Annotated in this window: 51 protein-coding genes and 1 tRNA gene (2 of these 52 only partly in view); 24 read left to right on the top strand and 28 right to left on the bottom strand. The window is 72.0% G+C overall.

The window, feature by feature from the left end; genetic code table 11:
* The 4 genes from ACZ7HQ_RS26755 to ACZ7HQ_RS26740 form a co-directional block, all read right to left on the bottom strand.
* Positions 1-985, bottom strand: the 5' portion of a protein-coding gene (locus ACZ7HQ_RS26755; RefSeq protein ID WP_470994726.1) for a hydrogenase maturation protein. 725 nt of this gene lie to the left of the window's left edge; 985 of the gene's 1,710 nt are visible here — the first part of the coding sequence; it begins with the start codon at positions 983-985; the stop codon falls past the left edge of the window.
* A gap of 66 nt (positions 986-1,051) precedes the next feature.
* A complete protein-coding gene (locus ACZ7HQ_RS26750; protein WP_470994723.1) occupies positions 1,052-1,420 on the bottom strand; it encodes a hypothetical protein in 369 nt (122 codons plus the stop codon).
* 52 nt (positions 1,421-1,472) lie between these two features.
* The gene (locus tag ACZ7HQ_RS26745; RefSeq protein WP_470994720.1) at positions 1,473-1,820 is read right to left on the bottom strand and encodes a hypothetical protein; all 348 of its coding nucleotides are present in this window, start codon (positions 1,818-1,820) and stop codon (positions 1,473-1,475) included.
* 191 nt (positions 1,821-2,011) lie between these two features.
* Entirely contained in the window at positions 2,012-2,542 is a 531-nt protein-coding gene (locus ACZ7HQ_RS26740) for a hypothetical protein (protein WP_470995305.1), read from the bottom strand.
* Positions 2,543-2,809: 267 nt separating this feature from the next.
* Between ACZ7HQ_RS26740 and ACZ7HQ_RS26735 the strand changes: the two genes are divergently transcribed.
* On the top strand, positions 2,810-3,310 hold the full coding sequence (locus tag ACZ7HQ_RS26735) for a DUF1360 domain-containing protein (protein ID WP_470994717.1): 501 nt from the start codon (positions 2,810-2,812) through the stop codon (positions 3,308-3,310).
* Positions 3,311-3,370: 60 nt separating this feature from the next.
* Here ACZ7HQ_RS26735 and ACZ7HQ_RS26730 read toward each other — a convergent pair whose 3' ends face one another.
* Positions 3,371-4,108, bottom strand: coding sequence for an MgtC/SapB family protein (locus ACZ7HQ_RS26730; RefSeq protein ID WP_470994714.1), 738 nt, complete (start codon positions 4,106-4,108; stop codon positions 3,371-3,373).
* A gap of 239 nt (positions 4,109-4,347) precedes the next feature.
* Here ACZ7HQ_RS26730 and ACZ7HQ_RS26725 point away from each other — a divergent pair, with 239 nt between their 5' ends.
* Complete coding sequence (locus ACZ7HQ_RS26725) at positions 4,348-4,800, top strand: DUF2267 domain-containing protein (RefSeq protein WP_470994711.1); 453 nt, start codon at positions 4,348-4,350, stop codon at positions 4,798-4,800.
* A gap of 150 nt (positions 4,801-4,950) precedes the next feature.
* The gene (locus ACZ7HQ_RS26720; protein WP_470994708.1) at positions 4,951-5,319 is read left to right on the top strand and encodes an ANTAR domain-containing protein; all 369 of its coding nucleotides are present in this window, start codon (positions 4,951-4,953) and stop codon (positions 5,317-5,319) included.
* 15 nt (positions 5,320-5,334) lie between these two features.
* Here the strand turns inward: ACZ7HQ_RS26720 and ACZ7HQ_RS26715 are convergent, their stop codons facing one another.
* Positions 5,335-5,484: a hypothetical protein gene (locus tag ACZ7HQ_RS26715; RefSeq protein WP_470994705.1), complete on the bottom strand. Its 150-nt coding sequence runs from the start codon at positions 5,482-5,484 to the stop codon at positions 5,335-5,337.
* A gap of 255 nt (positions 5,485-5,739) precedes the next feature.
* Between ACZ7HQ_RS26715 and ACZ7HQ_RS26710 the strand changes: the two genes are divergently transcribed.
* On the top strand, positions 5,740-6,909 hold the full coding sequence (locus tag ACZ7HQ_RS26710; RefSeq protein ID WP_470994702.1) for an AI-2E family transporter: 1,170 nt from the start codon (positions 5,740-5,742) through the stop codon (positions 6,907-6,909).
* Positions 6,910-6,969: 60 nt separating this feature from the next.
* On the opposite strand, the gene ACZ7HQ_RS26705 is transcribed toward ACZ7HQ_RS26710, so the two are convergent.
* A complete protein-coding gene (locus ACZ7HQ_RS26705; protein WP_470994699.1) occupies positions 6,970-7,527 on the bottom strand; it encodes a TetR/AcrR family transcriptional regulator in 558 nt (185 codons plus the stop codon).
* A gap of 131 nt (positions 7,528-7,658) precedes the next feature.
* On the opposite strand from ACZ7HQ_RS26705, the gene ACZ7HQ_RS26700 reads away from it, so the two are divergent.
* Together ACZ7HQ_RS26700 and ACZ7HQ_RS26695 are read left to right on the top strand one after the other, a co-directional pair.
* On the top strand, positions 7,659-8,819 hold the full coding sequence (locus ACZ7HQ_RS26700) for an FAD-dependent monooxygenase (protein WP_470994696.1): 1,161 nt from the start codon (positions 7,659-7,661) through the stop codon (positions 8,817-8,819).
* 170 nt (positions 8,820-8,989) lie between these two features.
* Positions 8,990-10,132: an FUSC family protein gene (locus tag ACZ7HQ_RS26695; RefSeq protein WP_470994693.1), complete on the top strand. Its 1,143-nt coding sequence runs from the start codon at positions 8,990-8,992 to the stop codon at positions 10,130-10,132.
* 20 nt (positions 10,133-10,152) lie between these two features.
* Here ACZ7HQ_RS26695 and ACZ7HQ_RS26690 read toward each other — a convergent pair whose 3' ends face one another.
* Positions 10,153-10,983, bottom strand: coding sequence for an NAD(P)H-binding protein (locus ACZ7HQ_RS26690; RefSeq protein ID WP_470994690.1), 831 nt, complete (start codon positions 10,981-10,983; stop codon positions 10,153-10,155).
* Between the two features lie 81 nt (positions 10,984-11,064).
* Here ACZ7HQ_RS26690 and ACZ7HQ_RS26685 point away from each other — a divergent pair, with 81 nt between their 5' ends.
* From ACZ7HQ_RS26685 to ACZ7HQ_RS26675, 3 genes are all read left to right on the top strand, one after another.
* Positions 11,065-12,006 (top strand): AraC family transcriptional regulator, encoded by a 942-nt coding sequence (locus tag ACZ7HQ_RS26685; RefSeq protein WP_470994688.1) that lies wholly within the window; start codon positions 11,065-11,067, stop codon positions 12,004-12,006.
* Between the two features lie 31 nt (positions 12,007-12,037).
* The gene (locus ACZ7HQ_RS26680) at positions 12,038-12,817 is read left to right on the top strand and encodes an NAD(P)-binding domain-containing protein (protein WP_470994685.1); all 780 of its coding nucleotides are present in this window, start codon (positions 12,038-12,040) and stop codon (positions 12,815-12,817) included.
* A 74-nt stretch (positions 12,818-12,891) separates the two neighbouring features.
* The gene (locus ACZ7HQ_RS26675; RefSeq protein ID WP_470994682.1) at positions 12,892-13,437 is read left to right on the top strand and encodes a hypothetical protein; all 546 of its coding nucleotides are present in this window, start codon (positions 12,892-12,894) and stop codon (positions 13,435-13,437) included.
* Positions 13,438-13,684: 247 nt separating this feature from the next.
* Here the strand turns inward: ACZ7HQ_RS26675 and ACZ7HQ_RS26670 are convergent, their stop codons facing one another.
* The 6 genes from ACZ7HQ_RS26670 to ACZ7HQ_RS26645 all read right to left on the bottom strand — a co-directional run bounded on the left by ACZ7HQ_RS26670 (position 13,685) and on the right by ACZ7HQ_RS26645 (position 19,201).
* On the bottom strand, positions 13,685-14,479 hold the full coding sequence (locus tag ACZ7HQ_RS26670; RefSeq protein ID WP_470994679.1) for an SDR family NAD(P)-dependent oxidoreductase: 795 nt from the start codon (positions 14,477-14,479) through the stop codon (positions 13,685-13,687).
* A gap of 31 nt (positions 14,480-14,510) precedes the next feature.
* A complete protein-coding gene (locus tag ACZ7HQ_RS26665; RefSeq protein WP_470994676.1) occupies positions 14,511-15,065 on the bottom strand; it encodes a molybdenum cofactor biosysynthesis protein in 555 nt (184 codons plus the stop codon).
* Positions 15,066-15,102: 37 nt separating this feature from the next.
* Positions 15,103-16,014, bottom strand: a complete 912-nt coding sequence (locus ACZ7HQ_RS26660) for a hypothetical protein (RefSeq protein WP_470994673.1) — start codon at positions 16,012-16,014, stop codon at positions 15,103-15,105.
* Between the two features lie 110 nt (positions 16,015-16,124).
* Complete coding sequence (locus tag ACZ7HQ_RS26655; RefSeq protein WP_470994671.1) at positions 16,125-17,300, bottom strand: DUF2306 domain-containing protein; 1,176 nt, start codon at positions 17,298-17,300, stop codon at positions 16,125-16,127.
* Positions 17,301-17,396: 96 nt separating this feature from the next.
* Positions 17,397-17,927, bottom strand: coding sequence for a PadR family transcriptional regulator (locus ACZ7HQ_RS26650; RefSeq protein ID WP_470994668.1), 531 nt, complete (start codon positions 17,925-17,927; stop codon positions 17,397-17,399).
* Positions 17,928-18,025: 98 nt separating this feature from the next.
* Entirely contained in the window at positions 18,026-19,201 is a 1,176-nt protein-coding gene (locus ACZ7HQ_RS26645; protein ID WP_470994665.1) for a PP2C family protein-serine/threonine phosphatase, read from the bottom strand.
* 296 nt (positions 19,202-19,497) lie between these two features.
* On the opposite strand from ACZ7HQ_RS26645, the gene ACZ7HQ_RS26640 reads away from it, so the two are divergent.
* Positions 19,498-20,133, top strand: a complete 636-nt coding sequence (locus ACZ7HQ_RS26640) for a LysE family transporter (RefSeq protein WP_470994662.1) — start codon at positions 19,498-19,500, stop codon at positions 20,131-20,133.
* Between the two features lie 7 nt (positions 20,134-20,140).
* On the opposite strand, the gene ACZ7HQ_RS26635 is transcribed toward ACZ7HQ_RS26640, so the two are convergent.
* The 4 genes from ACZ7HQ_RS26635 to ACZ7HQ_RS26620 form a co-directional block, all read right to left on the bottom strand.
* A complete protein-coding gene (locus ACZ7HQ_RS26635) occupies positions 20,141-20,968 on the bottom strand; it encodes a lysozyme (protein ID WP_470994660.1) in 828 nt (275 codons plus the stop codon).
* A gap of 171 nt (positions 20,969-21,139) precedes the next feature.
* Positions 21,140-22,996, bottom strand: a complete 1,857-nt coding sequence (locus tag ACZ7HQ_RS26630; protein ID WP_470994657.1) for a M1 family metallopeptidase — start codon at positions 22,994-22,996, stop codon at positions 21,140-21,142.
* A gap of 225 nt (positions 22,997-23,221) precedes the next feature.
* On the bottom strand, positions 23,222-23,878 hold the full coding sequence (locus tag ACZ7HQ_RS26625) for a maltokinase N-terminal cap-like domain-containing protein (protein ID WP_470994654.1): 657 nt from the start codon (positions 23,876-23,878) through the stop codon (positions 23,222-23,224).
* Between the two features lie 182 nt (positions 23,879-24,060).
* Entirely contained in the window at positions 24,061-24,729 is a 669-nt protein-coding gene (locus tag ACZ7HQ_RS26620) for a TetR/AcrR family transcriptional regulator (protein WP_470994652.1), read from the bottom strand.
* A 157-nt stretch (positions 24,730-24,886) separates the two neighbouring features.
* On the opposite strand from ACZ7HQ_RS26620, the gene ACZ7HQ_RS26615 reads away from it, so the two are divergent.
* From ACZ7HQ_RS26615 to ACZ7HQ_RS26605, 3 genes are all read left to right on the top strand, one after another.
* Entirely contained in the window at positions 24,887-25,471 is a 585-nt protein-coding gene (locus ACZ7HQ_RS26615; protein ID WP_470994650.1) for an isochorismatase family protein, read from the top strand.
* A gap of 231 nt (positions 25,472-25,702) precedes the next feature.
* Positions 25,703-26,812: a twin-arginine translocation signal domain-containing protein gene (locus ACZ7HQ_RS26610; RefSeq protein WP_470994647.1), complete on the top strand. Its 1,110-nt coding sequence runs from the start codon at positions 25,703-25,705 to the stop codon at positions 26,810-26,812.
* A 103-nt stretch (positions 26,813-26,915) separates the two neighbouring features.
* Positions 26,916-28,136, top strand: coding sequence for an MFS transporter (locus ACZ7HQ_RS26605; protein WP_470994646.1), 1,221 nt, complete (start codon positions 26,916-26,918; stop codon positions 28,134-28,136).
* A 117-nt stretch (positions 28,137-28,253) separates the two neighbouring features.
* Here ACZ7HQ_RS26605 and ACZ7HQ_RS26600 read toward each other — a convergent pair whose 3' ends face one another.
* Entirely contained in the window at positions 28,254-29,510 is a 1,257-nt protein-coding gene (locus ACZ7HQ_RS26600; RefSeq protein ID WP_470994643.1) for a hypothetical protein, read from the bottom strand.
* Between the two features lie 320 nt (positions 29,511-29,830).
* Here ACZ7HQ_RS26600 and ACZ7HQ_RS26595 point away from each other — a divergent pair, with 320 nt between their 5' ends.
* A complete protein-coding gene (locus ACZ7HQ_RS26595; protein WP_470994640.1) occupies positions 29,831-30,088 on the top strand; it encodes a DUF5133 domain-containing protein in 258 nt (85 codons plus the stop codon).
* 206 nt (positions 30,089-30,294) lie between these two features.
* Positions 30,295-31,212 carry an SGNH/GDSL hydrolase family protein gene (locus ACZ7HQ_RS26590; protein ID WP_470994638.1) on the top strand — a complete coding sequence of 306 codons (918 nt, stop codon included), beginning with the start codon at positions 30,295-30,297 and terminating at the stop codon, positions 31,210-31,212.
* A gap of 64 nt (positions 31,213-31,276) precedes the next feature.
* Here ACZ7HQ_RS26590 and pgm read toward each other — a convergent pair whose 3' ends face one another.
* The 3 genes from pgm to ACZ7HQ_RS26575 form a co-directional block, all read right to left on the bottom strand.
* Positions 31,277-32,917 (bottom strand): phosphoglucomutase (alpha-D-glucose-1,6-bisphosphate-dependent), encoded by a 1,641-nt coding sequence (gene pgm / locus ACZ7HQ_RS26585; RefSeq protein ID WP_470994635.1) that lies wholly within the window; start codon positions 32,915-32,917, stop codon positions 31,277-31,279.
* 201 nt (positions 32,918-33,118) lie between these two features.
* On the bottom strand, positions 33,119-33,958 hold the full coding sequence (locus ACZ7HQ_RS26580) for a chitosanase (protein WP_470994632.1): 840 nt from the start codon (positions 33,956-33,958) through the stop codon (positions 33,119-33,121).
* 148 nt (positions 33,959-34,106) lie between these two features.
* Positions 34,107-35,651 (bottom strand): MFS transporter, encoded by a 1,545-nt coding sequence (locus tag ACZ7HQ_RS26575; RefSeq protein WP_470994629.1) that lies wholly within the window; start codon positions 35,649-35,651, stop codon positions 34,107-34,109.
* 268 nt (positions 35,652-35,919) lie between these two features.
* Here ACZ7HQ_RS26575 and ACZ7HQ_RS26570 point away from each other — a divergent pair, with 268 nt between their 5' ends.
* From ACZ7HQ_RS26570 to ACZ7HQ_RS26560, 3 genes are read left to right on the top strand one after another with little or no spacing between them, the layout of a single operon-like run.
* Positions 35,920-36,102, top strand: coding sequence for a hypothetical protein (locus tag ACZ7HQ_RS26570; RefSeq protein WP_470994626.1), 183 nt, complete (start codon positions 35,920-35,922; stop codon positions 36,100-36,102).
* 44 nt (positions 36,103-36,146) lie between these two features.
* Positions 36,147-36,770 carry a DedA family protein gene (locus ACZ7HQ_RS26565; protein WP_470994623.1) on the top strand — a complete coding sequence of 208 codons (624 nt, stop codon included), beginning with the start codon at positions 36,147-36,149 and terminating at the stop codon, positions 36,768-36,770.
* A 40-nt stretch (positions 36,771-36,810) separates the two neighbouring features.
* Positions 36,811-37,515 (top strand): endonuclease/exonuclease/phosphatase family protein, encoded by a 705-nt coding sequence (locus ACZ7HQ_RS26560; protein ID WP_470994620.1) that lies wholly within the window; start codon positions 36,811-36,813, stop codon positions 37,513-37,515.
* Between the two features lie 67 nt (positions 37,516-37,582).
* Here the strand turns inward: ACZ7HQ_RS26560 and ACZ7HQ_RS26555 are convergent, their stop codons facing one another.
* Complete coding sequence (locus tag ACZ7HQ_RS26555) at positions 37,583-39,235, bottom strand: MFS transporter (RefSeq protein WP_470995302.1); 1,653 nt, start codon at positions 39,233-39,235, stop codon at positions 37,583-37,585.
* Between the two features lie 149 nt (positions 39,236-39,384).
* On the bottom strand, positions 39,385-39,807 hold the full coding sequence (locus ACZ7HQ_RS26550) for a MarR family winged helix-turn-helix transcriptional regulator (protein WP_470994617.1): 423 nt from the start codon (positions 39,805-39,807) through the stop codon (positions 39,385-39,387).
* A 142-nt stretch (positions 39,808-39,949) separates the two neighbouring features.
* On the opposite strand from ACZ7HQ_RS26550, the gene ACZ7HQ_RS26545 reads away from it, so the two are divergent.
* On the top strand, positions 39,950-40,123 hold the full coding sequence (locus ACZ7HQ_RS26545) for a CsbD family protein (RefSeq protein WP_470994614.1): 174 nt from the start codon (positions 39,950-39,952) through the stop codon (positions 40,121-40,123).
* A gap of 295 nt (positions 40,124-40,418) precedes the next feature.
* Entirely contained in the window at positions 40,419-40,859 is a 441-nt protein-coding gene (locus tag ACZ7HQ_RS26540; protein WP_470994612.1) for an ATP-binding protein, read from the top strand.
* Here the strand turns inward: ACZ7HQ_RS26540 and ACZ7HQ_RS26535 are convergent.
* The 3 genes from ACZ7HQ_RS26535 to ACZ7HQ_RS26525 form a co-directional block, all read right to left on the bottom strand.
* A complete protein-coding gene (locus tag ACZ7HQ_RS26535) occupies positions 40,846-43,269 on the bottom strand; it encodes a SpoIIE family protein phosphatase (RefSeq protein ID WP_470994609.1) in 2,424 nt (807 codons plus the stop codon). The two genes, ACZ7HQ_RS26540 and ACZ7HQ_RS26535, sit on opposite strands and share 14 nt — an antisense overlap.
* Positions 43,270-43,324: 55 nt before the next feature.
* The gene (locus ACZ7HQ_RS26530; RefSeq protein ID WP_470994607.1) at positions 43,325-47,581 is read right to left on the bottom strand and encodes a HAMP domain-containing protein; all 4,257 of its coding nucleotides are present in this window, start codon (positions 47,579-47,581) and stop codon (positions 43,325-43,327) included.
* A gap of 137 nt (positions 47,582-47,718) precedes the next feature.
* Entirely contained in the window at positions 47,719-48,141 is a 423-nt protein-coding gene (locus ACZ7HQ_RS26525; RefSeq protein ID WP_470994604.1) for a hypothetical protein, read from the bottom strand.
* Positions 48,142-48,777: 636 nt separating this feature from the next.
* On the opposite strand from ACZ7HQ_RS26525, the gene ACZ7HQ_RS26520 reads away from it, so the two are divergent.
* The 3 genes from ACZ7HQ_RS26520 to fdh all read left to right on the top strand — a co-directional run bounded on the left by ACZ7HQ_RS26520 (position 48,778) and on the right by fdh (position 54,205).
* A complete protein-coding gene (locus tag ACZ7HQ_RS26520) occupies positions 48,778-49,791 on the top strand; it encodes a 4Fe-4S dicluster domain-containing protein (RefSeq protein WP_470994601.1) in 1,014 nt (337 codons plus the stop codon).
* Entirely contained in the window at positions 49,788-50,801 is a 1,014-nt protein-coding gene (gene nrfD / locus ACZ7HQ_RS26515; protein ID WP_470994598.1) for an NrfD/PsrC family molybdoenzyme membrane anchor subunit, read from the top strand. The genes ACZ7HQ_RS26520 and nrfD overlap by 4 nt, the downstream gene beginning before the upstream one ends.
* Before the next feature lie 143 nt (positions 50,802-50,944).
* On the top strand, positions 50,945-54,205 hold the full coding sequence (gene fdh, locus ACZ7HQ_RS26510) for a formate dehydrogenase (protein WP_470994595.1): 3,261 nt from the start codon (positions 50,945-50,947) through the stop codon (positions 54,203-54,205).
* A gap of 5 nt (positions 54,206-54,210) precedes the next feature.
* Here fdh and selD read toward each other — a convergent pair whose 3' ends face one another.
* The gene (gene selD, locus ACZ7HQ_RS26505) at positions 54,211-55,230 is read right to left on the bottom strand and encodes a selenide, water dikinase SelD (protein ID WP_470994592.1); all 1,020 of its coding nucleotides are present in this window, start codon (positions 55,228-55,230) and stop codon (positions 54,211-54,213) included.
* A 37-nt stretch (positions 55,231-55,267) separates the two neighbouring features.
* On the opposite strand from selD, the gene ACZ7HQ_RS26500 reads away from it, so the two are divergent.
* A tRNA-Sec gene (locus ACZ7HQ_RS26500) sits at positions 55,268-55,345 on the top strand (it continues 15 nt past the right edge of the window).

Genomic DNA, 55,345 nt, shown 5'->3' with positions numbered 1-55,345 from the left:
GCAGACGGCGGCAGTGGTCGGTGCTCATGGCGCCGCCGGGGAAGGAGAAGCCGAGGAGACCCACGTCGTCGCGCTGCCGGTAGCGGATGTCGGTGTAGGTGGTCCGGCCGGGCGGCAGTTCCAGTGGGGCGGCGGCCTCCGGAAGCTCGAGGGAGGGCTCCCACGCGGCGAGCACGGCGGCGGCGGGGCGGCGGAAGGGCGCGGGGTCACCGGAGTTCTTGCGGGGGCGCAGCTCGGGGATCCAGACGGCGCCGTCGCGGGTGGCCCGGCAGACGGCGCCGGCCCGCCGGGCAAGGAGTTCGCCGGGGCGGCCGCGCAGTTGGTCCTCGGGGTGGCCGCCGTGCAGGAACACCTCACGGCCGAGCAACTCGTCCAGGACGCCCGGCTGCGAGTCGGCGCCGCGGAGTTTGCGCAGGACCGTTTCGGTGCCGTCCCGTTCCCAGTCGATGCGGCGCCGTTCCTGCCGGTAGGCGTCGCGCCAGACCACGCTGATCGAGTCGTCGGTCTGCGGCTGGGGCTTGTAGGAGCCTTCGGCGTAGCGCCGTACGGCGGTCAGGACGGCGGTGACGGCGGCGTCGGAGGCCTCGTTGCGGTACAGGTCGCTCTTGCCGACGGGCGCCACCGGGAACGGCTGCGCCGCCCAGATCGCGCCCGCGTCCATCGCCGCCTCGGCCTGCAGGACCGTCACCCCCCACTGCGCCGCCTCCCCCTCGATGGCCCAGTCCAGCGAGGACGGGCCACGGTCACCGGGCGGGCCGGGATGCACGATCAGGCAGGTGTGTTCCCGCCACACCTCCTCGGGCAGGGCCGTCCTGAGCATCGGCGCGATGACCAGCTCCGGCCGCAGCTCGCGCACGGCCGCCCGGACCGGGTCGGCGCCCTGTGCGGCGAGGACGACGTCGACGCGGTGCCCGAGGTCCGACAGTTCGGCGTAGACGCGCTGGGAGAGGCTGTTGAACGCGCTGGCGACGAGCAAGATGTCCATGACACGGCATGGTCGTCGCCGTCCGGGTCGCCGTGAAGAACCGCCGCGCGGTTTTGTCCGCCTCTGTCAGGTCTCTTCCTCCATACGGATCGCGTTGCGCAGGTCCTCGAAGGCCTGGCTGCGGTCGTCGGAGTGGGCCTCCAGCAGGGCCCCGGCGATCGCGTCGAGCTTGCGCTGGATGGCGTGCTCGGCGCGCATCTCGGCGTTCTTCAGCAGTGCCAGGAGCAGCAGCGTGACCGCGGTCATGGACTCGCCCGCGAGCAGCAGGAGTTCGATCCGCAGGTGCGCGAGGTGTGCGGCGGCGAAGAAGCCGACGAGGAGCAGGCAGAAGAGGAAGAACACCGGGGAGCTGGTGAAGTTGGACGCGTACTCCGCGAACTGCTCGAACCGGCCGCGGTGCTCGCCGCCGCGGTGCACGGGATTCTTGAAGGTCATGACCGGGTATTCCCCCTCGGCCGACGCAACCGGCTCGCCGTCCGCCGGCCGCTCACGCGGCGGCCCGGGCCACGGCCCGGATCCGATTCGGCGCCACCATGTCCGGGCCCACCGTCTCCGCGCCGCACGCCCGGCCCGGCAGGCCTGAGCAGGGGGCTCGCAGCAGGGCTGGGTGTGCGGCCGACGGGGCGAGCACGAGCGCCGTGTGTCCCGCCGACGTGGCTCGCACGCCGCACGGGGCGGCCCCGGCTCCGCCGAGCAGCCGCTTCAGCGCGGTCATGAGCTCGTCCCGGACGGCGTCGATCTCCTTGTGGCCCAGTTCGCCGGTGCTCCGGGCCGACCGGGCCGCCGCGTCCCCGACGCCGCCGGCCGCCGGTGTCTCGTCACCTCGCGCGCGCATCGCCTTCTCCTGCCTGCCGCCACTCGGGGCCGCCCGCCGCCGACGAACGACCCACGGATCAGCTCCGCAGTACCCCGGCGGGGGTTCACCGACACGGGGGGGTGGACCGGCTGGGCGGGCGGGTCGGGTGGATTCGGCAGGGCGGGAAAGGGTCCGGCCGGACAGGCCAGGGCTGTGCGGTCGTTAGGCGGTCAGGCGGCGAGGGCGCGGCCCGGGTCGAGCCGGTCCAGGAGTTGGTCGAGGTGCAGCTCGGCCACGGGGGCGAGGAGGTCGGGATGGCGCAGCAGCGCGGCGGCGCGGCGGTCACCCTCGTCGGGCGCGAGCAGCCGCCGGAACTCCCCCGGTGTGCCCGAGGTGTGCTCACCGTCGGCGAGGGCGGCGACGGCCTGTCCGGCCAGCCCGGGATCGGTGAGCAGGCCGGCCGCCCAGCTGGCGACGACCTCGTCCACCCAGGTCAGCCAGGCCCAGTCGGCCACCGGACCGTCCTCGCCGGCCCGCTCCGTACCGGTGATCCAGTCGAGACGCGCGGCGCCGCCGGGACCCGCCATCGTGACCAGGGCCGCGTCGATCTCGGTCGGGTAGCGCAGCCACGCGGCGACGGTCACCGCCTGCCGGGCCTGCGCCTCGCACAGGGCGGAGGCCAGCGCGCCGCCACTGGGCGGATAGGCGACCGTCAGCCAGCGCGCCGTCGAGGCGATGAGGGGGGACAGATCAGTGAGCACAGCCGGGCCGTCCGAGATGCGATGGGGGAACAGGAGCTCGACGCAACGGTAGTCCTGCACCGGGCACGGCAGGGAGGGGTTGCGAACCAGGTCATATGTGGCATCGCGCACACCCGCGCGCCCTTCCCCGTACCGCCCGGCACCCCTCCCACCGCCGCCCCGCCTGCCCGGCTCCCGGTGGAGCGCGTGTCACGGACCCGGCCCGGGGAACTCGAGGCGGGCCCGCTGCCGGGCTGGACACGCGCCCCGGGAGGTATGGGAGGTCTCATGACGACGGACGCCGTGCGGTACGCCGACCCGGGCGACGTGCCCCTCGCCGGGTACGCCGTCCTCGCCTCGGTCTTCACGGCCGGCGCCGGCACCTTCGCGGTGCTGGCCCGGCGCCGGGGTGTCCGGCTGCCGCAGGAGCTGCCGCCGTGGGACGTCGCGCTGCTGGGGGCCGGGACCTACAAAGCGTCCAGGCTGCTGGCCAGGGACAGGATCACGAGTTTCCTGCGGGCGCCGTTCACCCGCCGTACCGACGAGGGCGAGGCGAACGAGGTCATCGACGAACCGCGGGGCCACGGGCTCCAGCGGGCCGTCGGCGACCTGCTGTCCTGCCCGTTCTGCGTCTCCGCATGGGCCGCCGGGGCCCTGGTCTGCTCGTACGCGGCGGCGCCCCGGTTCACCCGCCTGGTCTGCGGGGGCCTCGGCGCGCTGACGGTCGCGGACTGGCTCCAGTACGCGTGGACGTGGACGCAGCAGGCGGAGCAGGCGGAAGGGGACTGAGCGGGCCGGGGCGGGAGCCGCCACGCCGCACGCCGTGCCCGGCCCGTGCGGAGGTACCGGCTATTCGTCGTCCGCCGTCGCGCTCACCTCGACGTCGAGCACCCCCTCGTCGTGGAACAGCTCCGACGCCAGCCCCGACGAGTCCCCCGTGCCCTCCAGCTCGAGCAGCACCCGGGCCGCGTCGTCCGCGCGGCCGGGCAGCCGTTCGACCTTGACCTGCACGATCCGGAAGCCGCGTCGCGTACAGGTCTCCATCAGGCGGGGCAGCAGGGCCGCCCCGGTCCGGTAGGTCAGGCGGGCCTCGAACGCGGCGGCGGCCGTGCCGGGGATCAGACGGGACGTGACGAGCGGATAACCCCGCACCACCAGGAAGTGCAGGGCGGTCACCGCCAGCGCGAGTACGGGCAGTCCCCCGCCGCAGGCCATGCCGACCGCGCAGGTCAGCCAGATGGTGGCGGCCGTCGTCAGACCCCGTACGGCGTCCCGTCGTACGAAGATCAGGCCGCCGCCGATGAAGCCGATGCCGGACACGATCTGCGCCGCGACGCGGGACGGGTCGAAGGAGACGTTCTCCAGCCCGAGCACCGCCGTGAACCCGTGCTGGGACACCTCCATCATCAGCGCGCTCGCGATGCCGACCAGTGTGTGCGTGCGCAGTCCGGCGCTCTTCTGCTGGGCCGCCCGCTCCCAGCCGATCAGGCTGGACAGCACCAGCGCCAGCCCCAGCTCGGCCAACTGCCGCAGCCCCTGGCCGTTGTGCACGTCCCACAACGGTGCCGCGAGCCCCGCTCCCGTCATGCACACCTCGCATCTCGTTGCGCCGATGTCCGGTCGTTCGATGGTCCGCTGCCGACGCCTACCCCGCGACGGGACCATGACTCACCGGGGCGGGGTACCGGCTGCGACGGGCGTGCGCGGCGGGGGCAACCGGGTACTCGGGCGTGACCGGGTACGCGGCCGGGCCGAGGCTCGCGCCTCTCCGGCGCGGCGAGGGACGTACCACACCGTCAGGACTTCGTGAGGAAGGAACCGGCCTCATGCGGCACGACGAGATGATCGGCAAGGTGCAGGCGCTGGCCCAGCTGCCGGACCGGGGTTCGGCCGAACGGGCCGCGCACGCTGTCGTGAGCACGTTGTCGGAGCGGCTGCCGTCCGGACTCGCCCGGCACGTGGCGGCCCAACTGCCGCCCGACATGGCGGCGGCGATGCGGGAGGCGGCGGACGCCTCGGCCGCCTCCGACTCCGGTGCGGCGGGCGAGCGGTTCGGGCTGACCGTCTTCGCCGGACGCATCGCGGACCGGGCGGGCACCGACGAGGACACGGCGCTGCGGGAGGCCGCCGCCGTCATGGAGGTGCTCGACGCCGCGCTCGCCCCGGAGCTGACCGAGCGGATGGCCGGCGCCCTGCCGGCGGACATCCGTGACCTGCTGCCGGTGGGCCGGGCGACCGAGGTTCCCCAGAACACCGGCCGGGTCGGCCGGGCGGGGTGACACCGAGGGGGCCGGGGTGCGCGCGGGTGCGCGCCGTACGGCACGGCCCGTGCACCGCGACGGTGCGCCGCGTCGCTGGTTCAATGTGTGTGCCGGCGCCCCCCGAGGGCAGGCGTAGCAGTGACGCCCCCCACCCCGCAAAGGTGCTTCATGGCCTTCTTCGCCCTCTCGCGGCACCAGCCGCTGGTCCTGCTCTCCTCCACCGATCTGGCAGCCGAGTACGAACGGCTGATGACCGAGAACGAGCAGCTACGGCGTGCCATGTCCTCGCACGCGGTGATCGACCAGGCCATCGGAGCGGTGGTCGTGCTCGGGCGGATCGCGCCGGAAGAGGCCTGGCGGGCGCTGCGGGACGTCTCCCAGCGCACCAACACCAAGCTGCGGACGGTCGCCGAGCACATCCTGGATTACGCCCAGGGCGGCCCTCTCCCCGAGCCCGAGCGGGTCGAGCTCGGAAGAGCCATCGTGCGCTACCGCCGGTGCGCCGGCCTGGAAGAGGCCCCGACGACGGACGGGTGACGGCTTGTCCGCCGGTCAGTGACGCTCCGCCTTCACACGCCGGAGTCGGCGGTGCCTGCTCCGACGGGAGACCGGAGGCCGGAGGACCCAGCGGTCCTCCACCTGATCGAGCCCGTACAGCAGGATGCTGAGGACGGGCAGCAGCAGTACGGCGATGGTGATCACTGGCGGATCCCTCTCTGCCGGCGGCATCTCCCGGGTGCCCCGCCTGATCCGGCCCACCCGCCGCGGTTGTGAAGGTCCTGTATCGCCCTGTATCGCCCTCTGCCCGTGCCTGGACGGGCTCGCGGCGCGCCGAAACGCCGCCGTCCGGTGGACACCGCCGGCGGGCGCACTCCGCGCGCCCCGCCCACGGCCTGCGCTTACGGTGCTGACAAGTGACCGACCGTCATCGCGGGTGACGGAGAGGAGTCGTAATCGGTGGTGGGCGATGCGCGCCGACAGGTGGCCGGACCGGGCGGCCGGCGCCGCGGGACGCGTGTGCTGGGCAGCCGGCCGGCGTACTCCGTGCGGCTCCCGGCCGTCCCGCGCTCCGAGCCGGTGCCGGTGGCGGAGCGGACGGTGCCATGGCTGCGGATCGGGGCGGCCTACGCCTGGCGGCTCATCCTCGTCGGCATCGTCGTCTACGGCGTCTTCAGCATCCTCGGCAGCTTCCAGCTCATCGCGGTCGCCCTCTTCCTCGCCCTGGTGGTGACCTCCGTCCTGCGCCCCCTGACGGACCTGCTCAGCCGGATCATGCCGCGGCCGCTGGCCGTCGCGGTGGCACTGGTGGGCAGTGTGCTGCTCCTGCTGGGCCTGCTCGCCCTGGTGGGCAACGCCGTGGCGGGCGAGTCGGCCCGGCTGGCGGGTGAGTTCAGGGGCGGGGTGCACCGCATCGAGGAGTGGTTGCGCAGGCCGCCGTTCCGGCTGAGTCCGGGCCGGCTGTCCGCGCTGGAGAACCAGGTGACGGGATACCTCGCCGCGCACCGGTCCAGCCTGCTCAGTCGCGCCGTCAGCGGGCTGGGCCGGGTGGTCGAGCTGGTCACCGGGGTCGCGCTGGCGCTGTTCGCCTCGGTGTTCTTCATTCACTCCGGTGAGCGCCTGTGGGGCTGGATCCGCGACCAGTTGCTGCCGGTCGGCGCCCGACCGGCGTGGGACCGGGCGGGGTACGCGGCCTGGCGGGCCTTCGCCGGGTACACGCGCGGCATCATCATCGTGGCCGCCACCAATGCGGTGCTCGTCGGTGTCGCGCTGCTCGTCCTGAGGGTGCCGCTCGCACTGCCGCTGACGCTGCTGGAGTTCTTCGCCGCGTTCGTGCCGCTGGTGGGCTCACCGGTCGCGCTCGCCGTCGCCACGGTCGTCGCGCTGGCCGGGCGCGGGCCGATCACGGCGCTCGCGGTGCTGGCGCTGATCGTCGTCATCGGCCAACTGGAGGGGCACGTGCTGCATCCGCTGGTGATGAGCTGGGCGGTGCGGCTGCATCCGCTCGTCGTCGCGGTGTCGGTGATCGCCGGCAGCATCATCGCGGGGGTGATCGGTGCCGTGGTGGCCGTGCCCCTGGTGTCGGTCGTCTGGGCGGTGCTGCGTGCCCTGCGCGCGGTGCCGCCGTGACGGGCCGACGGCCGGCGTCCCCTGCGGGGGAACTGCTTTCGGGTGGCCGTCCGGCACCGCTCAGCGCAGAGCCGCGGTCACGAGCCCACGGACCTCCTCCTCCGCCACGCTTCCGCCGTTCACCAGCCGGTCGAAGACCAGGCCGTCCACGCAGGTCAGCAGCGTCACGGTGCGCCCCTCCGGATCCGCCACACCCTGGGCGGCGAGGAAGTCGCACACCATCTGGCGCGCCAGGTTCTCGCGCGGCACCAGGATCTCGCGCAGCTCGGGATGACGCGCGCTCTCGACGGCGCAGGCATGACGCGCCAGCGAGCGCGTACGGCCGTCCCCGGTGAGCCGCACGCCGGTGAACTCCACGATCCCGGCGACCAGTTCATCGGCGGTCCGCAGCACCGGCACCCTGGCTCCCCTCTCCTCCAGCTCGGCCTGGTCGAGTTCCACCAGCCGCCGCACCAGTGCGGTGAGCAGGGCCTGACGGGTGCGGAAGTAGGCGGACGTGGTGCCGTCGGGCAGCTGCGCCGCGCGGTCCACGGCGCGGTGCGTCAACCCCCGCATACCGGCGTCGGCGAGTACACCGATGGCCGCGTCGGCGAGGAGAGTACGTCGATCTGTTGCCACCTGCTCTTTCTACACCCCGCTTCTACACCTGTAGTGCACCCGCCTGTAGGGTTCCTTCTACAGCTGTAGAAGACGGCGCATCTGTGTCGTATCCGGATGGGCAAAGGCACCGAGGTCGAAGGGGGACCGGCATGGGCGGCGGTACGGCAGTGGTGGTCGGGGGCGGCATAGGCGGGCTGGCGGCGGCGATCGGTCTGCACCGGATCGGCTGGGACGTGCAGGTGCTGGAGCGCGCCGCCACGCCGGCCGACGCGGGGGCGGGCATCTCGCTGCACGCCAACGGGCTGCGTGCCCTGGACGCGCTCGGCGTCGGAGCCGCCGTGCGGGCGGCGGCCCGACCGCAGTACACCGGGGGCACCCGCACCCCGGACGGCCGCCGGCTGGCGCGGATGGACGGCGCCGTCCTCGAACGCGCGCTGGGCACACCGATCGTCGGCATCCGGCGCGCGGTCCTGCATCGCCTGCTGCGCGCCGCCCTGCCGGCCGGGTGCCTGCACACCGGCGTCACCGTTCCCGCACTCGACCGGTCGGCCGCCGACCGGGTGGGGGTACCGGCCGGGGACGGCATGCTGGACGCCGACCTGGTCGTCGCGGCCGACGGGGTGGGCAGCCGGCTGCGCGGACTGCTGTTCCCCGGCCATCCCGGCCCGGTCTACGGCGGCTCGACGGTGCTGCGGGCCGTCACCGACCGGCCGCTGGAGCTGGGCGTCGACTTCGAGCTGACCTGGGGCGGGGGTGCGGAGTTCGGGCACATCGCCTTCGCCGACGGCCGGGCCGAGTGGCACGCGGTGCTCACCGCCCCGGCCGGTGTCCGCCACGCCGACCCGCTCGGCATGCTGCGCCGGCGCTTCGGCGGCTGGCACGATCCGATCCCCGCGCTCCTGGACGCGACCCGCCCGCAGGACGTGCTCCACCACGACATCCACGAGCTGGCCACGCCCCTGCGGTCCTTCGTCGCGGGCCGGGTGGCACTCCTCGGCGACGCGGCGCACGCCATGACACCGAATCTCGGCCAGGGCGCCTGCCAGGCGCTGGAGGACGCGGTCACGCTGGCCGCCGCGCTCGCCGGAGCGCCCTCGGTCTCCTCGGCGCTGGCCCGTTACGATGCCGAGCGCCGCCCGCGTTCCCAGGCCGTCGCCCGCGCCGCCCGCCAGGCGGGCCGGATGGGTCAGCGGCTGTCCCATCCGGCGGCCGTCGCCCTGCGCAACACCGCGCTGCGGCTCGCCCCGTCCCGGGTGACGACGCGCGCGATCCTGCGGCACGCCGACTGGACTCCGCCCACCCTGGTCTGACCCGCCGGCCGCAGCCGGCCAAGCTCGCCACGCGTCCCTTCCGTTCCCTTCCCTCTCGTCCTTTCCCTTCCCTCTCGACCTTTCCCTTCCTTCGCGACGGTCCCCTTGTCCGCGATGTGAGCGCCCGGCATGGAGCGGTGCCCGGGTGGCACCCGGGCGCCGTGCATGGCATGCGAGTGAGGTGGCAGGCGCTGTGGCGTGAGATGACGGCCGCGGCGCGTGGTGTGGCGCGGGCCTGGGCGGGGCCCTGCCGGGAGCGGGATCTGGCCGTCCAGGCGATGAAGGCGGCCCTGGCCGCGTGGCTGGCCTGGGCGGTGGCGGGCTGGTGGCTGCACGCACCGGTGGCGTTCGTCGCGCCGTGGGTGGCGGTGGTCCTGGTGGAGTCGACCGTGTACCGCTCGATCGCGCACGGGCTGCAGCAGCTCGCGGCGATCGCGGCCGGCACGATCGTCGCCACGGCGGTCGCGCTGCCCCTGCACGACACGGTGGCCGCGATGGCCGTCGTGCTGCCCCTCGCGCTGCTGCTCGGCCAGTGGCGGCGCCTCGGCAGCCAGGGGATCTACGCCGCCACCGGCGCCCTGTTCGTCCTGACCAACGGATCCGTCACCGTCGCCACCTCCGCGGCCCGGCTCGCCGAGGCCCTGTTCGGAGCCGTGGTCGGCATCGCGGTCAACGCCCTGCTCCGGCCCCCGCTGTATCTGCGGGACAGCCGGGCCGTGCTCAAGGACGCGACCGAGGAGGCCCACGACATCCTGCGGGCCGTGGCGGAAGGGCTGGCCGAGGGAGGCTGGGACGCCGAGGAGGCCGGCGCCTGGCACGAGCGGGCCCTGCGACTGCACCGGCTCGTGGAGCAGGCCCGCTCGGCGCTCGAGTGGAGCCGGGAGAGCCTGCGCGGCAATCTACGCCGCCGGCGCCCGCGTGCCGTGCCGCCGCCCGGCAAGGGATTCGACGACGCCATCGTGGTGCTGGACTACGCGGCCGTGCACACGGCGGGCGTGACCCGCACGGTGCTGGAGGCCGCCACCGAGGACCGGGCGACCCCCCGGCCACGCCCCGAACTCGCCCGCAGCTACGCCGAGTTCCTGTGCCGCACCGCGCACGCGCTGCGGCTCTACAGCCACAGCCGGTTCGACGACGACGCGTGCGACGGCGAGCTGCGCACGGCCGTCGAGAGGCTGCGGGAGACCCTGGACGAGCTGCGCCGGGACCTCGTCCGCTCCACGGCGGACGACCCGGACGAGGTCGCCATGTACGGCGCGCTGCTCGCCCAGGCGCACCGGCTGACCCGTCAGCTGGCCGTGACGGGCAGCTGACGGGTGGAGTCGTGGGGACCTCAGTTCCAGTGGCCCGCGGCTGCGGCCTCGGCGACGAAGGTCTCGAAAGCCCTCGGGGGCCGGCCGAGTGCCCGTTCCACGCCGTCGGACAGCGTGGCGCCCGAGCCGTCGCCTATGGCCACCAGGAGTGCGGTGAGCAATCGGGCGACGTCGGGTGAGACGCCGGCAGCGACCTGTCGCTCGACGAAGACGTCCGGCTCGACGTCGACGTGACGGATCGTACGGCCGGTGGCCCGGGCGATGAGGCCGACCGCTTCGCCGAAGCTGATCGGCCGTGGACCGGTCAGGTCGTACACCCGGCCGCTGTGGCGGTCCTCCGTCAGCGCCGCCACGGCGACCTCGGCGATGTCCTCGGCGTCGACGAACGGCGTTCCTCCGTCACCGGTGGGCAGGGCCAGCGTTCCGGCGAGGATCCCGGGACGCCAGGGGCCCTCGCTGAAGTTCTGCGCGAACCACTGTGGCCGCAGGAGGGTCCAGTCGACGCCGGAGCCGCGCACGGCCTGCTCGGCGGCATGCAGGGGATGGCCGTCCTCGTGGGCGCGGGGCGCGGACAACAGCACCAGGCGGCGTACGCCCGCGGTGACCGCCTCGGTCACCAACCGGGGGATGCGCGCCTGGTGATCCGTGCTCGCCGACAGGCTGGGTTCCACGAGGTAGGCGGCGGTGACCCCGTCGAGCGCGGGCGCCCAGGTCGCCGGGTCGTCCAGATCGAAACGGGCGTCGCCGCCGGTGCGGGACGCCGTGCGGACCGGCAGGCCGGCGTCGTGGAGGCGCCGGGCGACGCGGCTGCCGGTCTTGCCGGTGCCGCCGAGGACAAGGATGGTCTTCATGCCGTCCAGACAACCCGAGGACCGCTGGACGATCCATGGGAGATCGTCGCCCTTTCCTTTGTGAGCGTCTAGCGTGTCGGCATGGACGTCCTCAGCGATCTGCTGCACCGGGCCCGGGCCGGGAACGCGTCGGTCAGGCAACTGATCCAGCGGCCTCCGTGGTCGCTGACGTTCACCGATCCGCCGCCGCTCACGGTCGTGACCACGCTCTTCGGTCATGCGTCGGTGCGGTTCGACGACGCGGGCAGCTCATCGGTGCGTCTCACCACGGGCGACATCGCCCTCGTCACCCGCCCCGCCCGGTACACGATCGCCGACGACCCCCGCACCCCGCCTCAGGTCGTGATCCACGGGCGCAGGAAACACGTCGTCGACGGGTCGGCAAAGGCCCGGGACACACGGCGGAACCTGGCGCCCCGCACGTACGGCGACGGCCGCCCCGGGGCCACGGTCATGCTCCGCGGCGCCTACGACCTCCGCGGCTCCGTCGGTGAGCGCCTGCTCGGCATGCTGCCGCCGCTGGCGGTCGTACCCGCCGGACCGGCGACCCGGGCGGCACTGGACCTGCTCGCCACCGAGGCCGGCCACGACGAACCCGGTCAGGACGCCGTGCTCGGCCGGCTGCTGGACCTCCTGCTCGTGCTGGCGTTGCGGACCTGGTGCGCCGGAGCGGAGACGGCGCCCACCTGGTACCGGGCGCTGGCCGACACGGCGACCGGCGAGGCGGTACGCCTGCTGCACGAGGACCCTGCCCACCGGTGGACGGTCGCGGAACTGGCCACCCGGGTCGGCATGTCACGAGCGGCGTTCGCAGCCCGCTTCACGGCACTGGTGGGCGAACCCCCGCTCACCTATCTCACCGGCTGGCGGATGACCGTGGCGGCGGACCTGCTCCGGGACACCGAGACGAGCGTCGCCTCCGTCGCCCGTGAGGTCGGGTACGAAGACCCCTTCGCCTTCAGCGTGGCCTTCAAGCGCACCCGGGGGGTCAGTCCCTCCACCTGGCGCCGTCGGACACCCTGATCCGGGCGAGGGTCCACCATCACCACATCCCATGGAGGCAGACACAGTGAAGCGCATCGGCATCATCGGAGTCGGCGAGATCGGCCGGGCCATCGTTACGGGTCTGCGTCACGGGGGCGGCACGTCTCCTGAGGTCCTCCTCTCCCCGCGGGGCGCCCGCACGGCCGCTGAGCTGGCCGAACGTTACGAGGGCGTACAGGTGTGCGCCGACAACCAGGAGGTGGTGGACCGCTCGGAGCTGGTGATCATTGCCGTGCGCCGCCAGGACAGGCACGATGCGCTGGCCGGCCTGAGGGTGGACGACGACAAGATCGTGGTCAACGTGATGGCCGGCGTCGGCAACGACGACCTGCGCCGGCTGCTCGGCACCGACGCGCCGCTGGTCCGGGCCATCCCCCTGCCCGCCATACGCGAACGCCGCTCGGTCACGGTGGTGTACCCGTCGTACCCGGCGGTGGACTCCCTCTTCGAGCAGATGGGTGGAGCGCTCCCCGTGGCGGACGAGGCGGCCTTCGACGTCTTCTCCGCGCTGACGGGAACATTGACCACCCATTACACGTATCTGGCCACGCTCACCTCGTGGGCCGCCGGCCAGGGCATCGCCCCCGACGACGCCGACCGCTATGTCCGCAGTCTCTTCCAGGGCGTCGGCCGTGCCCTGGGCGATGAGACCCGCTCCCTGCACCAACTCGCCGCAGACCACGAGACCCCGAACGGGAACAACGAACGCATCCGCACCACGTGGTTCGACCCGGCCAACTCCGAAGCGCTCAAGAAGGCCCTCGACGGCCTCCTCGCCGATCTGCGGTAGCGGCAGCGGCGCTTCCCGGCCTCGGCGGGGCAGTCACGGGAACTCGATTGCGGCGGGGCCGGTGAGGTAGGTGCATGTACGGTGCCGCCGAGCAGGTGCGACCGGTCCCCCGGCACAGGTCGGCGGTGCTGACGGCCCTGACGCTGGCCGCCTTCACGTGCAACACCGCGGACCGGGCTCGTCGTATCCAGCGTCCCCGCGGCGCTGGCCACGTCCTACTGGCCCTGCCGGCGGCTCTGGGGCTCGTCTCGCTCGTCACGATCGCCGTGCTGCTCCCGGCCACGCCCCCGGAGAAAGGGCCCGCCGCCCACGGAGCCCGGCCCGGCACCCGGCGGTTCAGGACGGTGCTGGCAGCCGGGACCCTGTCCGCCACCGGGGCGTTCGCGGGATGCACGTACCTCGTGAAGTTCCTGGGCGACGTGAGCGGCTTCTCACCGAGCGCGGTCGGTGTCCTGTTCGTGGCCTTCGGCGCGGCGTGTCTGGCCGGGGTGAGCCTCACCGGGGCGCTCCCGGACCGCTTTCCGCACTCCACGCTGACCACAGCCGTCGCCCCGCAGGCATGCTCGGCCTGTACGCGGCCGGCACCGACCCCGTGGCGGCGGTGGTGTTCCTCGTGCTGACGGGCGGTGCGCTCGGGCCGGTGTTCATGGCCACCCAGAGCGAGATGCCGCACTGCGCGCCGGGCCGCACGGACCTCGCACTCGCGGCGAACTCCGGCTTGTACAACGCCGGTATCGCGGCGGGCGCTGCGGTCGGGGCACGGGTGCTGCCGCTCGCCGGCGTGCGCGGCACGTTCCTCGCCGGCGGACTGCTCACCGCCGGGGTCTGCGTCGTGCTGCTGGCGGCCGGCTGCTACGGAGCCGACGTTCACACCGTCTTGACCTGGCCGCCGTCGATGGTGAACTCCGCTCCCGTGATGTTGCCGGCGAGCGGTGAGGCGAGGAAGAGAGCCAGATCGGCGACTTCGTGCGCTTCGGTGACCCGCCCCGTGGAGATGCCCATGCTCTGCGGCACGACGACATCGATGGCTTCCCGCGCGCTGGTGCCGGCCTGCGCCGCCATGGCATCGGCGAAGCCTCCCGGCGCGGTCCAGAAGGGAGTGCGCACCGGTCCGGGGGCGATCGCGTTGACCCGGACGCCGCGCGGTGCGAACTCCTCGGACAGCGCCTTGGTCAGGCTGGTCAGCCCGGCCTTCGCCGCGGAGTAGTCCACGACCGCGGGGAAGGGCAGGCGTGCGTTGATGGAGCTGATGTTGACGATGGCTGCCCCGTCCGCGGCCAGCAGGTGGGGCAGCGCCGCTCGGCTGGTGCGGACCGCGCTGAACAGGGTCAGGTCGAAGATCCGCTGCCATTCCGCGTCGTCGATGTCCAGGAAGCTCGGACGGGGCGTCGCGGCGCCCAGGTTGTTGACCAGGATGTCGAGCCTGCCGTACCGGTCGACCGTCTGCCGGACGAGCGCTTGCGGCCCCTCTGCGGCGGCCAGGTCGACCGGGACCGCGGTGACCCCGTACCCCTCGTGCAGTGCTTCGAGTTCGGGAGTGATGCTCCGGCTGCCGGCGACGACGTGTACTCCCTCACGGGCGAAGGCGTCGGCGATGGCGAGGCCGATGCCCTTGCTCGCTCCCGTGACGACGGCGACCTTGTCCTTGAGCTGCAGGTCCATGGCAGTCCTTGTCCGGTTCGGCCCCTTCTCCTCACGGTAGGCGGTTCCGCCGCGGCGGGCTCGTGCGAGCGGCGCCGGGGGCCGCGGCGGGGGCCGGCTCCCGTACGCCGAACAGGGCCGGGCCCACGGTGAGGACGCCGTCGGTCAGCGGCCGGCAGCGCACTCCCCCGCCGCCGCGCAGCGCACGCTGGGCGCCGGGGCCGAGGGTGGTGTCCATCCAGGCGCAGGGCCGGGCCGCGCTGTGCACCGCGAGTTCCACGGGGCCGGTGCCGCAGTCGAGGAAGACGGTCGCGCCGACGTAGGCGTCGATGTCGACACCGCGCAGCAGGACGTTGCGCCGGGTGCGGAGCAGGTCCGCCGCGCGGGGCGCCGCTCGCGGAAGCCGTTCGACGGCCATCAGGGTGAGTGAGGCGTTGCGGTGGGCGGGCTTGTTGAAGTACCGGTCGCCGACGAGACCCAGCCCGGCGCGCACCTGGGCGGTGGTCACCAGTTCGCCGGGCGGCAGCTCGGGCGTCCCGTCGCCCGGTCGGCCCGCGAGCCGGTGCACCGGGGAGATCAGCAGCTGGAGGATTTCGACCTGGGGCACCCAACGAGCCTACGGCTGCGGTGGCACGCGCCCGCGCTCAGCCGGTGTTCCGCATCGCCTCGCCCGGCCCCGTGCGCCCCCTGACGAGCAGCCGTCCGCTCGCCCCGGCCGCGAGCAGACCGGCCACCATGGCGACCAGGCTCAGGCCGGGCCCGGACGCCCAGTCGACGTGGGGCGCGCGGGCGGCCAGGACGACCGTGAGGGCCAGGGCGGTGCCGGGCAGGGACAGCAGGGCGGGGCGCGTACGGTCCAGGTCGTCCTCGGCGAGGGAGCCGAGGACGCCCACGCCGAGGGCCAGGGCCCAGACGCCGAGTGCCTGTGCGTCCACGCGGTTGGTGGGCCAGGGCACGAAATCGGCCCAGAAGCCGGGCCGTACGAGCAGTCCGGTACCGATGCCCAGCCAGGAGGAACCGAGGACGGCGAGCGGCGGCTTGGCCCAGGCCGGCAGGGGCGCGGTGCGCGGGGCGGCCGGTGCGGACCGGGTGGAGGCCTGCCCCGCCAGGCAGATCACCGCCGCCACGCACAGCAGGCCGAGCGTGCACAGCCAGCCGAGGCTGAACAGCACGGAGAGGATCGGGCCGCCGCGGGCGAGGTACAGCCGGCCCGCGTTGAGCAGACTGACCGTGAAGAGACCGGCCAGGACCACGACGACCGGCAGGACGAGCGTACGGGCCTCCTGCCACGTCGTCGCACGGCCGAGCGCGAAGAGCGCGGGCACGGTCCCCAGCATCGCGGCCCCGAGGAGTCCCGGGCCGAGCGGATCCGGTGACGGCCAGGCCCCGAGGACGTGCCCGGTCAGCGCCACGACCGTGAGGACCGTACCGACGAGCAGACTGATCACCGCGACGACCACGGCCAGCAGCGCCATTCCGGGTGAGAGGGGTCGGCCGGGCGGGGGCTCCGGGAGGGACTCTGCGGCGGGGCCGGTCGGATCGGTCGGCTGGACCATGGCTGGGGTTCCGTTTCCGGGGAGGCGGCGGGTCCCCGTTCCGGCGAACGGGGTGAAGGCGCGAGCGGGCGGCGCGAAGACACGGGACCGGCGCCATAGGCACGGTCACGTCACGGCACCGCGGTGGTCGCCCGGGGCGCGGGCAGCGGGGTGCGGAGGCCGCGTGTGCGGATCTCGCGGGCGTACATCAGACGCAGGCTCACCACGAGGGTGGCGCCGAAGGCGGTGAGCCCGCAGCCGACGGCGACACCGGCGGTGAGCGCGGTGAACCGGCCGAGCCCCGTGCTGTGCTCGAAGACCGCGACGGCGCCGGCCGAGAGCGCGGGTGCCAGGCAGAGGCCCGTCAGGTGGATCCGCCACTCCTCGCGCGCCCAGACCCGGTTCGCGCGGGCGGCCCGCCGGGCACCGGCTGCCATCACCGCGTACGCCACGGCGTAGGGCACGAGGTAGGCGGCCAGGAGGCGGTTCCCCGCCGTGCCGTACGCCGTCAGGGCGCGCGCGATCCAGACCAGGCCCGCCGCTGCGGCCAGGTGGGCGGTGGCGGTCACGGGCAGCGGGGCCCAGGACCGGCCGAGGCCCCCGACGGAGTCCCGGGGATCCCGGGCGCGCGACGCGAGCAGCGCGCCGAACACGACGAGGGAGCCCAGGTGCATGATCGCCACCCGGTTGACCTCGGTCATCGGCAGCCCGGGCAGCACCGCCGGAAGGGCGCCCCACTCCAGCCGCAGCAGCGGCGCGGTCAGCAGGTATCCGTAGCACAGCAGCATCCAGCGCTGGTGGAGGTCGGGGAAGCCGCCGACGGCCGCGAGGATGCCGAAGGTGACGCTGAGGACCGTGCCCACGAGGATCGTGGCGAGGACGATCCAGAAGGCCGCGCCGCTGAAGGCGTCCCGCGGCGCGGTGCGGGCGAGATAGAGGCCGGCGCCCGCCATCGACGCGTAGACGGTGACGGCGAACAGGATGCCCAGCACGCGGTGCGGGCGCGTGCGCCGGCGGTTGGCCGTCAGCAGCTGCGCGGGTCCGAGCAGCATGAGCAGTCCACCGAGGACGGAGTGCACGATCATCGGGACCAGGCTGTGCCGGTACGGGGCGACCCGGGTCGCCAGCGCGTCGGCGACGTAGTGCGGCGAGACGGTGTGGGCCAGCAGCCACTTCCCGGGAGCCGGCGCGCCGGGGCGGGCGTAGGACCACAGTTCGGTCATCGCAAAGGGCGCGTACCAGAGGCACACGGCCGTCACGGTCACCCCGGCGGCTCGCCGCCAGGTGCTGCTCGTCCATGGACGCACGGCGTCCCCCTGTCCCTCACCGGCTCGGTCACGGCCCCCATGGTCTCTTCTGGACTATCGTGGGGTTACCGACGGTAGAGCGGGCCGGCGGCGAGGTCAACGCTCCGGCGCCCGCTCGTCCCGGCGCCGTACCCAGTCCCAGAACTCGGTCATCATCCGCTCGTACCGGATGCCGAACTCCAGCGCCTCCCGCTGACCGGGGGCCAGCACGTCGCCGACGCTGTCGGCCAGTTCCTCGTACGCCCCCAACGTGCGCCGGTGCTCGGCGAGTTGGGCCGGGGCGATACGGTCCGGGCGGGCCCCGAACCAGAGCTTCAGGATGCCGCGTTCGCGGGCCTCGACGGGGACGAACCCGGGGTCGGCGAGCCAGTCGCGCAGGGCCTGACGACCGCGGTCGGTCAACGCCAGCACCCGGCGGCCCCGTCCGCTCTCCTGCCGCACCTGGGCCAGCAGCCCGGCGGCGAGCAGCCGGTCGCACTGGGCGTACACCTGCGCGTGCGGCACCGACCAGAACGGGGCGACGGTGCGGGCCGCCTCCACCTTCACGTCGTACGCGCTGGCCTCGCCGAGTGTGTCGATGATGCCGAGGACGAGGAAGGAGGAGGTGGTCAGCCGAACGTCAGCCATGGCGCCGACCGTACCGTGATCCGGGCGTGGCACGGGTCGTGGGTGCGGCCGACGCCGTCCCGCCACGCGTACCGAGCCGTACGGCTGGGACGACGGGCTCAGCCGTCCGGGCGCCACTCGAACATCAGGATCGTGGCGTCGTCGCGGAGCCGGCTGTCCTCGGAGTCCAGCAGCGAGTGGATCAGGCGTCTGAGCGTCTCCGGCGCGATCTCGCCGGTGGCGCTGGCCCGGATGACGTAGTCGGCGAACCGTTCCAGGCCGAGCAGCCGCCCGTCGGCCATCCGGGCCTCGGTGACCCCGTCGGTGTAGAGCAGGACCCGGTCGCCGGGCTGGAGCCGCGCCTCGTGCACGCGGCGCTCCCGTGCGGTGAGCAGGTTGCGCAGCCCCATGGGCGGGTCCGCCTCACGGACCAGCGCGTCCGCGACCAGCCGCTGGTCGCGGATCAGGAGCGGCGCGGGATGGCCGCAGTTGCTCCATTGGAGGATGCCGGTGGCGAAGTCGAGCTGGGCCAGGATCCCGGTGCAGAACCGCTCCGGCAGCCAACGGCTGATCGCCTCGTCCACGGAGTCCACGAGGGACCGCAGATCGGCGTCGGTGCGCCGGGCGTTGCGGCATGCCGCGAGGGCCACCGCGCTGGTCAGCCCCGAGGCGAGGTCGTGCCCCATCGCGTCCAGGACGACCGCGTGCAGGGCACTGGTGGTGAGGGAGTGGTCGAAGGCGTCGCCGCCGATGTCGTAGGCGGGTTCGAGGACGGCGGTGGAGACCACGTACCGGTTGCCGATGGTGCGCGGCGGCAGGAAGGCCCGCAGCATCTCGGCGGGCAGGTGCATGGGTTCGGTGCGCGTCCGCCGTACGAACGTGTCCTTGTAGGCCCGCTTGGAGGTGATCATCATCGCCAGCAGGGCGGCCAGGGCCCGGCTCTGCCGCAACGCCGTCGCGGTGAGCGAGTGGGCGTGGACGGCCAGGACGCCGAGCCGCTCCGCGCCGTCCAGCAGCGGGATCCAGGCCGTCATCCCGTCCCGGTCGGACTCCTCCACGCGCAGGGACTGGGTGCGATAGCACCAGCCGGCGAGCGAGGCGTCGACGGGCAGCCTCGCGGCCACGTCGGTGAGCGGCACGAGGTGACGCTGTTGCAGGTCGGCGAGGTAGACCACGGCGTGCCGCAGCCCCAGCGACTTGGCGCACTGGGCGACGGCGGTCGCCAGGTCCAGGGTGCAGTGGGCGGGGTCGGCGAGGAACTCCTCCAGCGGTGCACCGCCCAGCTCTGCCGTCACCTGGTCACCACCCGCCGCGTCGGTCGTCCTGCCAGCAGTCTCACAAGGCTCGCCGCACCACGCAGTCCGGGTTCCGCCAGCCGAGGCGCCCCTGCGGGGCGAGGTGACGTGCCGGCAGCGATCCCGCGGACGGCCACCGGCGCGGCAGAAAAGGGGTTGTCGGGGCGGCCGTACGGCCGCCAGGATCGGCCCATGACCTCGCTGACCGCCCTCCTGCCGCCGACCGCCGCCGACCGACCGGTGCGCGGCCGACAGCAGCGGGCCGGGCGATCGCGGAGGCCCGCTCCCGTCCCCGCATGACCGCGGCGCTGGTCGCGGGGCTCCTCGCGGGGTACGGCATCGCCGTGCCCGTGGGGGCCGTCGGGACGTATCTGGTGGCGTTGACCGCGCGGACCTCGTTGAGGATCGGCGCGTGCGCCGCGCTGGGGGTCGCGGCCGCGGACGGCCTCTACGCGTTGGTCGCCGTGCTCGGAGGCTCCGCGCTGGCGCACGCCCTCGAACCGGTCACGCATCCCCTGCGCTGGATCGCCGGCTCGGTGCTCGTCGTCCTGGCCTTCCGCGGCGCGGCACAGGCGCTCGCCCACCACCGCGAGCCGCGGACGGCCGCGAGCACCGAGGCGGCTCCTCCCCGTCCCGCGCGGGCCTTCCTCGGGCTGTGGGGCATCACGATGATGAACCCCGTCACCGTGATCTACTTCGCCGCGCTCGTGCTGGGCAGTCAGACCTCGGAGCGACCGGGTCCCCTGGAACAGGCCCTGTTCGTCGTGGCCGCCTTCGCGGCATCCGCGAGCTGGCAGCTGCTCCTGGCCGGCGGCGGAGCCCTGCTCGGCCGCCTCCTGACCGGCAGCCGTGGGCGGCTCTGCACGGCCCTGGCGTCCAGCGCGGTGATGACCGCACTCGCCCTCCGCATGCTCTTCACGCACGCTTCCTAGCGCGGTGTCAGCCGGTCGCGAGGGCCTTCAGCCGGTCCAGGGTGCCGTTGAAGCGGTCCCGGTCCCCGACGGTCTTGCCGGACGAGGTGTACTGCCACATCGTGTGGTACGGCCATCCCGCCGGCAGGGTCCCGGCGGTCGAGGCGTAGCGGGCGATCCACAACGGGTTGGTCGCGCCGAAGCCGGAGTAGTTCCCGGTGCACTCGGTCCACCAGCTGGTGGCCGTGTAGATGACCGCGTCCCGGCCGGTGCGGGACTTGTAGCGGTTCACGAAGTCGCGGATCCAGCTGACCATGGCGCTCTTGGACTTGCCGTAGCAGGAGCCGCCGTAGGGATTCCACTCGATGTCGAGCACGCCGGGCAGGGTCTTGCCGTCCTTCGACCAGCCGCCGCCGTGGGCCAGGAAGTAGTCGGCCTGGGCGGCGCCCCCGGACGTGTCCGGGGTGGCGAAGTGATACGCACCGCGGACCATGCCCACGTTGTAGGAGCCGGTGTACTGCTGGGTGAAGTAGGGGTTGGTGTAGGACGTGCCCTCGGTGGCCTTCGTGTACGCCCACTTGGCGCCGTCCTTCCACAGCGTCGTCCAGTCGACGTTTCCCTGGTAGCTGGATACGTCGACCCCTTCGACCTGGCTCGCGCCGGCGGGAGCGGGCGTGGCGTCGGGGCCGCCCGCGCGTCCGTCGTGGGCGAGGACGCCCATGCCCATGTACGCGCTGCCGCGCGGGGGGACGACCGGGGCCGACGCGGACTGCGCCGCGGGTCCGGGCAGGGAGAGGAGGAGGCCGGTCAGGACGCCGGTGACAGCGAGGCGTGAGCGGCTGCGAGGGAGGGACATGGAGCTTCGCACGAACACCATCTGACCCGTAGTCGGGCCGCGGCGCACTTCCGACACCGCCCAACGGAGGCATCCCGGGCCGCGTTTGGTCCGTTCGGGTGGCGCCCGGCGGCGTACGGGCCGGTCGCGGGAGTCGTCCGGGGCGCCTCCCGCGACCGGCCCTCGCCGGGCTCAGCCGTCGATGCGGTGCTGGGTCCAGAAGGAGGTGAGGTCGGTGCTCGTGGCGGCCTGGGCGGCGGCCTTGAACTCGGCCGTGGTCGACACGCCGTACCAGTGCGCGGTCGCGTAGTCCTTCATCAGCTTGGTCATGGCGGTGTCACCGAGGACGCGGCGCAGGTCGTGCAGGGCGCACTTGCCGTAGCCGTAGACGACGGTGGAATAGCGGGAGGAGTGCGCGTCCCAGTAGGCCATGGAGTTGGTGATCTTCTCGGCGCCGGAGGCCCAGGAGACGCTGTTCCAGCAGCCGGTGCCGGTCTTGCCGAGGGCGAGGTCGGTGGCGTAGTCGGTGAACGCCTCGTCCAGCCAGGGGCTGTTGTACTCGTCGTCGCCGACGATGCCGTACCACCACTGGTGGCCGATCTCGTGGGTGAGGGCGGTGGTGCTGACCACGTCCAGGACGAAGCCGGGGTACTCCATTCCGCCGAACCAGTAGTTGTTGTCGATCACGGCGTCCAGCTCGCCGTAGGGGTAGGCGCCGAAGCGGGCCGCGTGGGCGTCCACTGCGGTCTTCGCGGTGCTGAGCATGGACTGGGCGCTGGAGGAGCTGATGCCCGAGACGGAGTAGACGTTCACCGCGACGCCGGCCGGCGAGGTGCCGGAGATCCTGGTGAAGGGCCCGGCGGCCCAGGCGAAGTCACGGACCTTGGACGCCGTCGCCGTCGTGACGGTACGGCCGCTGGAGCCGGGGGTGTCGGTGGAGGTGCCTGTGGCCGGGACCAGCAGGCTGCTGGGGTGGTCGAGGGTCACCTTGAAGTCGGCGGCCAGCGAGTAGAACGACTCGCCGTTGTCGGTGTACGGGTCGAGGTGCCAGCCGGCGCTGTCGCGGACCGCGAGGACGGGCAGGGCGTTGCCGATGAAGCTGTAGGCCCCGTCGTGGCCGAAGCGGTCGGCGCCGCTGGGCACGGTGATGCCGAGGTCGAAGCCGATGGTGGCGCTCTGGCCCTGGCCGAGCGGCGCCGGGAGGTCGATCTTGAGGGCGGTGCAGGCGACGGAGGGCACGCCCGCGGTGCCGCCGGTGACGTTGCTGACGCGGATCGGCATGGCGTCGCAGGTGCCGTGGTAGTTGTCCCACAGCCTCAGGTAGACCTCGTTCAGCGCGGTGGCCGAGGCGTTGGTGAAGGTCACGTTCTCGTGCCCGGTCCAGACGGTGCCGCTGGTGTCACTGCTGAGGTTCACGGTGTACGAGGGCGCGGCCGGGGTGCGGGTGGAGTCGCCCGGCGGTGGCGCGGTGCCGCCGGAGGTGTCGAGGGCGATGTCGTCGAGCACGAAGCTCGTCTGGAGGCTGGAGTCCTCGGTCCCCGTGAAGGAGAGGCTGACGGTCTGCCCGGCGTACGCCGACACGTCGAGGGACTTCTGCACATAGCCGGTGTTCTTGTCGAGGTTCGAGTAGGTGGCCAGCGTGGTGCTGCCGATCTTGGCCGTGAGCTTGTCGTACGCGGTGGACGAGGTCGTCTCGGTGGTGTCGATGTGCAGCCAGAAGGTGAGGGTGGCCGCGTCGCACCCCGCCGGGATCGTGACGCTCTGGCTGAGGGTGTCCGTATGGGTGCTGCCGACTCCGTCCAGCCAGGCGTAGGTGCTGCCGGCGTGGGCGGCCTCACCCGAACGGCTGGTGATGACGCTGGAGGAGGACGTCGACCAGGGCGAGGTCCCGCTCTCGAAGCCGCCGTTGCCGACGACCTGCGCCGGAGTGCAGGCGGCTGGTGCCGCGGCCGGGCGGGCTGCGGCGGACGTGCCGGGGAGCACGAGGGCGGCGACCGCGGCGACGGTGAGCGCACCGGCGCCGAGGGCCTTGTGGGGGGTCGATCTCACACGCTACTCCTTTGCGGCGGCCGGGATTCCCGGCCTGCTCGATGGCCGCCGGCCGGCTGGGGTACGCCGGGACGGCCGCGGACGGGGCTTGCGCGATCGCTGCACCGAGCGGTGCGCCGCGCACTGACAGGGGTCAGGCGCGGGCTGCCGAAAAGAGTGACAGATTTGACCGGTCCATGCCAGAAGGGTGACACGGTCAACCAGTGAGCCGGACGGCGACGCCGGTCAGGCGGTGCGCAGCGTCACGAAGACCGCCGCCCGCTCACCGCCCTGCGGGTCCTGCCAGCCGCGCCCGACATGGCCGATCGCGCCCTCGGGACACCGCGGCGGGTTCTCGGGAACGGGGTTCAGCACGCGATGCACCTGCAGCACCGTGCCGTGCGGTGTGCGCAGACGGGTGCCCTCCCGGTCGTCGGCCGGCTCGGGGGCGAATCCGTCCAGGACGACGGGGGCGCCGGTGAAGGAGTGGACCACCTCGGGGTCGAGGGCGCCGTCGACGCTCTGGGCGTGCGCCTGTGCCCTGCCCTGCATCAGCGACAGCAACTCGGCGACCAGCACCGGGTCGTGGCATCCGTCGTACACCCAGCGCCTGCCCAGCACACCGTGTTCCACCGTGCCCACCAGCCCGTGCTCCGCGCCCTCCAGCGGTGCGCCCCGGTAGGTCAACGGGGCCAGATAGGCGGTCGGTTCAGGCGTGGAGGTGTCCGTGGCCACCATGAACTCGATGCCGACCTCGCCCTCGGGGTCGTCCAGCCGGAAACCGCCGGACTTGGTCAGCACCGGGGTGTCCGGGCCGCCGCGGTACCAGGGCCGGGTGGGCAGCCAGTCGGTGAGCAGCTCCAGCTTCGTGGGCTTGAGGGTGGTGTGGTGGATGATGGCCATCCCGGCCGCTCCCTTGTCTTCGTACGAAAGCCGACCCCCGCAGCTTCGCACACCGTTGCCGCAGGTCATCCGCCCGCCCGGGCCGACGCCGGGGTCAACACGGTCCGGAGGCCGGGCAGTTCATGCCGCCGTCCGGCTTCGTCCCGCGGTGGCGGAGCCGACAGGGCGGGGCCGCGGGTCGGCTATGACCGGAGCGCGCGGGCCACGCTGTCGATGGTGGCACTGTCCACGGGCGCCGTTCCGGTGAGGGTGCCGGCCAACGCGCGGGCCAGGACGGTCGCGGCACTGATCCGGGTGTCCTCCTGCTCGTCGCCGGTGACCTTCCCGATCACGGCGTCGCGCACCGACGTGGAGATGTCCAGCCCCCCGAACTGCTCGGGGAAGGACAGCATCATCAGGCACACTCCCACGTTGGCGGCCAGGATCGACTGGCCCGCCAGCTCGGGGGGCATGCGGAGCCGCCCGGCGTCACCGCACCGCCGCAGAGCCGCCAGGAGCAGGGCCTGCGCCTCCTTGACCGCCTGCGGCCCGGGCTCCCCCGTCGGCGTGAACATCAGCCGGTACAGGTGCGGGTTGGCCAGGGCGAACGTGACATGGCTGTCCCAGGCCGTCCGCAGGTCCGCCACCGGATCAGCCGTGAGCGGATTGCGCCTCTTGTTGGCGAGGAAGCGCTCGAAGCCGATCTCGGCCACCGCAGCGAACAGCCCCTGCTTGTCTCCGAACTGGCGGTAGATCTCAGGGCCGCCGACCTTGGCCCGTTCACAGATGGCACGGGTCGAGATCGCCGGGGCGTCCTTGCCGGCGAGCAGTTCCGTGGCGGCTTCCAGGATGCGCTCTCGTGCCGTGGTCATGCATCCATGCTAACAGCTGAAGCAAGCATTGTTTACGCGCCTGACCTGCGAATATCCGGCTCAATAAAGGGCGGAACTCCAGACTCCTGTTAGCGACGCTTACGAAGTGTGTTAACGTCACCAACACAACCGGCCCGACACTTGAAGGTGGTTTCCCATGGGTACGACGACCCTGCGCGAGCTGAACGGCTTCGACGAGACGCCCGCTTCCCTGGCCGACGCCACGGTGATCCTGATCGACTACCAGAACACCTACACCGGCGGCGTCATGGAGCTGGACGGCTACGCCGACGCCCTCGCCGAGGGCAGGAAGCTGCTCGCCGCCGCCCGCGCGGCGGGCGCGCCGGTCATCCACGTCCAGGAGGCGGGCTACGACACCAGCTCCGAGGGCGGCCGGATCCACCCCGACGTCGCGCCGATCGAGGGTGAGGCGGTCGTCGTCAAGAGCGTCCCCAACGGCTACCACAACACCGACCTCGGCGCGCTGGTCGAGAAGACCGGCCGCAAGAACGTCATCCTCGCCGGGTTCATGACCAACATGTGCGTGCTGTTCACCGCCCAGGGCGCGTTCCTGCGGGGAGACCGGCCGACCGTGGTCGCCGGCGCGTGCGCGACCCGCTCGCTCCCCACGAAGAAGGCGGCCGGCACCACGCTGACCGCCCAGCAGATCCACGACGGCGCCCTCGCGACGATCACAGAACTCTACGGCGTGGTGGTCTCGTCCGTTTCCGACCTGAACTGAGGCGCCGGCCTCACGGCCGCGCTGCTCAAGGGCGCTCGAGCTTCGGCTCGGGCGCCCTTCCGTTTTTTGTGCGTAATCCCGAAACTATCCGTTCCGGTTTATTTGTTCGCACAGCACGTATGTGCGAGCACTGTGTCATCTTCCGCTGTTTTGGTGCCAGTTGGGGCAGTAGCGTCCTCTGTGTCGGGCGCGATTCGCAAGAAGAAGCACCCTTACGGGGAAAGGCACACAGTGACATCTCGCAGGGCCTTTGTCGGCGGTGCGACCGCCGTCGGGGCGGCAGCACTCCTGACCAATCTCTCCTCATCGCCGGCTTCCGCGGCACCGGCCGCCGGTGCGGTTTCCGTCCCTGACGCGCGGGCGAAGATCCTCGCCGTCAACGCGGGTATGCGGACGCGGTACAAAGCCCTCAAGGACGAGCTGCAAAAGCACCTCGCCCCTGTCATCATCGTCGCCAACGGCCCAGAGGGCGGCACCTACTGGCTTGTGGAGAACGGCCAGGTCATCGAGCAGGTCTACCCGGTCGACCAGGTCTTCCAGCTCGCCAAGTCCATCGCCCACGTCCCGCTGGGCACGTTCTCCGTCATCGCCTCGTACCTCAACAGGCGGGTCCCCGAATGGCACCAGAAAGCCGGGGACATGGACGCCCACGACCTGGAAATGGTGTCCTTCAACGGCCCCGACTCCGCGGACTGGGTGGAACCCCTGCGCCAGTGGGGCGACGTACTCGCCGCGGGCCGCGCCGTACTGGAAGACGCGGACCTGCCGGACAAGCTCGTGAAATCGAGCGCACACATCCTCGACGCCGCCTCGGAGTTCGTCGCGGAGGCGGTGCGGACGCGGTCGTTCTCGATGAAGAAGTTCGAGGATTTCACGGGCGCGGTCTACGGGGACATCCGTACCAACATGTATTTCGCCGCCAAAGCCCAGATCGACGGCGTCACCGCCCTTCTGACCCGCTGGAAGAGCCAGTTGGGCGCCGCGAAGTGGCATGACCTGTACACGCTGGTGTACTCGATGTGGACGACGTCGGTCCTCAACCAGAACACGGTCATCATCCGTCACTTCATGGACGCCGACCGCATCGACACCCACCTGATCGACATCGTCTGCGATCAGCTCCCCGTCGCCGACCCGATCGGTGTCGGGCTGGAGAACCTCGCCCGGATCGTCCAGGACAACATCGCGGCGGAGATGGTCTTCTCCGCCGACCAGAAGGTGGCCAACGCGCTCAAGGGCCGCGAAGACCTGCTGTCGCAGGAACTCCTCGGGCTCCTCGGTGACGACGCGTCCACGTTCGGCACGCCCGGCGTCGCGCTGACCTGCCCGGTCCAGCACTGAACCACACCACGTCCACCAGCTCGACCAGCGGCTGACGCCACGAGCGGCTCCCCTTCGCACACGAGGGGAGCCGCTTCACCTTTTCCACGGGGGAATTCACCTCATGCACACCACACGTACCCGCCCGCTTCAGGTGTGGTACCTCATCGGCCTCATTCTGCTCGCTGTGAATCTGCGGGCCGCGATCACCTGCGTGGGGCCCGTCCTCGATGCGCTGCGCAGCAGCTACCACCTCTCTTCGGCCGCACTCAGCGTGCTGACCGCGCTGCCCATTGTCTGCCTCGGCGTCTTCGCCGCTGTCGCCCCATCGCTCAGCGCACGTTTCGGTGCGGAGAAAGCCATCACCGCCGCGCTGTTCCTGGTCGTCGTCGGTGTCCTGCTGCGCTCCCTCGCCTCCCCGGCCGCGCTGTTCGCCGGGACGGTCCTGGCCGGCGCCGGCATCGCCACCGGGAACGTCCTCGTCCCCGCTGTCATCAAACAGCGCTTCCCCGGCCGGATCGGATCCCTGACCGGGCTGGCGATGATGCTGATGGCCTTCTCCGGCGCCTTGGCCGCCGCCCTCGCCCTGCCCCTGGACCGCCTCGGCGGGCTGAGCGCCGTCCTTGCCGTCTGGGCCGTCCCCGCCGCCCTCGCCACCGCCGTGTGGGGATACCTCGCTCACCGAAGCCCTCAACGGCCCCTGCCGGCCGCGGCGGTACGGCGTGCCCGGGGAGCCCGGCTGTCACGCTCACCGCTCGCCTGGGCGGTGGCGGCGTTCCTCGGGATCGTGTCGCTGCTGTTCTACGCACTCGCGGCGTGGCTGCCCGAGATCATGCGGGGCCAAGGGTTCTCTCCGGCGGATTCCGGGACGATGCTCTCCGTCCTGCTGACGCTCGGTGTCCCGTTCGGGTTCGCCGTTCCCGCCACCGCCGCCCGCCTGCCTGATCAGCGGGTCCTCGTTGCCACCGTTGCGGGCGCGAAAGTCGCCGGCCTGGCCGGGGTCTTCCTCGTTCCTCAGGCCGGCTGGCTGTGGGTCGTCATCCTCGGTCTTGCCACCGGCAGCGCCTTTCCCCTCGCCATGACGCTGATCTCCCTGCGCACCCCGGACCCCGCGACCGCTGCGAGACTGTCCGGAATGGCCCAGACCTGCGGATACCTCCTCGCGGCCACCGGCCCGCTCAGCGTCGGTCTGCTCCGCACCCTCACCGGCGGATGGACGATCCCGCTCCTCCTGCTGCTGGTCCTCGTCGTGCCCGAGACAGTGGCCGGACTCGCCGCCGCTCGCCCCGGCTTCGTGGTCTCCCGGAGGCGGATTCCCGATGCTCCGGTCCGCGAGCCCGCCTGACAGCCATCGGCATGCAGTCCGCCGACCGCGCATGCCACCGCCCAGGAACGCACCGCTGGGCCGCCCCTTCCGGGACGGCCCAGCGCCTTTCCTTCAGGTGGTCGTGGTCACCGGTGTTCACTCATCCGACGAGCCGTGTCCGCCCTCGGATCCCTCGTCGTGCCCACCGCTCCACTTCGACGACTTCTCCGGGTGCTGCGGGTACTCCGGCTTCATCGGGTAAGCGGGCTTCTCCGGGTACATGGGCTTGACCGGCCTCTCCGGATACATGGGCTTGACCGGCCTCTCCGGGTACATGGGCCTGACCGGCTTCTGCGGATACATGGGCTTGACCGGAACCGCCGGCTTCATCGGCTTCTCCGGGTACACGGGCCTCATGGGAACCGCAGGCCTGACCGGCTTCTCCGGGTACACGGGCTTCACCGGAACCCTCGGCTTGACCGGCTTCTCCGGGTAGACGGGCTTCACCGGGACGGCAGGCTTCTCGGGGTAGACCGGCTTCACCGGCTTTTCCGGGTAGACGGGCTTGACCGGCTTCTGCGGGTACACGGGCTTCACCGGAACCGCCGGCTTCTCCGGGTAGACCGGCCTCACCGGCTTCTCCGGGTAAACAGGCTTGACCGGCTTCTGCGGGTATACGGGCTTCACCGGAACCGCCGGCTTCTCCGGGTAGACCGGCCTCACCGGCTTCTCCGGGTAAACAGGCTTGACCGGCTTCTGCGGGTATACGGGCTTCACCGGAACCGCCGGCTTCTCCGGGTAGACCGGCCTCACCGGCTTCTCCGGGTAAACAGGCTTGACCGGCTTCTCCGGATACACGGGCTTCACCGGAACCGCCGGCTTCTCCGGATAGACAGGCTTCACCGGGACCCTCGGCTTGACCGGCTTCTCCGGATAGACCGGCTTCACCGGGACGGCAGGCTTCTCCGGGTAGACCGGCCTCACCGGCTTCTCCGGGTAAACAGGCTTGACCGGCTTCTCCGGATACACGGGCTTGACCGGAACCGCCGGCTTCTCCGGATACATGGGCTTGACCGGATACACGGGCTTCGCCGGGTGGACCGGCTTCTCCGGATACACGGGCTTCGCCGGCCGCTCCGGGTACACAGGCTTCACCGGTACGACAGGCTTGTACGGGTGAACGGGGTACACGGGCTTGTACGGATGGACCGGGTACACCGGCTTGTACGGGTGAACCGGGTACACAGGCTTGTACGGGTGATGCGGATAAACGGCTTGCTTCGGGTGCGGCGGGTTCGGGGTGGTGTTGTCCTGCGCGTGGGCGGCTCCCGCGTTCGCCAGCGTGGCTGCGGCGAGCGCGGCCGCTGTAGCGGCTGACGCCAGAACGTATCGCCGTCGCGGCGATCTCGTCATTCTCTCCACTCTCCTCGACTTGGGTCAGAGCTTCATGACGGCTTGTCAGTCCCAAGGGCTCGATAGTGGAATGATCAGGAAATCCGAGACATGAATAACGCTGCGGCGGCCATAAGCCACCGGATGGGGTAGCACAGGGCACCAGTTGGCCCGGTCGGCGGCGACAATCCGGTGCAAGCCGACGACCGCTCGGGATCCGTGCCGGCGCACCGTCGGGGCACCACGGCACCGGTGATCCACCCGGGTGGCATGCCGCGCGCCGGTACGGGTATTCGCGCTGCGACTTCGTACATCGGCGACCCACCAGGGAGGCGGAACGCATGCTGATGGCACACCCGGCAGTGCTGAAGGACCTCATCGCCCAGTACGAGACCCTCGCCCTGCTCGGGGCCGGAAAGAGCACCCCGCAGGCCCGGCAGCGGCTCGCGGACATCGCGTACACGTTGTGTGTGGCCACCGGCACCGCGGACGTCGACATGGCCCTGATCGCGGCCCGGCACCGTCTCTCCGGGGCACGACCGGACGACGACTCACTGCTTCGGGCAGCCACCTCGCCAGACACGCCGTCAAGTGTCTGACCCGGCGGGCGCGTCGCGCTCGCCCCCTGGACACCCCGTGTGGATGCGCCCGTGCCCCGGGGGCGTTGCGCTCCCCCGCCGAAGTCGTTGCTCCCCGCTTCTGGTCGGCAGGACCTACCGGACGGTATACAGGGCCGGTCGAACGCGCGAGGGGCGCTCTTCGGTGCCGCCCCCCGCGCGATGTACCGGCCTCAGGGGGAGGACTCATGGCGAACGACGCGCGTCCGGCGGGCGGTGCGAGAGGCAGGCGGCGGGCCGCGGCGCTGTGGGCGGCGGTGGGCGGTTGCGCCCTCGTCGCCACGGCCACGACGCCGGCCGTCGCGCAGCCCCTGGGCCAGGGCCGCGGGGTGGACTACGTGGCCCTCGGCGACTCCTACACCTCTGGCCCCGGCATTCCGCGCCAGGTGAACGCCGGCTGTGCCCGCTCCGACCACAACTACCCCTCGCTGGTCGCGGCCCAGCGGCAGGTGGCCGGCTTCACGGACGTCAGCTGCGCCGGAGCGACGACCGCGGAGATGTGGCAGGCGCAGGGCGCCAACGAGCCCCAACTCGACGCGCTGGGTCGCGGCACGGATCTGGTGACCGTTCAGATCGGCGGCAACGACGTCGGGTTCGGATCGATCATCGCCACCTGCGCCCACCTCGCCGCGCAGGATCCGACGGGCGATCCCTGCGAGCGCTCCTACGAGGCGTCCGGCTACGACGAGCTGGCCCTCGCCGTCCTGCGGACCGCGCCCAAGGTCGACCGGGTGCTGCGAGCCGTGCACGCGAGGGCGCCGCACGCGCGCGTGGTGGTCGTAGGCTACCCGGACCTGCTGCCGGACGACGGCAGCGGCTGCTTCCCGCAGGTGCCCTTCGCGCAGAAGGACTTCGCCTACCTGCGCGACACCGAGAAGCGGCTCAACCTGATGCTGCGGGTGGTGGCCGGCGTCAACCGCGCCGGGTACGTCGACACCTACGGCCCCACGGTCGGCCACGACATGTGCAAGGCCCCCGCGGACCGCTGGATCGAACCGCTGCAGCCGGCCTCCCCCGCGGCCCCGGCACACCCCAACGCCAAGGGGGAGCAGGCCATGGCCGAGGCGGTCCTGGGCCGGCTGGACGGAGGGCACGGGCGCGGCTGAGTCGACGTGCGCCGACGGCGGCCACCGGAGACACCGTGCCGGAGGCCGCCGTACGCTCCGCGCCTCAGTCGCCGAGCGCGCCCAGCACCACTGCCTGGGCCTCCTCCTGGACACGGGCGAGGTGGTCGGGGCCGAGGAAGGACTCGGCGTAGACCTTGTACACGTCCTCGGTACCCGAGGGGCGGGCCGCGAACCACGCGTTGTCGGTGGTCACCTTGATGCCGCCGATGGCGGCGCCGTTGCCGGGCGCCTCGGTGAGGACACCCGTGACCGCCTCCCCGGCGAGCGTGTCGGCGGTGACCTGAGCCGGCGACAGCTTGGCGAGCAGGGCCTTCTGTTCGCGGGTCGCGGGCGCGTCGATGCGGGCGTAGGCGGGCGTGCCGAAGCGGGCGGTCAGGTCGGCGTAGTGCTCCGACGGGGTTCTGTCCGTGACCGCCGTGATCTCGGAGGCGAGGAGGGCGAGGATGATGCCGTCCTTGTCGGTGGTCCACACCGAGCCGTCGCGGCGCAGGAAGGACGCGCCGGCCGACTCCTCGCCGCCGAACCCGAGGGTGCCGCCGACCAGTCCGTCCACGAACCACTTGAACCCGACCGGTACCTCGACCAGACGGCGGCCGAGGTCGGCGGCCACCCGGTCGATCATGGTGGAGGACACCAGCGTCTTGCCGACGCCCGTACCGGCGGGCCACTGCTCGCGGTGCCGGTAGAGGTAGGAGATGGCGACCGCGAGGTAGTGGTTGGGGTTCATCAGTCCCGCGTCCGGGGTGACGATGCCGTGCCGGTCGGCGTCGGCGTCGTTGCCGGTGGCGATGCGGAACCGGTCGCGCTGTTCGATGAGCGAGGCCATCGCGTACGGCGAGGAGCAGTCCATGCGGATCCGGCCGTCCCAGTCCAGCGTCATGAAGCGCCAGGTCGGGTCGGTGTGCGGGTTGACCACGGTGAGGTCGATGCCGTGCTGTTCGGCGATGCGGCCCCAGTAGGCGACGGAGGCGCCGCCGAGCGGGTCGGCACCGATGCGCACGCCCGCCGTGCGGACGGCGTCCAGGTCGAGCACGCTCGGCAGGTCGCCGACATAGGCGCCGAGGAAGTCGTACCGTGCGGTGGTGTCCGCGGCGAGTGCCCGGGCGTAGGGCACCCGGCGTACGTCCTTCAGGCCGCCCGTGATGATCTCGTTGGCGCGGTCCTGGATCCAGGAGGTGGCGTCGGAGGCCGCCGGGCCGCCGCTCGGCGGGTTGTACTTGAAGCCGCCGTCGGCGGGCGGGTTGTGGGACGGGGTGACGACCACGCCGTCGGCGAGTCCGGAGGTGCGGCCACGGTTGTGGGTGAGGATCGCGTGCGAGACGGCGGGGGTGGGCGTGTAGCCGTCGGCGCTGTCGATGAGTACGGTCACGCCGCCCGCGGCGAACACCTCCAGCGCGGTGGCCCTCGCGGGCTCCGACAGGGCGTGGGTGTCGGCGCCGAGGAAGAGGGGGCCGTCGGTGCCCTGGGTCGCTCGGTACTCGCAGATGGCCTGGCTGGTGGCGGCGATGTGGTCCTCGTTGAAGGCGCTCGCCAGGGACGAGCCCCGGTGCCCGGAGGTGCCGAACGCCACCCGCTGTGCCGGGTCGGCCGGGTCCGGGTGCAGTGCGTAGTACGCCGTGACCAGCCGGGCCACGTCGACAAGGTCCTCGGGACCGGCCGGCCGGCCGGCTCGCTCGTGCGGCATGAGTCCGCTCCTCCGCGTGGGTGGGGTCGATCTCTCACCGCCCATCTTTCCTCGTCAGGACCCTGACACGCGAGTGCGCCCGTCCCGTGCCCGCGCACCGCCGTGTTCCGGCACGGCACGGCACGGCAGGCCGCCGCCCCGGGCCCCGGGAACCCGGGCCCGCACCGGTCGCCCTGCCGCACGCCTCCTGACTGCCGTGCGTCAGCCGATGTGGTAGCTGTCCCCGTACACCTTCCAGTCGAGCGGGGTGTTCAGGTCGAGGTTCCCCTTGCGCAGGAACACCCGCTGCTCGGTGTCGACGCGGCTGGTGTCGCTGTGTGCCTCCTCCTGCTTCATGGCCCACACCCGGGCGTCGAGGAAGGCATTCAGGTACGTCGTCTCGTTGCCGCCCTGCGCCGGCGGCCTGGCGCTGCGCAGGGCGCGCTTGCGGATGTTGCGGAAGCTGGTCGGGTCGTCGCCGTCGCCGTGCATGACGAGGGCGTCGTAGTAGCAGAACTGTCCGAGGGCGCGCAGGCCGTCCGCCTTGCCCTGGGCGACCGCGGGGTTGAAGTAGACGCGGTCGCGCTCGTCGTTCTGGCACTGCTGGAAGGCGGTGTCCTGGGCTGCCTTGCGCCAGTCCTTGGGGTAGTTGGGGTCGAGGCCCTCGTGCGAGTCCGTGCCGTTGACCTTGCGCAGCGCGGGCAGGTACTTGGCGAGGACGTTGCCGGGCTTGCGGTCGGCGTAGAGCTGGACCAGGTCGAGCATGTCGCCGGTGCCGGAACAGAAGCCGATGATGCCGGCGGTGTAGCCGCGGCCGTCGCCGATGTCCTCGATGTACTTGTACTGGGCCTTCCAGTCGAGCGAGGAGTTCTCCGCGCTCGACACCAGTTCCATGGCGATCTCCTTCTTCGCCGGGTCGTCGAGGCCCGACGCGGCGGCGGGTGCCGCGAGGGCTCGCTGGGTGCCGATCAGGGCACCGGAGGCGACGGCGCCGAGCACGGCGACGACGGTCCTGCGGGAGACGCGGGCGGCGGCTGCTGTTTCGCGGTCTGGGTGCACCACAGGGGCTCCAAGGAGGGGTGGGGGGTGGCGAGTTGGTGTGTACCGAATACTGGTAGGAAAGTTTCCTATCAAATCCGGGGAGCCCGGGTAACCCGACAGGTGAGAAGTTCGTAGGATCGAACAGCTCCCGGCGGCGGGGCCGGGAGAGTCAGCTGCGCTGCGCCCGCTCGCGCTCCCGCGTGACGGCGTACAACTCCTTCGAGGCGGTGATCAGTTCGCGGCGCTCCTCGTGTGAACCGACCATCGGCTGCGAGCCCTTGAGCGGCACCTGGGCGCTCTCGGGAAGGAACCTGACGGTCAGCAGGCCGATGGCGCCCGCCAGCATCAGGTAGTACGCGGGCATCAGATCGTCACCGGTCGCGGTGACCAGCGCGGCCGTGACGAGTGGGGTGGTGCCGCCGAACGCGGCGACGGCGAAGTTGAAGCCGATGCCCATCGCCGCGTAGCGGACGGCGGTCGGGAACAGCGCGGGCAGGGTGGCCGCGCTCGGCGCGGCGAAGCACGCGAGCAGCGTGGACAGGAGCAGCACCCCGAGGATGGGCGGCCAGGTACCGTGCGCCCTGATCAGCAGGAAGGCGGGCACGGCCAGCACGATCATGGCGGCCGCCGCGACGGCGTAGACCGGCCGCCGGCCGACGCGGTCGCTGAGCCGGCCGAGGAACGTGATCAGCACGACGATCCACAGCATGCCCACGAGCACCAGCACGTCCGCCGAGCCGCTGGAGCGGTTCAGGGTCTCGGTCTGGTAGGTCGGCAGATAGCCGGTGACCATGTAGTTGGTGACGTTGTACAGCAGGACGAGGCCCATGCAGACCAGCAGCGGCCGCCAGTGGTTGCGGACGATGTCCTTGAACTCGCTGCCCGCCGACTCCTGCGCGAGGCTCTTCTCGTGTTCGTCCAGCTGCTGCTGGAAGGCCGGGGACTCCTCCAGCCTGAGCCGCATGTAGAGGCCGATCACGCCGAGCGGCCCGGCGATCAGGAACGGGACGCGCCAGCCCCAGGAGAGCATCTGAGTGTCCGTCAACGCCAGGTTCAGCACGGTGACCAGGGCCGAGCCGAGGGCGTATCCGACGAACGTGCCGAAGTCGAGCCAGCTGGAGAGGAACCCGCGCCTGCGGTCCGGGGAGTACTCGGCGACGAAGGTGGTAGCGCCGCCGTACTCCCCACCGGTGGAGAAGCCCTGGACCATGCGGGCCAGCAGGAGGAGCAGGGGTGCGGCGACGCCGATCGTGCCGTAACCGGGGATGACGCCGATGGCGAAGGTGCCGACCGCCATCATGATCATGGTGGTGGCGAGCACCTTCTGCCGCCCGATCCGGTCACCGAGCGGCCCGAAGACCAGGCCGCCGAGTGGCCGTACGACGAAGGCCGCGGCGAAGGTCGCGAAGGAGGAGATGACCTGGGCGGCCGGGGAGGCGCCGGGGAAGAACACCTTGCCGATGGTGGCGGCGAGGTAGCTGTAGACGCCGAAGTCGAACCACTCCATGCAGTTGCCGAGCGCGGAGGCGCCGACGGCGCGCTTGAGCAGCGGGGGCTCGATCACCTGGACGTCGTCCTTGCCGAAGGCCCGCCGGCCCCGTCGAAGCCTGTGGGTGAGCTCCTCGCGGACCTGGCGGGGCAGCCGCGCCACCGCCTGCGGCCCCGTCGGCGTGTTGCGGATCTCCCGCTGTCCGTCCGACGTCGCGTCGCTCACGAGCTCCTCCTTCTCTGGCCCCACTGATCACCGCCTGCCCTCATGACCGATTCAGAAACGGAACCGCTCAGTCCCATCCGGACGGCGGCGTGGCCGACCGGCCCGGCACTCGGTGCCGAAAAATCTGCACCAAGTGACACAGGCTCTAGACATAAGCAAAAAGTAGGACATAATGGTGACTATGTGGACAGCGTTGTCACCCGTCCCCCTGTCCCCTTCCGCCCACCGTCTGGCGTTCATCCCGCGACCTCGAGGAGCCGCTCACCGCATGGCGTACGGATCCCACCGCAGCCCCCTCCTGCCTCCCCGCCCCGACCTGGCACTCGCCCGCGACTGCGAGCAGTGCCTCGGCTGGGGAACGGTCGTCACCCGCGACGGGGACCACGAACTGTGCCGCATGTGCCAGCCAGCCTCCGGTGACGACGAGGACATCACCCCCGCCGCTTTCTAGGGCGCTCTGCCCGCCCGCTGATCGCGGCGACGTACCGTTGAGGCATGGCCGCCCCTCCGCTCCCGGGCCCGCTGGCGCATCTGGCACCGCTGCTCGGCCACTACGGCTACTGGGCCGTGGGAGCCGTGGTCTTCGTGGAGGACTTCGGGGTCCCCGCGCCCGGCGAGACGATCCTGCTGGCCGCGGGTGTGTACGCGGGCGCGGGGCGGCTGAACGTCGTCGCCGTGGCGGCCATCGCGTTCGTGGCGGCCGTCGCCGGCGACAACATCGGCTATCTGATCGGCCGGTTCGGCGGCCGGGCCTTCGTGCACCGGTGGGGGCGGTACGTCTTCCTGACGCCGGAGCGGTTCGCGGCCGCCGAGGCGTTCTTCGGCCGGCACGGCGGCAAGATCGTGACCGTGGCCCGCTTCATCGAGGGCCTGCGCCAGGCCAACGGCATCATCGCCGGCACCACGCACATGCACTGGCGCCGCTTCCTCGCCTTCAACGCGCTCGGCGCGGCCCTGTGGGTCGGCCTGTGGACGACCCTGGCCTACCTGGTGGGCAGCCACATCACGACCGTCTACCACGAGGTCTCGCGCTACCAGCTCTACGTCCTGATCGCCGCGGCCGTCCTGGTCGCGGCCCTCGTCGTACGGCGCTTCGTACGACGGCGGCACGCACCCTGATCCTCTCCGCGCCGGCCGCCTCCCTCACGCCAACTGGTGCGTGCCTGGGTGTTACCTGTGGGTAATCCCGGATGGTTTGATGTGCGGCGGCGCCGCCGCCGACCCGGCGCCCGCGCTGAACGTCCTGACGTACAACGTCTTCCTGATGAGCAAGAACCTCTACCCGAACTGGGGGCAGGACCACCGGGCCGCCGAGATACCGAAGGCGTCCTTCTTCCGGGGCAACGACGTGGTGGTGCTCCAGGAGGCGTTCGACAACTCCTCCTCGGACGCGCTGAAGAACGCGGCGGCGGCCGAGTACCCGTATCAGACGCCGGTGGTGGGGCGCAGCCGCGACGGCTGGGACGCGACCGGCGGCGCGTACGCGTCGGCCACGCCGGAGGACGGCGGGGTCACCGTGCTGAGCAAGTGGCCGATCCTGCACCGGGAGCAGTACGTCTACAAGGACGCGTGCGGTTCCGGCCGGTGGTCCAACAAGGGCTTCGCCTATGTGGTGTTGAACGTGAACGGCATCAAGGTCCATATCATCGGCACACATACGCAGTCCACGGACTCCGGTTGCGCCGCGATCGCCCGCTACCGCTACCCGGGCGATCCGCGCGAGGACCTCGACCACGTGCTGCCCCGGGCCGGCCACCCCCGTCCCGGCCGGTGGACGAACGAGGTCGTCAAGGAGGAGTCGGCGCCCTGGACCGTGACCAGCTGGGGCACGTCCTACACCTACACCAACCTCTCGGACCACTAGCCGCTGCGGGCCCACGCCGGCCAGGTGTATTGATCACCGGCGTCAACAACGCTCGTGATCAATACACCTAGGACGAGGTGTGCGTGGGCCGGGCCTTCGCGGGGTGGTCCGGCCCGGGCCGGGTGTCGTCGGGGGCGCGCTCGTGGCCGCCGCGCAGGGCGGAGGCGAGCGCGGACACCAGGGCCATGCCCGCGGCCACGGCGAAGACGATGGTCAGGCCGTGGTGGAAGGGGCCGGAGACCAGCTTTGGGAAGAAGGTGTGGCCGGTCAGCGTCGCACGCTGGGCTGCGGTCAGGTGGTCCAGGGTGCTGCCGTCACCGAGCAGATGGCCGATCGGGTTGTTGCCGAGGAACGTGGCGAACAGGGTGCTCACCGGCGGCAGCGACGCCACCTGGTGCGCGGTCCCGGCGGGCACGCCGTGCGCCTGGAGCCCGCTGCTGAGTGTCCTCGGCAGGCCGCTCGCGAGGCCGGAGACCATCAGGGAGAAGAAGACACCGATGGACAGGGCTGTGCCCGAGTTCTGGAAGGTGGACCGCATTCCGGAGGCCACGCCCCGGTAGCGGGCCGGCACGCTGCCCATGAGGGAGGAGGTGTTGGGTGCGGAGAACATGCCCTGGCCCAGGCCGTTGAGCAGCAGCAGCGCGGCGAAGACGCCGTAGTCGAAGTCCACGGGCAGGGCCAGCAGGCCGAGGAAGGACGCGGCGACGACCACCAGTCCGGCGGTGGAGAAGACGCGGGCGCCGAACCGGTCGGACAGATAGCCGGAGACCGGTCCGGCGACGAGGAAGCCGACGGTGAGCGGCAGCATGAAGATGCCCGCCCACAGCGGGGTGTCCTCGAAGTCGTACCCGTGCAGCGGCAGCCAGATCCCCTGCAGCCAGATGATCAGCATGAACTGCAGTCCGCCGCGGGCTATCGCGGTGAGCAGGGCGGCCAGGTTGCCGGCGGCGAACGCCCGGACCCGGAACAGCGACAGCCGGAACATGGGCTCGTCGACCCGCGTCTCGACGAGGCAGAACACCAGCAGCAGGAACACCCCGCCGGTCAGTCCCGCGAGCACCGAGGGGTTGGTCCAGCCGGTGGGGTGGCCGCCGTAGGGCTGGATGCCGTAGGTGATGCCGGCGAGCAGGATGCCGGCGCCGGAGGCGAAGGTGACGTTGCCGAGCCAGTCGATGCGACCGCGTGCGCCGGCCGAGGTCTCGCGCAGGCTCAGGTACGACCAGACGGTGCCGGTGATGCTGATGGGAACGCTCACCCAGAACACCGCCCGCCAGTCGACCGCGGCCAGCAGTCCGCCGGCGAGCAGGCCGAGGAACTGCCCGGCGAGCGCGGTGATCTGGTTGACGCCGAGGGCCATGCCGCGCTGCCGGGCCGGGAAGGCGTCGGTGAGGATGGCTGCCGAGTTGGCGGTGAGCATGGAGCCGCCGAAGGCCTGCACGACGCGCCACAGGATCAGCCAGAGCGCACCGGCGCCCGCCCGGAGCGGATCGAGGGACAGGGCGACGGAGGCACAGGCGAAGACCAGGAAGCCCAGGTTGTAGATCCGTACGCGGCCGAACATGTCGCCGAGGCGGCCGAGGACGACCACCAGCACGGCCGAGACCAGCAGGTAGCCGAGGATCATCCACAGCAGGTAGCCGATGTTGCCGGCCGCGAGCGGGTCGAGGCCGATGCCGCGGAAGATCGCCGGCAGCGAGATGATCACGATGGAGGCGTCCATCGTGGCGATCAGCACGCCGAGCGTGGTGTTGGACAGGGCGACCCACTTGTAGCCAGGGCCCGGGGGTGTGTCCCGCAGCCGGGCGGAGCGGGCGAGCAGCCGGGCTCGTACGCCCGTGGCGGGGCCGTGCGGGGCGGGTCCGGGGCCGGTCACAGTCGTTCCGCCAGCCGGTCGAGGAGGGGCAGGACGTCGTGCAGCGCCTGCCGTTCCTGCGGGGTGAACTCGTCCAGGGCGTGGGCGAGATGGCTCACGGACTCGGAGCGGCGCTGCTCCAGGATGGTCCGCCCCTCGTCGGTGATCGAGACGATGGCCCGCCGCCCGTCGGCCGTGTCGGGGGTGCGGGTCACCAGAGCGCGTTGTTCGAGTCCGGCGAGCGTGCTGGCCATGGCCTGCGGCCGGACCCGTTCCAGCTCGGCGAGCGAGCCGGGCGAGTCCGGGCCGGTGCGGGCCAGCCGGGCCAGCACCGAGACGCCGGACAGCGTGACGTCCCCGACCGCGTGCGCCTGCCGCAGCCGGCGGACGATCCGGCCCATGGCGAGCCGCAGTGCGGCCGCGAGTGCAATCGTGTCCATAGGTACTGACGATAGATTTATCAGTCTGGACTGTTCAACCAAAAGTAAGTAATCAGGGGCCCTGCCGACTGGTTTGGACCGCGGCCCAGTGGCAAGCCGACAGTGGACCGCATACAGCGAGATCGTTGGGATGTGACACCCGATGGCTGGCAACAAGAAGGCGAAGGCCAAGGCGGAGCAGGCCAAGGGGAAGGCCAAGGAGGCCGTGGGCCGCGCCGTCGGCAACGAGAGCATGGAGGCCGAGGGCCGCATGGAAGGCGCCCGTGGAGACGCCCGACAGGCCAAGGAGAAGACGAAGGACGTCTTCAAGCACTGAACCGCGTCTTCGGGGCGGCTCCTCGGATTCCCGACGGGCCCGGGAAAACCAGCGGACGCTGGTATCCCGGGCCCGTTCCCGGGTGTAGGGCCGCTTCTCCTCCCGTGCCCTGTGCGGCCCACGGCCTCACCAGGGGCGCATGTGCAACCAGAGGATTCCCGGGGAACGTCCCCTTGATCGATGGCTCAGCGGGTAACCGGGCATGGACGGCACGATCCCCGCGTGCGCAGAAGGGGACCCTGACCCCGGACGAAAAGGGCGACAACGTATGGACATCCCGCTCAGGACCCACGCGATGACGCAGGTGCGCCCCGCGCCGCTGCGCTACAGCCGCACCTGGGACACCGGCGTGACCAGCATCGGCGATGCCAGAGACGCCGTCGCCGCCCTGCTCTCGTGGGCCCGGCCCGCGCCCACCCGGCGCGCCGTACAGGATGCCCAGCTCGTCGTCAGCGAACTGGTCACCAACGCGGCGAAGCACGCCCCCGGCCCGTGCGCCCTGTGCCTGGAGCTGTCGCCCGGCGCCGACACTTTGCGGATCACGGTGACGGACACCTCCGCCGAGGCGCCCCGGCGGCGCCCACCCGATCCCGGCCGGGTCGGCGGGCACGGGCTGCATCTCGTCACCATGATCTCACGCGACCTGGAGGTGACCTGGCTGTCCCGCGGCAAGCGGGTCACCGTCGCCGTACCGCTCAGCGACGGGGAGACCGGCCCCGCGGTCAGCCGACCCTGATACCCACGATGCAGGTGTCGTCGTCGGTGTCCGACTTGCTGTAGGTGAGCAACCGGTCCAGCTGCTGGTCCAGGGTCGTCGGCGCCGAGCGCGCCGTCTCCAGCAGATGGGACAGCGACTCCTCCAGCGAGCGGTCACGGCGCTCGATCAGCCCGTCGGTGTACATCAGCAAGGTGTCCCCGGCGGCCAGTTGCACCTCGGTCTCCTCGTACACCGCCTCCGGCAGGGCGCCCAGCAGCAGCCCCCTGAGGGTGGGCAGCGCGGCGGCCTCCGCCTCGCGGACCAGCACCGGCGGGAGATGACCCGCCCGCGCCCAGCGCAGGGTCCGGCGCTCGCTGTCGTACAGGCCGCAGACGGCGGTCGCGGTGACAGCGCCCGTCAGATGGTGGGCAACGATGTTCAGCCAGGACAGCAGCTGGGCCGGGCCGGCTCCGGTGACGGCGAGTCCGCGCAGCGCGTTGCGCAGGACGACCATGCTGGTGGCCGCATCGATCCCGTGCCCGGCGACGTCCCCCACGCAGAGCAGCACCAGCCCGGAGGGCAGCACGAAGCCGTCGTACCAGTCGCCGCCGACCAGTTGCTCGGTCTCGGCCGGCCGGTAGCGCACCGCCACTTGCAGGCCGGGCACCCGCAGCGGCTCCTGGGCGGGCGGCATGATGGCGTGCTGGAGCTGGAGGGCGAGCCGGTTGCGTTCGTCGGCCTGCTGCTCGGTATGGGCGAGCTGGTCGCGGGTCGCGGCCAGGGCGACCTCGGTCCAGTGCTGAGCGGAGATGTCCTGGTAGGCGCCGCGGACGACGAGCAGCTGACCGTCGGTGTCGAGGACCGGTTCGGCGACCACGCGGATGTGCCGGGTCACCCCGTCCGGGCGCAGCAGCCGGAACGCGGCCGACGCCGGCCTGCGCTGGTGCCGCAGCGCGCGCAGGAAGCGGCCGAGGGCGACCGCGTCGTCGGGGTGGGCGTGGGCGGGCAGGTCCTCCAGGGAAACCGGCCGGCTGGTGGTCGGGCGCCCGTACAGGTGGAACAGCTGGCTGTTCCAGGTGATCTCGCCGGTCAGCAGGTTCTCCTCGAAGCCGCCGATCCGCCCGAGCCGCTGGGCGTGCTGCAGCAGGCTGGCCAGCCGCGCGGCCTCATCCTCGATGCGCCAGATGAGCAGCACGCTGCAGCCGTGCCGGCTGATGCTGATGTCCGCGACCGCGGAGAGCGGCACTTGATCGACCAGCGCGGTGAGCCGCATACGGCTGGCGCGGAACGGCTCGCCGGTGGCGTAGACCCGCTCCACGCGCTGGAACAGCTCGCTGACGCCGGCGGCCATGGGGTAGGCCTCCAGCAGCAGGGCGCCCCCGACGACGGCCCGCGGCCGTCCCGCGGGGTCGAGGAAGCGGCTGTTGACGTGCTGGATGCGGAAGTCGACCAGCTGCCCGGTGTTGTCGAGGTGCGGCACCAGGACCAGCGCCGGGTCGTGCAGGCCGTCCGCCAGATCCATCAGCTCCACCACGTCGGGCAGCACCCGGGACTCCGGTGTGGCCCCGGAGGGCAGCTCGAAGGTCTCCAGGGTGTGCGCGCACAGCTCGGCGAGCGCCTCCACCTGCCGCACCACCGGGCGCGGCAGCGGCTCCTCGGGCCCCGGCCAGGCGATCTCCAGGACGCCGTGGATCCGGCCGCCCGCACCCGCGGGCACGGCGATCCGGGCGCCGTCGGCGTAGTCCCGCCGGCCGATCGTGGGCAGCCCGGAGGCGGTGAGCGAGGGCAGCCACTGCCCGTCCGGCTCGGTCAGGCCGCGCCGGGCCACCGTGGCCACGTCGGGCGGGACGTAGTGCCAGCGGGCCGCCTCGGCCGCGGCGAATCCGGCGCTGCCCGCGAGGGTCAGCGACCCGTCGGACCCGGCCGCCCAGATCGCGACGGCGACCGCGCCGAGCGGGCGCAGGGCGTGGTCGAGCAGCGAGTCGGCCATCGCCTGGGTGTCGTGCGCGGCGAGGACACCGCTCTCAGCGGCGCGCAGCCGTACGGCGGCCGACTCCTCGACCTGCCCGGCGGGGTCGGCGGCGACGGACAGGAACGCCTCGGTGACCTCCGTGACCCGGTCCCGGGCCGCCTGGTTGATGACGTCCACCGCGAACTCCAGCGGGGTCACCTGGGCCTGCTCGGCGAGTTCGGCGAGCTGGCGGGCGGCCTGAGCGGGGCCACAGCCGAGGCGCTCCACCAGGATGCCCTTGGCCAGCTCGATCAGCGCCCGGCCCTCGGCCTCCGCCTGCGCGGACCGCACCTCGCGGCGCAGCCGCTCCACGGTGGCGGCGAGCCTGCCCACCGGCGACACCGCCGTAGCGTCGGCCGACACCGTGTCCACGGGCGGGAGTTGAGCGGGCACGCCGGTCAGTACGTCCGGTCCGGCAGGCGGTTCATGAAGGGTCACCGGGTCGGTGCTCCTCGGCCTGCGGACCGGCGGGTGCGCGGTACCGTCGCCGCCGTCATGCGGGGAGCCAGCGCCGGACGCAGGCGATGAGGTCATGGGTGTCCACCGGTTTCGTGACATAGTCGCTGGCGCCGGAGGCGAGGCTCTTCTCCCGGTCACCCTGCATCGCCTTGGCGGTGACGGCGATGACCGGCAGGTCGGCGTACTGCGGCATCTTGCGGATCTCTGCCGTTGCCGTGTACCCGTCCATCTCGGGCATCATCACGTCCATCAGCACGAGTTCGACGTCCGGATTGTTCACGAGCGTCTCGATGCCCTTGCGGCCGTTGTCGGCGTGCAGGACGCGGAAGCCGTGCAGTTCGAGGATGCCACTGAGCGCGAACAGGTTCCGCGCGTCGTCGTCGACGACGAGGACGGTACGGCCGCGGGTGTGCTCGTCGGCGAAGTCCGCCGCGTGCTGCGGTTCCTCGGTGCGGACCAGGGTGAGCACCTCGCCGGGCTCCTCGGCCGACAGGTGCAGGGCGATCCGCTCGCGCAGCTCGTCCAGGCTGGCCAGGTACTCCAGCGAGCCGCCCGGCTCTCCAGCCGGTTGCTCGGCACGCAGGGAGCTGTGCACCAGCACGGGGACGCCCGAGAGAGCCGAGTCTCCGCGCAGTGCCTCCAGGAACCGGGCCGACTCCCCGTCCGGCAGGCCCAGGTCCACGACGACGCAGTGGCAGGGCTCGGCGGCGAGGGCGCCGGCCGCCTCCTGGGCGCCGACCGCGGTGATGATGTCGACGGGCACGCCGGCGCCGTCGGCGTGCCCGGGGAGGTCGCCGACCACGCTCTCCGCGACGAGCGTCAGCAGGCCGCGCGGCCGCTCCTCGACGACCAGCAGCCGGCGCGCGCACTGCCTCTTCGCACCGCCGAGCGGCGCTGCTGTCGTGGGCTCCCCTGCGGCCGCTCCGTCCGTTCGCTCCGCTTCGGCCGCCTTCGGCGCACTGCGGCCGCCACGCAGGAGCGCGTCGAAGTCGGGCCGGGCGACAGGCAGGAAGAGCGTGAAGGTGCTGCCCTTGCCAGGTGTGCTGTCGACGGCCACGGCGCCGCCGAGCAGATGGGCGATCTCCCGGGTGATGGACAGACCGAGCCCGGTGCCGCCGTACTTGCGGCTCGTGGTGCCGTCCGCCTGCTGGAACGCGCCGAAGACAGACTCCAGTTGCTGTTCCGGAATGCCGATACCGGTGTCCTTCACGCGGAACGCGACGACCGCGCCCCCGCGCATCACGCACTCGGGCACCTCGTCGTCGGCAGCGGGCTCCACGCGCAGTTCGACCCGGCCCTGTTCGGTGAACTTCACCGCGTTGGACAGCAGGTTGCGCAGGATCTGCCGCAGCCGGGAGTCGTCGGTCAGCAGGTCGGCGGGTGCGCCGGCGGCCGTGCTCACGGTGAACTCCAGGCTCTTCTGCGAGGTCATGGGCCGGAAGGTGGCCTCGACGTACTCGATCAGCTGCCTGAGCGACACCCGCTCGGGGGTGACGTCCATCTTGCCGGCCTCGACCTTGGACAGGTCCAGGATGTCGTTGATCAGCTGAAGCAGGTCCGAGCCGGCCGAGTGGATGATGCCCGCGTACTCCACCTGTTTCGGGGTGAGGTTGCGCGACGGGTTCTGGGCGAGCAGCTGGGCGAGGATGAGCAGGCTGTTGAGCGGGGTGCGCAGCTCGTGGCTCATGTTGGCGAGGAACTCGGACTTGTACCTGGAGGCGAGCGACAATTGCTGGGCGCGCGCCTCGAGTTCCTGCCGGGCCTGCTCGATCTGCAGGTTCTTCGCCTCGATGTCCCGGTTCTGCTCGGCCAGCAACGAGGCCTTCTCCTCCAGTTCGGCGTTGGACTGCTGGAGTTCCTCCTGCCTGACCTGCAACTCCGCGGAGCGCGACCGCAGTTCACTGGTCAGGCGCTGTGACTCCTCGAGGAGTTCGTCGGTGCGGGCGTTGGCGACGATCGTGTTGACGTTGACGCCGATGGTGTCCACCAGCTGCTGCAGGAAGTCCCGCTGGACCGCGGTGAACCGGGTGACGGACGCCAGCTCGATGACGCCGAGGAGCTGCTCCTCGAACACGATGGGCAGCAGCAACAGCGCGGTGGGTTCGATCCGTCCGAGTCCGGACGAGATGGTGACGTAGCCGGGCGGCAGCTCGTCCACGGCGATGGTACGGCGGCTGCGCGCGGCCTGGCCGACCAGCGAGCGGCCGAACGGGATACGGGTGGGCCGGGTGTCCTCCTCGGGGCGGCCGTAGGAGCCGACGAGCCGCAGCTCGGGTCCCGACGCGCCGTCCTCGGCGAGGTAGAAGGCGCCATACTGGGCCAGGACCAGGGGCGCCAGCTCGTCCATGATGAGTTCGGCGACGACGGGCAGGTCGCGGTGGCCCTGCATGAGGCCGGAGATCCGGGCGAGGTTCGTCTTGAGCCAGTCCTGTTCCTGGTTGGCCAGGGTGGTCTCGCGCAGCGACTCCACCATGGAGTTGATGTTGTCCTTGAGGTCGGCCACCTCACCGGAGGCGTCGACGGTGATGGACCGGGTCAGGTCGCCCTCGGCGACGGCGCTGGCCACATCGGCGATGGCGCGCACCTGCCGGGTGAGGTTGCCGGCGAGTTCGTTGACGTTCTCGGTGAGGCGCTTCCAGGTGCCGGAGACGCCCTCCACCTCGGCCTGACCGCCGAGCCTTCCCTCGGTGCCGACCTCGCGTGCCACCCGGGTGACCTCGTCGGCGAAGGCGGAGAGCTGGTCGACCATGGTGTTGATGGTGGTCTTCAGTTCGAGGATCTCGCCGCGCGCGTCGACGTCGATCTTCTTCGACAGGTCGCCCTTGGCCACGGCCGTCGTCACCAGCGCGATGTTGCGCACCTGGCCGGTGAGGTTGTTGGCCATGGAGTTGACGTTGTCGGTCAGGTCCTTCCAGGTACCGGCCACGTTGGGCACGTGGGCTTGCCCGCCGAGCCGGCCCTCGGTGCCCACCTCGCGGGCCACCCGGGTCACCTCGTCCGCGAACGCCGACAGGGTGTCGACCATGGTGTTGATGACGCCGGCGAGGGCGGCGACCTCGCCCTTGGCCTCGACGGTGATCTTCTGCGAGAGGTCGCCCTTGGCCACGGCGGTGGCGACCTGGGCGATCGAACGGACCTGGCCGGTGAGGTTGGAGGCCATCACGTTGACGTTGTCGGTGAGGTCCTTCCAGGTGCCGGCGACCCCGCGCACCTGCGCCTGACCGCCGAGCCGGCCCTCGGTGCCGACCTCGCGGGCCACCCGGGTCACCTCGTCCGCGAACGCGGAGAGCTGGTCGACCATCGTGTTGATGGTGTTCTTCAGTTCGAGGATCTCGCCGCGCGCATCCACAGTGATCTTCTGCGACAGATCACCCTGCGCCACCGCGGTGGCCACCTGGGCCACATTGCGCACCTGGGCCGTCAGGTTCCCGGCCATGAAGTTCACCGAGTCCGTCAGGTCCCGCCAGGTGCCCTTGACGCCCTTGACGTCCGCCTGACCGCCGAGCCGGCCCTCGGTGCCCACCTCGCGGGCCACCCGGGTCACCTCGTCCGCAAAGCCCGAAAGCTGGTCCACCATCGTGTTGATGGTCGACTTCAGCTGAAGGATCTCGCCACGCGCGTCCACCGTGATCTTCTGCGACAGGTCACCCTGGGCGACGGCCGTGGTCACCTGGGCGACATTGCGCACCTGGGCGGTGAGGTTCCCGGCCATGAAGTTGACCGAGTCCGTCAGGTCACGCCAGACACCGGCGACGCCGGGAACCTGCGCCTGCCCGCCGAGACGGCCCTCGGTGCCCACCTCGCGGGCCACCCGGGTCACCTCGTCCGCAAAGGCCGAAAGCTGATCGACCATCGTGTTGACGGTCTCCTTCAGCTGAAGGATCTCACCACGTGCGTCGACGTCGATCTTCTGGGACAGGTCGCCCTTGGCCACCGCCGTGGCGACCTGCGCGATGTCACGGACCTGGGTGGTGAGATTGCCCGCCATCGCGTTGACGGAATCGGTCAGGTCGGCCCAGGTGCCGGAGAGGCCCGGCACCCGCGCCTGGCCGCCGAGGGTGCCCTCGGTGCCCACCTCGCGGGCCACCCGGGTGACTTCGGAGGTGAACACGGACAACTGGTCGACCATGCCGTTGAAGACGGTGGCGATGTCCCCCATGAGCCCGGTGGAGTCGTCCGGCAACCGGGTGCCGAAGTCTCCGTCCCGCACGGCGGTCAGCCCCGCGAGCAGTCTTCGCAGCTCCTCATCACCTGGGACCGCGTCTGTCGTCCCGGTAGCCCTGCCGGCCATGCGCACCCTCGTTCCACTCCCCAGGAGCCCTCGAACGGAAGACTCGGAACCACTGCCGGGCACACGGCCTGACCCGGCGGCTGGCATGTACATTCCCGCAGTTCACGGACGTGCACGACGAAAAAATACGCCGCAGGTTAACCCAGCTTCACCGGCTCGGACAAAGCATTCGGCCAACCTTCGACGATCATGAAAATCACCCGGAGAAGGCAGGAATGAGTCCGGACCGGCCGGGTAGACGAGTTGATTTGCCCCGCGTTCGGGAGGGACTTCTCCCCCGTGCCCGCGATGCGCGTCCGGGCCCCGCCGGACGCCCGGTCCGGCGGGGTCTCCCCGTCCACCACGAACTCCGGCACCACCGGGCCGGCCCGGGTGAGCACGCCGGCCCGGACCGAGGCGACGTGCCGGGGCCGGTCGCAGCGGACGGCCGGCAGGCCGACGAGCCGGGCCCACCCGGCGTATGGCGTGGCCGGGACCTCGGTGGACAGCGGGATCAACGGGTCGCCGGCCTCGGCGCGGCGCTGCCGGGTGAGCCGGTTCAGGCCGCCGTTGTTCAGCACAACACCCGTGGGAAGACCGGCCGGCCGATCCGGATGGCGGCGTACGGTGACGAGTTCGTTCAGACCGCCGGTGGAAGGCGCCGTCGCCGACGAGGGCGACGACCGGGCGGCCGGGGGCGGCGAACCGGGCGGCCACGGCGTAGACCCGCTCCGCTCCCCGGGCCCGCAGCCGGGCCTCGCCGATCCCGGGCACGTTCACCACGCCGGCTCCCTCACACGGGCACGCTCGTCCGGGCGCCGGTAGCCGCGCGCCGGTCCCGCCAAGCGGACGAAGGCACCGGTACGCCGTCCGACCGGACCGTTTCGGGCGGGCGGAGCCAGGGGACCCGTGCCACGCTCGAGACGGAGCACCGAGAGTGAGGGCCCGGCGCGGGCGGAAGGTGAGCGCGGTGGCGGTGTCCGAGGAGCGGCGGTCGGCCCGGAGTGAGGGGCGTGGCGAGCGCCTGTGGTCGGCACTGGAAGCACGAGATCATCTCACGGCTGTCCGGCATCCCCATCCTGTCGGGGCCGGGCCTGCTGCCGGCGCGCGTCGGGAGATGCCTGCCATCGCCTGGCGGAACGCCGGGTGGAGGCCGTGCGCGGCGCCGGGCGAGGTACCCGAGGAGGGCGAGGACTCATGAGCGAGCAGGTACGGCGATGAGCGACGACGACGAGGTCCGCGGAAACCTGCTGTACGGCCCCCAGCCGGACGTGGCCGGCGCCTCCGGCTGGCCGGACGCCCCACCGCGGATGGGCTTCTTCACCGACACCTCCGTGTGCATCGGCTGCAAGGCCTGCGAGGTCGCCTGCAAGGAGTGGAACGCCATCCCGGAGGACGGTCTCGAACTGACCGGCATGTCCTACGACAACACGCAGGGACTCGGCGCCGACACCTGGCGGCACGTGGCCTTCATCGAGCAGCGCAAGCCGCTCGGAGGGCAGGAGCCCGGGGTGACCCACGACGACGTCGACGTGTTCGCGGCCGCCGCGCGGCTCGGCACCGATGCCGCCTCCCCCGGCCCGGGCCCCACCGCTCCGCCCGGCCGGACCCCGGAGGGCGCGCCCACCGGGCAGATCTCGCCGGTCTCCCCCGACGGCCGCACCGAGCTGCGCTGGCTGATGGCCTCGGACGTGTGCAAGCACTGCACGCACGCCGCCTGCCTGGACGTGTGCCCGACGGGGGCGCTGTTCCGCACCGAGTTCGGCACGGTCGTCGTCCAGGAGGACATCTGCAACGGCTGCGGCTACTGCGTGCCCGCCTGCCCGTACGGCGTCATCGACCAGCGCAGGGACGACGGCCGGGTGTGGAAGTGCACGCTGTGCTACGACCGGCTCGGCGTCGGCATGGAGCCCGCCTGCGCCAAGTCCTGCCCCACGGACTCGATCCAGTTCGGGCCGCTGGAAGAGCTGCGGGAGCGGGCCCGGGACCGGGTGGCGCAGCTGCAGGCGGCCGGTGTGACCGACGCCCGGTTGTACGGCGAGAGCCCCGAGGACGGGGTCGGCGGCGACGGGGCGTTCTTCCTGCTGCTGGACGAGCCGGAGGTCTACGGCCTGCCCCCGGACCCGGTCGTCACCACCCGGGATCTGCCCGGCATGTGGCGGCACGCGGCCCTGGCCGCCGCCTCCCTGGCCGCCCTCGCCCTCGGCAGTTTCGTACGGAGGCCGCGATGAGCGAGTCGGACGTCACGCGGAACGGGGTTCAGGGCGCGCGGCCCGGGCGACAGGCGCCGACGGGCGCGTACGCGGGTCGCCGCCGGCGTCGGCGCGGGCGGGGCGAGCAGCCGATGGTGCCGGACGCCACGTTCTCGTCGTACTACGGCAAGCCCGTGCTGAACAAGCCGACGTGGCAGCCCCTGGACATCGCGGGCTACCTCTACCTGGGCGGGCTGGCCGGAGCGTCCTCGCTGCTCGCGGCCGGGGGCCAGCTCACCGGCCGGCCGGGGCTCGCGGCACCGGCGAAGCTCGGGGCGGCCGGCGCCATCTCGCTCTCGCTGGCCGCGCTGGTGCACGACCTGGGGCGCCCGGCGCGCTTCCTGAACATGCTCCGGGTCATCAAGCCGACCTCCCCGATGAGCGTGGGCTCGTGGCTGCTGGCGGGGTACGCCCCGTTGACGCTGACCGCGGCGGCCACCGAGGTGGCGGGCCGTTACCGGCTGCTGGGTTCGGCGGCGACGGCGGCCGGTGCCGTCCTCGGCCCGGCGGTGGCGACGTACACCGCGGTGCTGCTCTCCGACACGGCGGTGCCCTCCTGGCACGAGGGCTACCGTGAACTGCCGTTCGTCTTCGCGGGCTCCGCCGCCACGGCCGCGTCCGGTCTGGCCCTGGCCGCGGCACCGACCGCCGAGGCGGGTCCCGCCCGCCGGATGGCCGTCCTCGGGGCCGCACTGGAGCTGGGTGCCTTCCGGGCCATGAAGCGGCGCATGGGCCTGGTGGCCGAACCCTTCGACCAGGGCAGGCCGTACCTGCTGCTGCGCACGGCGGAGCTGCTGACGGTGGGCGGCGCGGCCCTCGCTCTGTTCGGCGGGCGGGACCGGCGTCTCGCCCTGGCGGCCGGAGCCTTCCTGCTCACCGGTTCGGCGGCCCTGCGCTTCGGCGTGTTCCACGCCGGGGTGGCCTCCGCCGAGGACCCCCGGTACACCGTCGTACCGCAGCGGGAGCGTCTGGCGGCGCGCGCCCGCTGAAGGCCGCCATCACCTCTCCGGTCTCCGGCGGCCGCTTCCGTTTGGCCCCGTCCGGCCGGGGTACCCCGCGGCTCACCGGGGGCGGGAGATGCCGTGGCCGCGGGTGTGCGGGAAAATCAGGAGACCGAGCGGGAGGAGTGGCCGTGGGCGTACGCACCTGGATCGACTCCTGGCCGGTCTACCGCCAGTTGACGGGCCCCGATCCGCTGGGCCGGGGTGCCGCGGCGAAGAGCGGGCCCAGCGAGCGGCTCCAGCCCCGGGTGGCCACCGCCGACCGGGTGGTGAAGTCCGTCTGCCCGTACTGCGCGGTGGGCTGCGGCCAGAACGTGTACGTCCAGGACGAGAAGGTCACCCAGATCGAGGGCGACCCGGACTCCCCCATCTCGCGCGGGCGGCTGTGCCCCAAGGGCGCCGCGAGCCTGCAGCTGACCACCGGGGACGCCCGCGAGCACCAGGTGCTCTACCGGCGTCCGCACGGCACCGAGTGGGAGCGGCTGGACCTCGACACGGCGATGGACATGATCGCCGACCGGGTGATCGAGGCGCGCAGGGCCGGCTGGCAGTGGGAGGTCGACGAGACCCGCACCCGGCGCACGCTCGGGATCGCGAGTCTGGGCGGAGCCACGCTCGACAACGAAGAGAATTACCTGATCAAGAAGCTGTTCACGGCGCTCGGCGCGATCCAGATCGAGAACCAGGCGCGTGTTTGACACTCCTCCACCGTTCCCGGTCTGGGAACCTCGTTCGGACGCGGCGGCGCCACCACCTTCCAGCAGGACCTGCAGAACGCGGACTGCATCGTCATCGAGGGCTCGAACATGGCCGAGTGCCATCCGGTCGGGTTCCAGTGGGTGATGGAGGCCAAGGCGCGGGGCGCGAAGCTGATCCATGTCGACCCGCGCTTCACCCGCACCAGTGCGCTCGCGGACCTGCACGTGCCGTTGCGCGCGGGCAGCGACATCGCCTTCCTCGGCGGGATCATCCACTACGTCCTGGAGCACGGGAAGTACTTCCGCGACTACATCGTGGCCTACAGCAACGCGCCGGTGATCCTGCGGGAGGACTTCCGCGACGCCGAGGACCTGGCGGGTGTCTTCTCCGGTCTCGACGCCGACAGCCGCCACTACGACAACAGCAGCTGGCAGTACGAGGGCACCGAGATCCAGGCGGCGTCCGGCGAGCGCGACCAGGAGTACGAGGAGCGCACCGGCGGCGGCAGTTCGCTGACCGAGGCGGCACGCGGCGAGGCGCACGGCTCCGGCGGCGCGGTGATCGGCGAGGGCGAGCCGGAGCGGGACGAGACGCTGACGCACCCGCGCTGTGTGTTCCAGGTGCTCAAGCGGCACTACGCCCGCTACACGCCGGAGGTGGTGGAGGAGGTCTGCGGGGTGCCGCAGGACCTGTTCCGGCAGGTGTGCGAGCTGGTCACGGAGAACTCCGGGCGCGAGAGGACCACGGCCTTCGCCTACGCGGTGGGCTGGACGCAGCACACGGTGGGGGTGCAGTACATCCGGGCGGCGGCCGTGCTGCAGACCCTGCTGGGCAACATCGGCCGGCCGGGCGGCGGCATCCTGGCCCTGCGCGGGCACGCCTCCATCCAGGGCTCCACGGACATCCCGACGCTGTTCAACCTGCTGCCGGGCTACATCCCGATGCCGCACGCCCACCAGAACGAGGACCTGGACGCCTTCATCCAGGCCGAGGCGGCCCACAAGGGCTACTGGGGCAACATGCGCTCGTACCTGGTGAGCCTGCTCAAGGCGTACTGGGGTGAGGCGGCGACCGCCGAGAACGACTTCTGCTTCGACTACCTGCCCCGGCTCACCGGCTCCCACTCGGCCTACGAGACGGCCATGGCCCAGCGGGAGGGCACCTGCAAGGGCTACTTCCTGTACGGCGAGAACCCGGCGGTGGGCAACGCCAACTCCAAGCTGATGCGGCTCGGCATGGCCGGCCTGGACTGGCTGGTGGTCCGTGACTTCTCGCTGATCGAGTCGGCGACCTGGTGGAAGGACGGCCCGGAGATCGAGACGGGTGAGCTGCGCACCGAGGACATCCGCACCGAGGTGTTCTTCCTGCCGGCCGCCGCGCACACCGAGAAGGACGGCACCTTCACCAACACCCAGCGGCTGCTGCAGTGGCACCACCAGGCGGTGGAACCGCCCGGCGAGGCGCGCAGCGACCTGTGGTTCACCTACCACCTGGGGCGGATCGTCCGGGAGAAGCTGGCCGGTTCCACCGACGAGATGGACCGGCCCGTGCTCGACCTGGCCTGGAACTATCCGACGAGGGGCCGGCACGCCGAGCCGGACGCGGAGGCCGTCCTGGCCGAGATCAACGGCCATGACGCCGAGGGCACTCCGCTCTCGTCCTACGAGCAGTTGAAGCCCGACGGCTCCACGACCTGCGGCTGCTGGATCTACTGCGGTGTCTACGCCGACGGCGTCAACCAGGCGGCCCGCCGCAAGCCCGGCCGGGAGCAGGACTGGGTGGCCGCCGAGTGGGCGTGGGCCTGGCCCGCCAACCGGCGGATCCTGTACAACCGCGCCTCCGCCGATCCCGAGGGCAGGCCGTGGAGCGAGCGCAAGGCGCTGGTATGGTGGGACCCGGACAAGGGCGAGTGGTCCGGGCACGACGTGCCCGACTTCAAGAAGGACAAGGCGCCCGGCCACGAGCCGCCCGAGGGCGCGACCGGACCGGAGGCGTTGTCGGGCCGGGACCCGTTCATCATGCAGGCCGACGGCAAGGCCTGGCTGTACGTGCCGTCCGGACTCACCGACGGCCCGCTGCCGACCCACTACGAGCCGCAGGACTCGCCGTTCCCGAACCTGCTCTACGACCAGCAGCGCAACCCGGTGCGGCAGGTGATGCCGGCGCTCCCCGACAACCGCTACCAGCCGAGCGGTGACGAGCCCGGCTCACAGGTGTTCCCCTACGTGGCCACCACCTACCGGCTGACCGAGCACCACACGGCGGGCGGCATGTCCCGCTGGCAGCCGTATCTGGCCGAACTGCAACCGGAGTTCTTCTGCGAGGTCTCCCCGGAGCTGGCGGCCGAGCGGGGTCTTGAGCACACCGGGTGGGCGACGATCGTCAGCGCACGCGGGGTGATCGAGGCGCGTGTGCTGGTGACGGACCGGATGGCGCCGCTGACGGTGCAGGGCCGGCGGCTGCACCAGGTGGGCCTGCCCTACCACTGGGGTCCCAACGGCTACAGCACCGGGGACGCCGCCAACGAGCTGCTGCATCTGTCCCTGGACCCGAACACGCACATCCAGGAGTCGAAGGCGTTCGCCGTGGACATCCGCCCGGGCCGCCGGCCGCGGGGTCCGGCGTCGGTGGAACTGGTGCGCGCCTACCGGGCCCGCGCGGGCATCGACGAGCACACGGGAACGGAGCCGTAGCAGCCCTACCGGAGGACGATCGAGTGGGCGCCGCGGGGCACCAGCTCGCCCACCACCGGTGCTCCGGGCACCTCGCCCGCGACCAGCAGCCCGCCGGAGGTCTGGGCGTCCGCCAGCAGCAGCCGGGTGTCGGCGCCGCTGTCCCCGAAGTCGGTGTGCGGGGCGACCCATTCGAGGTTGCGGCGGGTGCCGCCGCTGACGTAACCGTCCCGGACGGCCTCCCGCGCCCCGTCCAGGTAGGGAACGGCGGCCGTGTCGACCACGGCGGTCACACCGGAGGCGCGGGCCAGCTTGTACAGGTGCCCGAGGAATCCGAACCCGGTGACGTCGGTGGCGCAGGTGAGGCCGGCCGCGAGGGCGGCCCGCGCGGCATCCCGGTTCAGTGCCGTCATCGTGGCGACGGCCTGCTCGAACCGCTCGCCGGTGACCTTGTGCCGGTTGTTCAGCACGCCCAGGCCCAGCGGTTTGGTCAGCGACAGCGGCAGCCCCGGCCGTCCGGCGTCGTTGCGCAGCAGCCGCTCGGGATCGGCGAGGCCGGTGACGGCCATGCCGTACTTCGGTTCGGGGTCGTCGACGCTGTGTCCGCCGCCGACATGGCAGCCGGCCTCCGTGGCGATGTCCAGTCCGCCGCGCAGCACCTCGCGCGCCAGGTCGAAGGGGAGCCGGTCGCGCGGCCAGGACAGCAGGTTCACGGCGAGCACCGGCCGGCCGCCCATCGCGTACACGTCGGACAGGGCGTTGGCGGCGGCGATGCGCCCCCAGTCGTAGGGGTCGTCCACGACCGGGGTGAAGAAGTCGGCCGTGCAGACGACCGCGGTGCCCCGGTGGGTGACCACGGCGGCGTCGTCACCGGTGGCGAGCCCGACGAGCAGCGGCGTGTCGCCCCCGGCGAGCTGGGGCACGGTCAGCCCGGCGACCACCTCCTCCAGTTCCCCTGGCGGGATCTTGCAGGCGCAGCCGCCGCCGTGGGCGTACTGCGTGAGCCGGACGGGCGCCTGGCCGGTCGGTGTGGATGTCGGTGTCATACCGGCGGTCTCCTGGGGCAGTAGCCTGACGAGCGGTGGAGGCGTGTGGGTGCCTGGTGGCCCTCCCGGTCTTCAAAACCGAGGGGCCCGAGGATCTCGGGCCGGCGGGTTCGAT

This window comes from Streptomyces sp. NPDC037290, from assembly GCF_055603245.1.
The sequence above is the reverse complement of the archived record's forward strand: the minus strand, read 5'-3'. Positions and strand labels throughout refer to the sequence as shown.

Excerpts from the sequence above, each read along its gene's own strand:
- ACZ7HQ_RS26565 (WP_470994623.1), top strand. The coding sequence starts at position 36,147 with ATGGCCGCCCCTCCGCTCCCGGGCCCGCTGGCGCATCTGGCACCGCTG.
- ACZ7HQ_RS26690 (WP_470994690.1), bottom strand. The coding sequence starts at position 10,983 with ATGAAGACCATCCTTGTCCTCGGCGGCACCGGCAAGACCGGCAGCCGC.
- ACZ7HQ_RS26745 (WP_470994720.1), bottom strand. The coding sequence starts at position 1,820 with ATGCGCGCGCGAGGTGACGAGACACCGGCGGCCGGCGGCGTCGGGGAC.
- ACZ7HQ_RS26590 (WP_470994638.1), top strand. The coding sequence starts at position 30,295 with ATGGCGAACGACGCGCGTCCGGCGGGCGGTGCGAGAGGCAGGCGGCGG.
- ACZ7HQ_RS26735 (WP_470994717.1), top strand. The coding sequence starts at position 2,810 with ATGACGACGGACGCCGTGCGGTACGCCGACCCGGGCGACGTGCCCCTC.
- ACZ7HQ_RS26570 (WP_470994626.1), top strand. The coding sequence starts at position 35,920 with ATGGCGTACGGATCCCACCGCAGCCCCCTCCTGCCTCCCCGCCCCGAC.
- ACZ7HQ_RS26595 (WP_470994640.1), top strand. The coding sequence starts at position 29,831 with ATGCTGATGGCACACCCGGCAGTGCTGAAGGACCTCATCGCCCAGTAC.
- selD (WP_470994592.1), bottom strand. The coding sequence starts at position 55,230 with ATGACACCGACATCCACACCGACCGGCCAGGCGCCCGTCCGGCTCACG.
- ACZ7HQ_RS26625 (WP_470994654.1), bottom strand. The coding sequence starts at position 23,878 with ATGGCCATCATCCACCACACCACCCTCAAGCCCACGAAGCTGGAGCTG.
- ACZ7HQ_RS26750 (WP_470994723.1), bottom strand. The coding sequence starts at position 1,420 with ATGACCTTCAAGAATCCCGTGCACCGCGGCGGCGAGCACCGCGGCCGG.
- ACZ7HQ_RS26520 (WP_470994601.1), top strand. The coding sequence starts at position 48,778 with ATGAGCGACGACGACGAGGTCCGCGGAAACCTGCTGTACGGCCCCCAG.
- ACZ7HQ_RS26550 (WP_470994617.1), bottom strand. The coding sequence starts at position 39,807 with ATGGACACGATTGCACTCGCGGCCGCACTGCGGCTCGCCATGGGCCGG.
- ACZ7HQ_RS26680 (WP_470994685.1), top strand. The coding sequence starts at position 12,038 with ATGGAGGCAGACACAGTGAAGCGCATCGGCATCATCGGAGTCGGCGAG.
- ACZ7HQ_RS26675 (WP_470994682.1), top strand. The coding sequence starts at position 12,892 with ATGTACGGTGCCGCCGAGCAGGTGCGACCGGTCCCCCGGCACAGGTCG.
- ACZ7HQ_RS26695 (WP_470994693.1), top strand. The coding sequence starts at position 8,990 with ATGCGAGTGAGGTGGCAGGCGCTGTGGCGTGAGATGACGGCCGCGGCG.
- ACZ7HQ_RS26540 (WP_470994612.1), top strand. The coding sequence starts at position 40,419 with ATGACGCAGGTGCGCCCCGCGCCGCTGCGCTACAGCCGCACCTGGGAC.
- ACZ7HQ_RS26650 (WP_470994668.1), bottom strand. The coding sequence starts at position 17,927 with ATGGCTGACGTTCGGCTGACCACCTCCTCCTTCCTCGTCCTCGGCATC.
- ACZ7HQ_RS26725 (WP_470994711.1), top strand. The coding sequence starts at position 4,348 with ATGCGGCACGACGAGATGATCGGCAAGGTGCAGGCGCTGGCCCAGCTG.
- ACZ7HQ_RS26615 (WP_470994650.1), top strand. The coding sequence starts at position 24,887 with ATGGGTACGACGACCCTGCGCGAGCTGAACGGCTTCGACGAGACGCCC.
- ACZ7HQ_RS26700 (WP_470994696.1), top strand. The coding sequence starts at position 7,659 with ATGGGCGGCGGTACGGCAGTGGTGGTCGGGGGCGGCATAGGCGGGCTG.
- ACZ7HQ_RS26685 (WP_470994688.1), top strand. The coding sequence starts at position 11,065 with ATGGACGTCCTCAGCGATCTGCTGCACCGGGCCCGGGCCGGGAACGCG.
- nrfD (WP_470994598.1), top strand. The coding sequence starts at position 49,788 with ATGAGCGAGTCGGACGTCACGCGGAACGGGGTTCAGGGCGCGCGGCCC.
- pgm (WP_470994635.1), bottom strand. The coding sequence starts at position 32,917 with ATGCCGCACGAGCGAGCCGGCCGGCCGGCCGGTCCCGAGGACCTTGTC.
- ACZ7HQ_RS26660 (WP_470994673.1), bottom strand. The coding sequence starts at position 16,014 with ATGGTCCAGCCGACCGATCCGACCGGCCCCGCCGCAGAGTCCCTCCCG.
- ACZ7HQ_RS26530 (WP_470994607.1), bottom strand. The coding sequence starts at position 47,581 with ATGGCCGGCAGGGCTACCGGGACGACAGACGCGGTCCCAGGTGATGAG.
- ACZ7HQ_RS26730 (WP_470994714.1), bottom strand. The coding sequence starts at position 4,108 with ATGACGGGAGCGGGGCTCGCGGCACCGTTGTGGGACGTGCACAACGGC.
- ACZ7HQ_RS26635 (WP_470994660.1), bottom strand. The coding sequence starts at position 20,968 with ATGTCCCTCCCTCGCAGCCGCTCACGCCTCGCTGTCACCGGCGTCCTG.
- ACZ7HQ_RS26670 (WP_470994679.1), bottom strand. The coding sequence starts at position 14,479 with ATGGACCTGCAGCTCAAGGACAAGGTCGCCGTCGTCACGGGAGCGAGC.
- ACZ7HQ_RS26600 (WP_470994643.1), bottom strand. The coding sequence starts at position 29,510 with ATGACGAGATCGCCGCGACGGCGATACGTTCTGGCGTCAGCCGCTACA.
- ACZ7HQ_RS26605 (WP_470994646.1), top strand. The coding sequence starts at position 26,916 with ATGCACACCACACGTACCCGCCCGCTTCAGGTGTGGTACCTCATCGGC.
- ACZ7HQ_RS26555 (WP_470995302.1), bottom strand. The coding sequence starts at position 39,235 with ATGGACGCCTCCATCGTGATCATCTCGCTGCCGGCGATCTTCCGCGGC.
- ACZ7HQ_RS26640 (WP_470994662.1), top strand. The coding sequence starts at position 19,498 with ATGACCGCGGCGCTGGTCGCGGGGCTCCTCGCGGGGTACGGCATCGCC.
- ACZ7HQ_RS26545 (WP_470994614.1), top strand. The coding sequence starts at position 39,950 with ATGGCTGGCAACAAGAAGGCGAAGGCCAAGGCGGAGCAGGCCAAGGGG.
- ACZ7HQ_RS26620 (WP_470994652.1), bottom strand. The coding sequence starts at position 24,729 with ATGACCACGGCACGAGAGCGCATCCTGGAAGCCGCCACGGAACTGCTC.
- ACZ7HQ_RS26720 (WP_470994708.1), top strand. The coding sequence starts at position 4,951 with ATGGCCTTCTTCGCCCTCTCGCGGCACCAGCCGCTGGTCCTGCTCTCC.